Genomic DNA, 56,511 nt, shown 5'->3' on the forward strand with positions numbered 1-56,511 from the left:
CTGTATCAGCAGACATTTTTTATGTCACCTCGCAAGACTGCGAGGATCGACAGAAATTTCAGACGTCTGAATTTGTACGCCAAAGACTCCTCGTGTGCATGAGATCACCATGATGGTCTCTGTACTTCGTCGTGAGTAGACATCTCACGAAATACTGCCGAAAGCGGATCACTGGCGCAGCTCGCAACCTTTGAAGATCCTGGAACTATTGCAGCAGGCTTTCCCGCGGCCCTCATAAATCTCAATGTCCCGATAGGAGCAACGTGAGTCAGTCATTCAAGCTATCTCGCCGTGCCTTTTTCAAGGTCAGCTTAGTGGCCGGAATCAGCGTCTGTATCGCCCCGTGGAGCCAGGAAGCATTGGCCGAGCTGTTCGAGGAGCGACTCTTGACTCCGGTGCGCTGGGACCCGCGCACCAGCAAAACCGCATTTCGGGCATTGTCAGGTTATCGGGTCGGTCACGTAAGATGGCGCGATGAAGAAATCAAAATCCCTTTATCACGGTCACCGTTTTCCAACTGAAGTCATCAGTTGCGCCGTGCGCTGGTACTTCCGCTTTCAGTTGAGCTTGCGCGACATCGAGGAACTGCTCTTCGAGCGTGGTGTGACCGTGACATATGAGACGATCCGATGCTGGTGCGACAAGTTTGGCAAGGGCTTTGCCCATCGGGTGAAGGCGGCGCGACGCGAGCTGGGTAGCACGTGGCACCTCGACGAGATGTTCGTCACACTGCGTGGCGAACCATACCTGCTGTGGCGTGCGGTCGACGAGCATGGCGTCGAACTCGACATCCTGGTCCAAAAGCGGCGCGACAAGGTGGCCGCCAAGCGCTTCTTCAAGCGTGTGCTGCGGTCGAGCCCGGTGCCGCGCAAGATCGTCACCGATAAGTTGCGCAGCTATCCGGCGGCAAAAGCCGATATCCCGGAGCTTGCGAAGGTGAAGCACGTGTTCGTCAAAGCTGCGGCTCGGCTAAACAACCGCGCAGAGAACAGTCACCAACCGACCCGCGAACGCGAGCGTCGCATGCGTGGCTTTCGCGACCCTAAACGCACACAGAAATTTCTCTCATGCTTCGGGCCGATCAGACAACATTTCGCGCTCAAGCGGCATCTGCTGCGGGCTTCACTCTATCGCAAACAACTCGCAGCCCGGTTCGTTGCATGGCGCGAATTCGCCGAACTCGCCCAAAATCCGTCGACCGTTTTTTGATAGTCGTCACACCTGCCGTCGTACTGTCTCACTCTCGGTAACTTGACAATGCCTAAGCGTGACTCGGCCGGCGCTGGTGAGTCCAGCTCGGTCACGTTTGAGCGCGCGTTGTGACTGAGCTGCGCGAGCTGGCGGTTAATTGGTCACAGGTGCATGTGACTTTCCGCGGTTGGTTGACAGTCAATGGGTCACGGCTTGGGCTGCGTGACTGCTCGATCGTGACTCGCCGGCAGTCGGTCACGGTTACGTTGTCACGCAATGGCTCTACTCAGCCCATCGGCAATAGGCCGCAAGATACTCGTCGATCACTATGCGAATTTCGATGCCCGATCCGGCCTTTGCGTGGAATCGGTAGCGTCCTTTCTGTACCTCCAGCCATCCTGGATCGCCGAAGTTTTCTGCGATACGTTGCATTGCACGACTGCCGACCTCTGGCCAGATTTCCGATGGCTCAGGGTGTTCGAAGAAATCGAACTCTTCGTCAGTCAGAGTTATCAGTGGGCGAATTATTAGCTCGTCGGGGTCGGATTGACGTGGTTCACCGAGTTCGTATAGTGCGTGTCCTTGTGCCAGCTTTTTCATTACTGATGCGACACGATGCATTTCAGCTTCGAACTGGACTCCGGATTCACTCGCGTTTCGAGCGTTTTGCAAACGTGCACGGAGCGCCGGTTTCTCAGTCAGGATGCGGCGAATCTTTTCTCGCTCGATGTCGGAGGGATCTGTTGAACCTGCTTTTACGCATGAGATTAGGCACGCGAGATATTGTTCGTCGAGGGAGAAGCCGTTGTTGCACTTGCGGCAGGCTGGTACTACGGGGAGGCGCGGAGGGTAGGGTTGGTCTAAAAATACCCGCGAAGGGCAATGATCCTGAGTTCCCGTCAGTCCGGCGCAAAAAGCACATGCCGCGAGGTGTCGTTCGTCAGCGTACGACTCGAAATGATCCATGTGCCCTCTGTTGAAAAAGACAGCGCCGTTCGAACTCGGTAGTTGGGGCGATTCTAGCAGTGTGAATCGCGTGAAATGAGCATCTAGCGTCAGGAGTGTCCGGCACCGTGCCAGGGCGGCGTAAGCGCCGCTTGACTATGGAGTCGTGGCCTGTGTCGCGCGGCCCGCCGGACCGAGTAGCGGGTATCGGCATTAAGGCTGGCCGTGAGGCGTTGCCGCTGATCGAGGCCACCACTCACTGCAAAGCTGCCTTTGCGGCGCCGTGGTGTACCGCTGAGGGGTGTATGTGGCGCGATGGCGCGCGTGCCGCAAGCGAGCCCCTGGGCCGCAGCGGCAGGCGCGCGAAGCGCGCCTAAACTTGAATCAGGGACACTTAACGTACAGATAGCGCTGACAACGGCGTAAACCGGGGCACAGCAAGGGTCATGGGGTAGGGAAGCAGGGCGGGGCAAAAAGAAAAGCCCACATCCGCGGCAACGGTGTGGGCTTGGTGAAACTGCGCATTACAAGGACAGTTGCAATGCACGACGAAAGTATAGGGGATTTCTCGGCGTTCCGGCGCGAGTGGGTGATCCGTGGCCGTAACTTCGGTGATGGTCAGGTCGAGATCACGGCAACACGGTTCGACCGGTACATGGGCGCTCAACGGATGAACGCCATGCCTAAAGCAAAGCGCGGCGAGTCGGAGAACACCGAAGACAACCTGCTCGATGCTGGTAAGCGCGCGAAGCAACAGGTTAGGCTGCGCTGTAAGGCCATTGGCGCGGATCACATAGTGACACTAACGTATCGCGGCGCGATGATGGACAAAGCGCGGCTGAAGGCTGATTTCGACGCGTTTCGGCGGCGCGTGGCTCGGTTGGCAGGTTTTGAGTATGTGGCGGTGCCAGAGCGTCACAAGAGCGGCGGATGGCATCTGCACATCGCGGTGCAGGGGCGTCAGAACGTGCGGGTGATGCGTTCAATCTGGTGGAGCATTGTTGGTCGAGCCATGGGCAACATCCACGCACGTAGTCCGTATAAAGAGAAAGGGCTGCGTCATATGCTGGCTGGGTATCTTGCCAAGTACATCATGAAGGGTTTCGAAGAGCATAAGATGAACGAAAAGCGTTACTGGACAAGCCGTGGCGTTGTGGTGCCCGAGCGTATGCCTATCGATCACATCCTGTCCGACGATCCGGCTGAGGCGCTTAAGATCGCGTTTTCGGCGGCGAAGCGTGTTGGCGCGACGTTGGACCGGTGTCAGACCTTCTGGCGGCAGGAGTTAGGGTGCTTTTGGCTATCTACTCGGGAACTGTAATATGACGTCGTATAGGGCTGGATACCGCCAAGCGCCGGTGCGTGTATGGTAATTATGCAATACTCGTGAACATGCTTAAACGTGAACACCATGAATCCACTTAAACCTCTTCGCAGAATCTTCGGGGTAGAAAATGCCCTTCCAGATGGCGTGGTTGAACCCTCGGCTGGCGACGATCCTGTGCCACTTGCCCAGACGGTTTTGCGGCTTGACCGGCTGGAGTTGACAAACGTTTTCGGTTTTGAACATGCTGCCTTCCACTTTGATGGCAGTTTCAATCTCATAGTTGGAGTTAACGGGTGCGGAAAGACATCCCTTTTGCAGGCTATCGTTGGTGCTGTTGCGTTGCCGGTCAACGGAGTTTCGGCGGTACGTAACTATTGGATCATGGATAACCTGCGGAATGTTCGGTCTACTGTTCGAGAGACGAAAGACGGTCGCGTACGTTTGGAGAAGATCTTTCCGGCTCGGCTTGATGCAAAGGGGGTAATAAATCAGAAGGATTATGATTGGTTTATGGAGAGAACCTCCGAGTCAAGCACGGCGGTGGAGCGCACTAACGGTTTGCTGTCGGCATTAGAGCCGGTTGTTCGGAGCGCGGAATCACTTCTCCCTGTTGTCGCTTTCTATTCGTCTGATCGGCGGTGGAATCTAAACGACAGAATCAGACCAGAGGAGGCTGTGGATGAGCCAGACAAGCGCTCGGATGGCTACACTGGTTGGATGAACGCGTCATCAGACATGGCCGGACTGCAAAAATGGGTAACCGCCAAGTCACTCGAACGTTTGGAGTCCGTATCGCGTTTTGTTGGCGTGCAATCGAGTGAATTGTTTAAGGATGACGAGCTAGGCATCGTAAATCGAGCCGTCGCGTTAGCGCTACCTGGTTCTATGGGGTTGAGCTTCGATATGCGTTTTCGGAAGCTCGTGGTCATTTGGAGTGATCGCGAGCCAACAGCGTTCGAAGACCTTAGCGACGGTCAACGAGGAGTGTGTGCATTGGTGGCTGATATTGCGCGGCGCATGTGCCTGTTGAACCCGCAGGCCGGTCCGAATGTCACCCGCGATACTCCTGGGGTAGTGGTCATTGATGAGTTGGATATGCATTTGCATCCAGCTTGGCAACGGCGCATCGTGGGCGTGTTGCGAAAGGCTTTTCCTCGCGTTCAGTTTTTTGCTGCGACCCATTCACCTTTGATTATTGGAGAGGTGCCTAGTAGCAATATTCTGCTGCTGCGCCGTGATGGACGAAGCACGCATCCAGAGCGGTCGTACGGTCTGGATAGCAATGAGGTGCTGGAGGAGGTAATGGGAAGTTCGTCGCGGAATGATGCCGTGACAAACTCGTTGGTTGAGATTCACCGTCTGCTGGATTCCGAGATGGTTGCCGATGCCCAGAGTCGCCTTGATAGCCTAAAAGCGGATGTGGGCGAAATACCGGAAGTGATCCAGCTTCAGAGTGAGATCGAAAGCCTGCGTATGTTGGGGGACAGTGACGAGTGAGATTCATTGCAAAAGGGGGCGAACCACGTGCATTGACCGACTGGAAGCTTGCCAACAAGAATACCCCTGAGAATTTGAACTACAACGGCGGCGGTTTTCCTCGGGATGCCGTAAAGAACGCGCTCTTGGTTGAGCAGGGGTATCTGTGCGCTTATACGATGAAGGCCATCGCGTCTCGTGACGGTTGTCATATTGAACACATCATTGCGCAGTCCGTCGGGGCTGAGGGGCGGGAGGATATCGACTATGGCAACATGCTTGCGTGCTTTCCTCCGAGCAACAGCACGATTGAATGTCCCTACGGCGCGAAGCATAAAGACGACTATGATGTTGTGAACCAGCCATTTTTGTCTCCACTGAATCAATCTGTGCGGTATGTGTTTCGCTTTTTGGACGACGGCATTGTGGAAGGCAAGAATGACGTCGCGGTTGCTTCTATAGAAGTGTTGAATTTGAATTGCGCCGCTTTGCGAAATGATCGAGCTGCGGCTATCAATGGGTTCTTGCTGCGGCGAAACAAGAAGGTGTTGTCTGCTGCTGAGGCGCGTCGATTGGCTGCACAGGTGGTGATTCCCAACGCAGAAGGCCGCCTGCCTGCTTTTTGCGAAGCGGTTTCGCAGGCAGCGGTACGTTACGCAGAGAAGGAAGAGCGCAAAGCTGCGAGGCTACGTGGCGTGAGGAGATAGGCGAAATAGTCCGGTGGCGCGGCTGTATTGTCCTGTTATCGAGAGCGCTCGTATTTGTCTTAAGAATAGGCGCAGTTTGCCGTTATTGCCATAATTCAGTGGCAATTAAGGCGGACTTTAAATGCACTTTGCATTATTGTTAGTGGCCGTATGTGTGGCTGTGGCTGTTATGCTCGCGGCAGCAGGTCCGGACGGTAAGGCTTCCGCTGCAAAAAGCGGTATTCCTGTTAGATATAACCTTCGCGACCTGATGACACCGCGCGAGCGCGAATTTATTGGCTTGCTAAGGCTCGCATTGCCGGACGCAGAAATTCATGCGCAAGTGGCTATTGGGGCTTTGGTAGAGGTCGTTGGTGGAAGGAAGGCTGAGCGCAATCGTTTTGACCGTAAAGTTTTGGATTACGTGGTGTGTTCGTCGACAGGGGCGGTGTTATATGCCATTGAACTGGATGACAGAAGTCACTCATCCGAAAGCGCGAAGAAGCGGGACGCGGTGAAGAATGAGATTTGTGCCGCTGCAGGTTTGAAACTGATGCGCTACTCGAGTATTCGAGTGGATGCGTCAGTGTTGCGGGCGGATTTCGAGCGCGTCGCGCTGTTCAGGTCTCAGGCAGTTGAGGGTGTTCGGCCAAATACCACTGCAGGGGCTTCCAGCCGTGAAGCAGCTTGAACTGTGGGAGCGGTCGGCATGGTCGCCTGAGGAGTTAGCGGTTGTCGCGCGTGAGATCCGCAACCTGTACTGGTTTATTCGAAATTCCCGGCGCGAGATCCATGAGGCTCGGCGCCGCCGAGTCTATCGGAAGATTGCGGTGCATAAAAAACGCCTGCTCGAAGCAGGCGTTGAAGAGCGAGCAATTCTGGACTTGCTAGCTTGCTGTAGGGCTAAACGGTGCCAGTTGAAAAGCTGTCTTGATTGCCCTGAGGGCAAGGCTAAGCTTACGCATCATATTTGACATAAGATAAATTATCAACGTTTAATCTGAATATTTAAATCAGGATAGCTCCGTCACCAAGTCTTTGGTTTTACGATTTGTAGCCTGCCGGAAAGACTTCTGAACATTGCCTGATGCGCACGCTCCTCAATGACATGCAACGCCGCGCACGGCGCTTAACCTTGCATCGAGAATTTATCGTATGTACAATAAATCGCAAGGGATCGAATTCGACCCAACCAAAGATCAAGTCAATCGCAGCAAACACGGAGTCTCACTGGCGCTTGCCGAGAGCTTCGAATGGGACAGCGCAATCGACGCGCTCGATGACCGGCACGCATCCGGCGAGCAACGCTTTTTCGCGTACGGCTTGATCGACGATCGTGTCCATTGCCTAGTCCATACAGTGCGTGATGAAACGCTTCGCGCCATCAGCCTTCGCAAGGCAAACAAACGTCAGGTGAATGATTATGTCGAGCAAACGAAACATCGTGATGCCGACCGATGAAGAAGACGCGGCGATCAATCGCGGCATCGCGGCAGATCACGACACGCGAGAACTGAGCACCGAAGAAATTCGACGAATGCGCCCCGCGCGTGAAACGCTTCCAAAGCGAATCGGTGAAGACGCCGCGGCCGAGCTGCTGAAGCGTCGCGGCAGACCGCCGGCCAACGTGACCAAGGTGGCGACCAGCGTCCGCTATGACCGTGACGTGCTCGACGCTTTCCGTGCAACCGGCGAAGGTTGGCAGACACGCATGAACGATGCCTTGCGCGACTACGCGAAGTCGCACGGCATGATGTGACGAAGGCCCGCTTCGGCGGGCTTTTTCTTGTTCGTTCGCCGTTCCCCGCTCGACTTTCGCGGATCGCAGCGTCCGTCTCGATGGTAAGTCCAAAGGCCGATTTCATCGACCTGAAAGCCAGAATCCAAACCACGACACCTCTACTTTGCTGCCACTGCGACCGCTTCAGTCTGGCCTCGACAAAGGCCGTATCTGCCGCGTCACGCCTCGCAAACAAGCCCTCACTCAGCTTGACTCCGCCACCAGTCCCTTCAAGTAATAGCCATACAGTGTCTTGGCGAACGGGCTGATGGCACACAACAGATCCATAGCTTGCATCCACAGATCGCCTTCCCAGAGGCTCGTCGGAATATTTGCACCGATCTTGAAGAACTCTTCGAGCGCATCGCCCATCAACCCACGCGCGGCTTCGGTCGCCAGGCTGCCGGTAGTGGATTGTTCACCCTGGATGCCCAGCAGCGCAGGCCCGGTTGTTTCGCCCGTACGCATGACGTTGCTGCAGTTGTTCACGCGTCGATCCAGCGCGCTGTTGGTGATGTTGCGGTCGTCCTGTCCGTAAATAACCGTGCAGTCCGACGCGGCGTTCACGATGGTGCCGGCGCACATATAGCAAGGTTTCAAGGTGGTATAGATGCGCGTGCCAGCGGGCAGTGGTCCGCCGTTGGTGCGCTGGTGGGTCAGGATCGCCATCGTTTCGCCGTGCAGGCTGGCCCCGACAGCGGTCAGGTTGAGCCCCCAGCCGAAGATCTTGCCGGTACCATCGATCATTACGCAGCCGATATTGTGACCGCCGAACTCCTCGGCCTGCGTGCTGTGGCCACCGTGCTTGATGGCACCTTCAGACCATGACACCCGCACGATCGCATATGCCAGCGCCATCAAGATTGCATCGCTCAGCGGGGTTGGCCGATAGCCCGGTGGCGTGCCGGTAAAGTCGGGCACCTCGACCACCGTGGGCGGTGTGTATTCACGCACCAGCTGGCCGCGGAAATCGCTGACCTCGGTCGAGACCATGGGCGGATGCAGCAATTTGCCATCCAGCCGATTGGTGCGCAGCCAGTTATTGGCTATCACCACGCGGTCACTCGCGCTGGCGGCCACCCAAGGGCGGGCGTCTTCTGAACACGCCACCACGCTGGCCGTCCACACGAACGAAGCGACGGTTGCTTTGCAGATTTGCGAAGCGGTTGCCCAGAATAGCCCGCCAGTCACCGAATTCATCTGGAACATGCCCTGATCCACTTCCCCCGGCACATAACTCAGGCAAATCACACCGGCGCGCCCGTAATTGCCATTGCGCAGCAAATTCACCAGCGCCGTGCGGATCTGGTAGCGGTCTGTCGCGGTACTGATCCCGCCCGCTTTCACGCCGGTGGCTTCGATATAGACCGCGACTTGCGTGCCGGTCAGCGCGGCGAGCGAATGCGCGAAGTACAGGCCTTTTTCCTGCAAAGACAGGGGCATGGCGGATCCAGGATAGTGGTCTGCGAACATCATAACAAGCACGGGTGCCAAGTGTTCACCCTCGGCCCTCAAATATCGGCGGAACCTCTTCTTCCGAGGAGTCAGTGCTCGCAGTTGGCGACGCAGGTAAATAATCTGTCGAACAGAAATGTTCGACCGCTCTCGATCTGCTTGAGTTGAACAGGAGGCGGGTTACGTCCCGCCGCGCATAGTGGCCGGTGGGATCGGCGACGGACTTGGCGATGGAAATCAGGCCCAGGTCGATGTCCGCGAAAACGAGCCCCTCGTCGCTCTCGGCTAACTTCTGGCTCAAGAGCATGCCATTGGGTCCATAGATGACAGTGTGCCCACCCCCCTCTCGAATCAGCTCAAGCTTGTCGGGTGTGTCGCATAACGTCTCGATCATTGCCGGCGAAACGACTGCGCAAGGTGCGATCACAAAACACGAGCCTTCAACCGCGTAGATCTGACTTGCAGCGTTATTGACCTCAGGACCTAGCGAGTACGCGAACTCGTACACAGAAAAGCTTGGCCATGCGCCGACATGAACCTGTTCGTTTTGCGAGTACATTGCGTACTTGGTCAAGGGCTGAATATGTTCCCAGCAACATAGCGCGCCAAGCCTGCCCAGTTCGAGATCATGCACCGCAAGGTCACTGCCGTCCCCCTCGCCGAAAACGGTTCTTTCGACATGGGTAGGCTTCAGCTTGCGCCGCTTCGCGATGGTCTCGCCGTCGGGTCCAATCAACCATTGCGCGATATAAAGACTACCGCCGTCTCGTTCTGACAGTCCTAGCACGACGGTCATGCCGCTCTGTCTGGCTGCTTCGCGTATCCGCTCCGCTTCTGCGCTATCGTAAGCGAGGGAGTTATCGAAATAACGCTGCACAAATCCCTTGCCAATGGCCCATGCCGGCGTGCCGAGCCAGATGTACCACGGGTATCCGGGCAGCCAGGTTTCGGGGAAAGCAATCAGTCTCGCTCCCGCCGCAGCCGCTTCGTGAATGTAGGCGACCGTTTTGTCGATAGTGGCATCGAGGTTCAGATAGACGGGGGCTGCCTGTACTGCAGCGACTTTGTATTTCGGATGCGTTAGTGCCATGACAAACCTCACAAAAAAAGAATCTCTACTGACAAGCTCTGGTAGCGGGGGTGATGCAAGTTATGCGGCGGCTGTCGCGGCTAGAAAAGCTTTGCTAACCGAAGATTGATCCGCAAGTCCTCTTTGAATCCCTGCGATACCGAAATGTCTCGCCCCACTTCGCCCTGAATCTGCCAGCTCTTGCCGATGAACTGCGTGAGCGAAACGCGCGTATATAACTCGTGCTGCATATCGGGTTGCAACTGGCCATCAAGCGAATCCCTGCCGCCCAGCACGTATCCGAACCCGCCGCCGACTGTCGTGGTCGGTGTCACGTTGTAGCGCAGATACTCCTGAAACTCGTATCGTGGTCGCTTGCTGCTCGACTGCCCGAGCGAGTCCGCCTGATTGTTGCTGGTGCTGAAGTCCACATCCGCGATGTTGTCCCAAGCCCAGTCACGCGCGAAGTGTTTGATGTACGCCAGTTGGAGAAGAAATTGCCAGCGGTTTGCACCGAGATTGAGGGACTTGTCCTGGTTGTAAGTCCCGGTCGGGGCATACACATAGGGACCCAGCGACAACACATCGTGTGCCTGATTGATGACGACTTTCACCGGCGCGCCCAGGGTAAGATCGCCGACGCCGGAATTGCTTCCGAGGAAACTCGCGTCGCCGCCCGCCGCAAGATGACCGAACGGCAAGATGGCCTGCGGCTCGATTACAGCGTTTGGCGCCAGCGCGAACGCGTGAATGTATCGGAGGATGCCGATTTCCGAGTGAAACTGGAAATTGTTTGAGACCTTGTTGCCGCTCGTGTAGAAATCAGTGCTTTGAGCATACTGACCGTAGAGCAGGAGCGCGTTGGTATTCGGCGGCAAGGGTTCGTAGTCTCCAGGGGCAGTCTCCAATGCCATTGCCTCCCCATAACTAAGCATAACTAATATTGATGCAAGAATTTTTAGCATTGTGCAGAATGCTGCGTCTTTCTTATTCATGATTGATTCGGTATCCGAAATAGTGTGACGGCATGTATGAGACAAGCGTGGATCTGACCGCGGGTTAAACGCCGCGCATCAAGCCGGTTTCGGGATGGCAGTTGACGTACTCAAAGTCCTGCTGGCCGCTATCCAGTACCGTTACCTCGTGGTACAGGCGCAATTTCAGTTGAAAATTCAACTCCTGCACGATCCCCATGAACGTGCCGAATATGGCCAGATGCGTCGGATGCGATTCCGACCATCGCTCCATGTCCGCCAGCGAATGCCAGTAGCTCAGGCCAAAGCTTTTCTCAAGCCATTGCCCGGAAGCATCGATGTGGCGCATATAACGGCTCGCATAGCAGCCGATCGATCGACCTTCATCTCGTAGAAAATCCATTCCCGCATGCAAGATCGGCTCCATCTGCCCGAGATACCTATCCCGCTCTTTCCCCTCCGTCTCGGTCCACTCCTGCCCCGAGCGAATCACCGCCAGGTTCCGATGCCCGCTAATTCTGGTGCGGCGGCGAGGCCCCGGTGCGAGACCGCACACCCCGAGCATGCCTGACGGCTCGACAGGATCGGTCTGTGCGATCGGCAAACGGTCTCGCATTGAACCCCAGTACCCATGCTCCTGGATCTCCGCACTGGTCCCGGCCATTAGTGCACCCACGCCCTCCTTTCTGTCTGCCGTACTGAACAGCGTTTCGAAGCGCTCGGTATCTGGAGACAGAATTTCCCGGAAATAACCCAAGCCATCGCCAAGCCTGGCTTCATCGCTCCACCACTCGTCGATCGCCGGCAATGCTTGCCAGCGTGCGAAGCTTTGCGGCTTGTCCCAGTACGCAATCGCAATCAGGTTGTCATACCCTGCTTCGTCAACATAGTGCGCAAGATCGTGACGACCCGGTCCCTCAGTCAGGGAAAATCCGCCGACGATATGCTGCAAGGCAACGTGCGCTTTGGCGAGCGCGTCGAGTCCCTTTGACTGGACGCCAAAATAGCCCATGACGACATCTGTTACCGATGCATCGGCGCGGGCTACCCATGCGGGAAACGGCGGAACAAAGTCGTCGTCAATACGACGCTCCCGCGAGCGCGGACAGGTCAAATGCCTGGGAATTGCTGATTCCATGTTTGCCTCTCAAAGGTGAGCGGCGGCTCGAGTGGATGTGGCAAGTCGAGTCGCCGATATGCGAAACGTCGCCATTGCGAAGCGACCCATAGGCCCGCGCCCGGCCCGTTTTCATCGATGGCCCGATGATATAGATCGCAAAATTGACCGCATTGCCTCAGAGACACCCGGTTTTTGTTCCAGACTCACCTGCCGCCGGTTGCGGCTATCGGTGTTATTTTTGTCGTTTTACAAATGGTCTGGTCAGCAAGCGGGAGCAATCATGGACAAGTTCTTGACGACCAACGCCGTGCCGCGCGATCAGCGGCTCGAATACTGGACCGATCTGATTTGCGACTCCTACGTCAATCTGAGTTGCTCGCGACCCGGCGATGGCGAATTCGCGGGGTCGATCCGAACGCGCGAAATTGCGAGTCTGAATCTGTCTGTGGTCGCGTCGAACACACAAAGTGTCTTGCGAACACAGGGGCACATCGCCAGGGAATCCAACGATTTCTTCCTGGTCAGCATCCAGAGTCTCGGCGTGGGCGTCGTTCGGCAAGACGGCCGCGAGGCGATGCTGTCGCCGGGCGACTTTGCGTTGTACGACAGTACGCGCCCTTACGAACTGTACTTTCCGGACGACTTCGAACAAATCGTGCTGAAACTGCCCGGAATGCAACTTCGCCACGCGTTGCGCGAGACGGAAAGACTGACGGCAACGGCCGTCTCCGGGCGGGAAGGAGCGGGTCATCTGCTGATCAACATGATCAAGACGCTTTGGGAGGATTCCAAATCGCTTCAACCGACGTCTGCGCTCGCCATCGCAAACGGTGTAATCAGCGTGTTGGTCGCGGGGCTGCAGACCATATCGCCGTTCGACCCGCCGCCACTAAGCAGCCTGGCCAACTATCATCTGGCTCGCATCAAGGCCCTGATAGACACGGATTTGGGCGATCCTCAACTGTCCGTTAGCAGCATTGCCGCGAAACTGACCTTGTCGACCACGCATATTCATCGACTATTTCAAAACGAGTCTGTGCGGCCCAGTCAATATATCTGGCTCAGACGCCTCGAGGCCTGCAGCCGCGACTTGCTTGACGCAAGCTTCGCCGCCAAGCCAATTGGAGAGATTGGCTACCGGCGAGGATTTAGCGACGCAGCGCATTTCAGCAGAGCGTTCCGCGAACATTTCGGCTGCTCGCCGCGCGACTGGCGGCAACGCGGCGCGCAAAGCGTAATCGACGCCGGCGTCGGTGGACCATAGAAAAGCCGTGAAGTGCGGCGACGCGGCGCACCTGATGCCGCCGTGAGGCGATTTCAACGCCACCACCGGCGTCGCAATTGAGCATCGTGGCCGCAAGCACTCAAGTTCAAGCTCCATTCTTCGCCACGCAATGCACCGTTCCTGAACGCTTTCGCCAGTAACACGCGCAGGCGCACGGAACCGGTGCGTTGACGATGGCCGGTCCTCCAGGCCGCATCTCCCGCACAGCCGCTCCAAACCCATATCACCGTGCTGCACCCCAACTTCACAATCCATCTGGCACGCATCATGCGTACTGACGAATCATTGTTGAACAATATTTTTATAATTGTTCAACAATGTATATTGTCACCACCCGGACGAGCGAGAACTCCATGAAAGCCCAACTTGACCTGAAACCTGTCCTGTCCTCCGTGGCGCGCGTCGCGAAGTGTGCCGCCGCGCTAGCGCTATGTACTGCGTCTCACGCGTTCGCTTCGAGCGGCGTGCCGACCGTCGCGCCCGGCAAGCTGACGATCGGTGCGGATCTGACGTATCCGCCTTACGACTACATGCAGGCCGCGGATCCCGCTGGCTTCGATCCCGCGTTCATGACGAAGCTCGCCGGGCACTTGAACCTCCAGCCCGGCTTCGTCGATACGCGGTTCGCCAACCTGATCCTTGGCGTCAACGCGAACCGCTTCGACGTAATCGCGTCGGCACTCTATGTCACACCTGAGCGCGCGAAGCAGATTGACTTCGTGCCCTACCTGAAAACCGGCGGCTCGCTGCTCGCCTTGAGCCATTCCGGCTTCGCACCGAAGACGCCAGAGGATCTGTGCGGCAAGCGTGTGAGTTCGATCAAGGGTGCCTCGTGGATCCCGAAACTCAACGATGTGTCGAAGCAGGTCTGCGCGCCTGCCGGCCGTGGCGCAATCGACGTGCGAGAGTTCGAGACTTCACCGGAAGCGGCCCAGGCCGTCCTGGCGCACGCTGTCGACGCGCAGTTCGAAGACTCGGCCGTGGCGCAAATGAGCGTCAACAAGCTCGGTGGACGTGTGGCGATCACCTCGACCGCCCCGCTCTATCCGGTCGTCATTGGTCTCGGTGTCAAGAAAGGCAATGATGCGCTGCTGGCCGAGTTGAAGACCGCGTTTGCGACGATGAAGCAGGCGGGCGAATACCAGGCACTGCTCAAGCAGTACAACGTCGCCGAGCCGACCGGCAACGACATTGCCCAGGCGCTCGGTACGGCACAGAACTAACGGCGCGCCGCGCGCAGCCTGAGGCGCGGGCACTCGCCCGCGCCCTCGTGGCTGCGCGCCATGAGGGAAAGCATATGGTATTCGACTGGCACTACACGGCGTCATTGTTGTTGGACGCCGCTTTCTGGAAAGCGACCTGGCTCGTGGTCGAATTGAGCGCCGCGACCTGGCTGATCGGCATTGTGGCGGGCTTCGCACTTGCGCTCGGCAAGCAGTCCACCTTCATGCCGCTACGCGTGGCGTGCAGCACCTACATCTGGCTCTTTCGCAGCCTGCCGCTGCTGGTGCTGCTGATCTTTGTCTATAACCTGCCGCAGGTCCTGCCGTGGACGGGCGGTCTGTTGTCCGAGCCGTTCTGGGCGGGCCTGCTGGCGCTGTCGATCAGCGAAGCGGCCTACATCGCCGAAATCCATCGCGGCGGCCTGCTGTCGATTCACAAGGGCCAGCTCGAAGCAGGCAAGGCGCTCGGCATCCGCTTCGTCGGCCTGCAACGGCTGATCGTGCTGCCGCAGGCATTTCGCGTCGCGCTGCCGGCGCTCATCAATGAGTACATTACGATCGTCAAGCTGACCTCGCTGGTGTCGGTCATTTCGCTGGCGGAAATCCTGCTGATTGGCGAACGCCTGTACACGCAGAACTTCAAGGTGCTTGAGACGATGCTGGCCGTCTCGTTCTACTATGTGCTGATCGTTACCGTATTCGGCCATGCGTTGAAGATGCTCGAGAAGCACCTGGATGTCACGCGCCGCACGCAGGCCAGAGTCGCAGCCATTCCGATGGAAGCACCGAGCCCCCTGCCGGCTGCGAAGGACCTTCGCACGACGCGGACCAGCAGCGCGGTGCGTGCGCTGGAAGCCATCGGCATCTGCAAAAGCTACGGTGATCATGAGGTGCTCAAGGGGATCGACTTGACCGTGCGCGCAGGCGAAGTGGTATCGATCATTGGCCCGTCAGGCTCCGGCAAGACCTCGTTGATCCGCACGCTGAACGGCCTCGAGGCCCTCGACGACGGCGAAGTCCGCCTGCACGGCGCGGCGTTCCTGTGGCCGGCACGCGGCAGGCATGGCAAGGTACCGCACGCGCAGTACATGCGCGGCATCCTCGATATCGGCATGGTGTTTCAGAGCTTCAATCTGTTCCCGCACCAGACGGTGCTGCAGAATGTGACGCTTGCGCCGCGCTATCACGGGCGCCGCAACGGGGTCGCGTTCGAAGAGGCCGGCACGCGGTTACTGGCGAAGGTCGGTATGGCCGCCCATGCGCACAAGTATCCGCATCAGCTTTCCGGCGGCCAGCAGCAGCGCGTGGCAATTGCACGGGCACTGGCGATGCAGCCGTCGATTGTATTGTTCGACGAACCGACCTCGGCGCTCGATCCCGAACTGGTCAACGAGGTGCTCAAGGTGATCGAGGAACTCGCCCGGGAGGGCATGACCATGATCATCGTCACACACGAAATCAACTTCGCATTCCGCATTTCAGACCGTATCGTGTTCATGGAAGCGGGCACGATCGTCAGCGATGCGCCGCCGCACGAATTGACAGCGCTGGACAAGACCTCGCGGATCGCCAGCTTCCTTAAAGACGTCCACATTGCATAAAACACGGTATGCCTACCACGCACCCGACTATTACGACCCTCACCGGCCAGGAACCCGAGCAATCGGTCACCGACCGGATCCTGTCGACGATCCGCGACGAGATCATTGAAGGCAAATTACCACCGGGCACCGCGCTCGTCGAAAACGACCTCACCCAGACACACGACGTCTCGCGCAACACGCTACGTGAAGCGCTGCGTCTCTTGTGCCGCGAAGGACTCGCAGTGCATTACCGGCATCGCGGTGTGATCGTGCGCACCTTGACGCGCCATGATGTGCGCGACATCTACCGGGTACGGCGCGCGCTCGAACTGCAAGCCCTGTTGCGCGAGGACCCGATCGAAGAAGACGAGATCGCGCCGATGCGCGAGGCCGTCATGCTCGCGCAAGCGGCGGCGGACGCAGGCGACTGGCGCAGCGTCGGCACATACAGTCTGCTGTTTCACCGGCGTATCGTGCAGTTGCTCGGCAGCCCGCTGTTCGACACGTTCTTCACGACGATTCTGGCGCAACTGCGTCTCGTGTTCGCCTCCGCCCCCGACGAGCGACGCTTTCAGCGGCCCTGGATCGCGAAGGATCAGCAGATTCTGCAGTTGATCGCAGACGGCCGCACCACCGAGGCCAGTGCCGCGCTTGCTGACTACCTGAAGCAGTCGGAGCACGCGTTGCTCGATTACCTTTGATTCGCCTCTCCCTCATTCACAACTCAGTCACCGTTTAACGGCCGCTGCACAAACACGCTGACGCGTGTAGCAGGCGCAGTTTGCCCGTCCGTCTTATCAAGGAGTAGCCAGCATGTTGAATTACCCCGCCGCCTATCAGTCCACCCAGGGTTCCGCGCTCGACCCGGACAAAGCGTTCTATGGACGTATCGTCTCCGAACACAACACGCGTACGCTGGTCGAATCGATCGTCGTGCCGATCCGCTCGGGTCAAGCGTGGACCGTACCGGCCGGTCACGTGTTTCGCATCGTCACGATTGAAGGTCCGCAAGTGGCCGACCTGAACATGTGGAACCTGCACAACCCGCGCGAGCGCATGTGGGCATCGCGCACGCGCCAGTTGCAGCAGGCGCACGTCAGCACCTTCGACCGTTTGTGGTCGACGCTGCCTTTCCTGCGTCCCATGGTGACGATCACCGACGACAGCCTCGCCGGTTACGGCGTCGACGAGCATGGCGGCCGCGTTCACGACCTGCTCGGCACGCGTTGCGATCCGTACGTGAACCGCATGCTGACCGGCGAGGATTTCCATTTCCACTGCCACTCGAACCTGACGCGCGCAATCGCTCCGTATGGTTTGACCGAATACGATGTCCATGACGTGCTAAACGTGTTCCAGTGCACCGGGCTGAATCTCGAAGACAAGTACTTCATGAAGGCATGTCCCGCGAAGAAGGGGGACTACCTCGAGTTCTTCGCGGAAATCGACCTGCTGTGCGCGCTGTCGACCTGCCCGGGCGGCGATCTGTCGTTGCCGATGTGGGGGCCGGACGCGCGCGATCCGCTGGAGGTATGCCGTCCGCTCGGCATCGAGATTTACCGGCTCGCTCCGCAGATGCTGGACGGATGGACCTCGCCGGCAGTCGCCGCGTACAAGGGGCAGCACGGGATGACGTTGTCGCAACCGCAGTGGAAGTGTGGGTGTTGAGCATTTCGGGAGTGTTCCTGAAGGGTCAATAAGCAGACAATCGTACTAACTTGGGGATCGTCGCTTCATGGCCGCACTTTTTTCGACGCACCTGTCCGTCAGCATGCGGCCCGAGCGTCATTGTGATGGCGGCTCAAGTCGTTCAGCCGCCCTAACCCCATGACGGAGGCTCACATGCATTACCTTTTGATGATCTATTCGGAAGAAAACGGCTGGAACAAGATGACCGACAGCGAGCGGCAGCAAGGGGTTGCCGCGTATCAGGCCTACACCGAATCGCTGAAAAAAGCCGAGGTGCTGGTAGGCGCCAACCGGCTGCAGCACACGAGTACGGCCACCACGGTGCGGCTCCTCGACGGCAAGCCGCAGGTGCTTGACGGACCGTATTCCGATTCGAAGGAGCAGCTCGCCGGTTACTACCTGATCGACGTGCCCAACCTGGACGCGGCGATCGCGTGGGCGTCGCGCTGTCCCGGCGCGGCGCACGGCCTCATGGAAGTGCGCCCGGTCTGGACTGCCCCGTACGACGCGCCGTCCGTTGCATGAGTCCGTCGGGCGGCGGCCCTGACGCCGGCGCCGCCGCGCATTCGATTGCCGAGGCGGTCGCGCGCCGCAGCTATGGCAAGCTTGTCGCGCTGCTGGCGATGCGCACGCGCGACGTCGCCGCGGCCGAGGACGCGCTCGCCGACGCGTTTGCGGCCGCGCTCGCGGACTGGCCGAAGCGAGGCTGCCCCGCGAATCCCGAAGCGTGGCTGATGACGGTTGCGCGCCGCCGGGCGCTCGACGGCGCGCGTCATCGCCGTGTCGGCGACGAGGTGGTGAACCAGCTCGCGATCCTCGCCGACGAAATCGACGAGCGTGAAGCGGGCCTGTTGCCCGACCGGCGGCTTGCGCTGCTGTTCGCATGCACGCACCCTGCCCTCGAGGCGGCGATTCGCACGCCGTTGATGCTGCAGGTGGTGTTGGGGCTCGAAGCGAAGACGATTGCGTCCGCGTTTCTGATGTCGCCTGCGGCAATGAGCAAGCGCCTCGTGCGGGCGAAGAACAAGATCCGCGAAGCGCGCATTCCGTTCAGCGTACCCGAGCGCGAGGAGTTGCCCGGCCGGCTCGCTGCGGTGCTGGAAGCGGTCTATGCGGCGTATGCGGAAGGGTGGACCGATCCGGTCGGCGGCGACACCGAGCGGCGCGACCTCGCCGGCGAGGCGCTGTTTCTTGCGCACCTGCTCGTCGAACTGCTGCCCGATGAACCGGAGACGCTGGGTCTGCTCGCGCTGATGCTGTATGCGCAGGCGCGGCGCGATGCACGGCGCGATGCGGCCGGCGACTACGTGCCGCTGTCGGCTCAGGACCCGGCGACATGGGATACACCGATGATCGACGCAGCCAACGCGCTGCTGCGGCGCGCGAGCGCATTCAACTCAATCGGACGCTTTCAGCTAGAGGCCGCGCTGCAATCGGCGCATGTCTACCGCTGCCGGACGCGTCGTCCGAACTGGGACGAGATCGTGCAGCTCTACGATGCGCTGCTCGCGATTGCGGCGTCTCCGGTGGTCGCCGTGAACCGCGCGCTTGCGCAGGCGGAACGGGACGGTCCGCAGGCGGCGCTCGACGCGCTCGAGCCGTATGCGGACGATCCGCGGCTGGCCGACTACCAGCCGTACTGGGCCGCGCGTGCCGATCTGCTCGCGCGTGCCGGCGCGACGGCCGAAGCGCTCGGCGCGTACGATCTTGCGATCGGACTCGAGCGCGACCCGGCCGTGCGCCGGTTCCTGCAGCGCAAGCGCGTCGAGCTGTTATCGGCCGGACCCTAGACGGGCGCGTTGCGTTTGCCGCGCGCGGCTGCAGTTCTCGCGAAAGCCCAACCCGCACCGGTCTGAGGACGCACGAGCAAATAGAACGCTACGACGTGCGTGATCATCAGCAAGGGCACGTAGACGATCGGGATCGCGTACGTTGCGCCCAGTTGGCCCGCCACGGCGGGAAGGCCGTCCCGGATCGCGTGGTAATAGTCGGCGCCGAGGTCGATCGTCCCCACGACATTAAAGGCGAACACGAAGAACCAGAACAGCGGACGCATTCTGAAGGTGAGCAGCGCCAGCATCGCCAGCACGCCGGTCAAGAGATCGCCATACGCCGCGAACTGGGCGAAGCCGGCCGGCAGGCCGGGTCCCACGACACCGGGCAGGATGAAGACCAGCCCGAAGAAGCGGAAGCTGTGCAGCGTGGCGATGGCGCGTTGCGCGTCGGCGCGCTCCATCGACTTGAGTCTGGGCAGCACATACGCCGTGAAGCAAAGCAGCCACACGACATAGCCGAGAACGAGCTGTGTGAGGAAGAGGGCTTCGGTTGGCATGGCGGAACTCCGGTCAGGGGTGGGTCGACGCGGGCCTCGCACACCGCGCTCAGGATGAGCCGATATTAGGACTGCTTCCACGGGGCGACTATCCACGATAGTATTGACGGGTCATGAAGCAAAACTTCACAGTCCGGCAAGGCGCGCTCGACGGTGTCGAGGCCTTCCTGAGCGTTGCCCGCCACCGCAGTTTTCGTCGCGCGGCGGCGGAACTCGGGGTGACGCCTTCCGCCATCAGCCAGACGGTACGCATCCTCGAAGAGCGGGTCGGCGCCGCGCTCTTCATCCGCACCACGCGCAGTGTCGGCCTGACCGAAGCCGGCGAACGATTCCTTGCCCGGGCCAAGCCCGCCTTCGAAGAACTCGTCGGTGCAAGCGAGGTCGCGCGTGAACTCGGACAGCGGCCAACCGGACTATTACGCCTCTCGGTGCCGAGCGCCGTCGTGCCAATCGTGCTGGAACCCCTGATCGCCTCCTTCTGCCGCGCCTTTCCCGAGGTCGAGGTTGAGATCGTCGCAAGCGCGGAGTTGGTCGACCTCGCGGCCGAAGGGTTCGACGCCGGCGTCCGGATGGGACAGTTCATCGCGGCCGACATGGTCGCGGTGCGGTTAACGCAGCCGTTCCCGTTTCAGGTTGTTGGCAGCCCTGATTATCTGCGCGGGCGAAACCGGCCGGAGCGCATCGCCGATCTGCGTGACCACGCCTGCCTGCGCATGCGCCGCTCGAATGGGTCGATCGCGCCATGGCCGTTTGTCGACGGCGGCAAGGCCGTTGAAGCCATTGTCTCCGGGCCGCTCATCGCGCACGACTACCCCACCCTGCTCGGCGCGGCGATTCAGGGCGCGGGCCTGGCCCAGGTGCCCGGCCCTCTTGCCGCAGCGCCGCTTGCGGACGGCTGTTTGCAGGCGCTGCTGACACCCTTCGCCGTGACCACGCCAGGGGTTTTTCTATACCACTCGGGCAGACACCAGGTCTTGCCCAAGCTGCGCGCATTCATCGAGCACGTCAAATACCGGGGCGCCGACGCGCCGGCCTGACGGAGCCGCGCGTCATCACGCACGAGGCCGGCTTCCTTCCCATGCGCGTTGCAGCAATGCCCTCAGCGGCACGGCTTCTATTGGGCGCGGATTCCAATACGGATTCGACAGCGCCACCTCGCATGCCCGATCGAGGTCGCTTTCGAGCAGTCCGATCTCACGCAAGCCACGCGGCACACCGAGTTCCCGGCTCAGTTCATATAAACCGTCGGCGGCAAACTCCGCATCCACGGCACGCGCAATGCGCGACATGGACTCCGCCGCGACGACGCTGTTGTAGGCGAGCGCATGGGGAAGAACAATCGCATGCGTCTCGGCATGCGGAAGGTTGAACGTCCCTCCGAGGGTGTGGCAGAGCTTGTGATGAAGCGCCATCCCCACATTGCCGAGAACCGTTCCACAGAGCCACGCGCCGTAGAGACACTCGCTTCGCGCCTTCGGGTCGCTGCTGCTTTTCTTCACGCCACGCAGACCCTTCGAGAGCGCGCGGATTCCCTCTTCAGCCATGAGCGACATGACCGGGTTGCCATCCTTGGCGTACAAGCCTTCAGCCGCATGCGCCATGGCGTTCAGACCGCTCACGAACGAGAAATGAGCCGGTAAGCCCGCCGACAGTTCCGGATCGTAGAGCACCGTCTTCGGCAGAACTCTGGAATCGCGGCCCGTCTGCTTGAGTCCATTTTCCGTGATGCCGTAGATAGGGGTCATTTCCGAACCGGCATAGGTTGTCGGAATGGCGATAATCGGCAGGGACGACTCAAGCGCGATCGCCTTGCCGAGCCCAATCGTCGAACCGCCCCCGACGGCCACCGCACAATCTGCATCGACGGCCTTCGCATGCTCGCGCGCACGCCGGGCGTTTTCGATGGGCACATGCATCTGCGCCCCGTCGAAGACGCCCGCACTCGACGGACCGAGCAACGACGAAACGACCTCTGCCTGGGCACGCTGCTCAGGCGTGCACAGCACCAACGCCCGGCGCGCCCCCAGCGTCTCGACTTCCTGCTGGATGAGCTTCATGCTACCGGCGCCGAACACCACCCGTGAGGCCGGCGTCGTATACGTAAATTCGTACATAAGATTTCCGATGGTTCACCGCTTCAGACGTAATCGACCTGGTGCCGGGCAATGCGGCCGTCGCCGATGATCTGTTTGACGCGCAGATGCTCGGGATGGGACGCGTATGCCTCGAGCGATTCCGGATCCTCGAACTCGGTGTAAAGCACAACGTCGCAGGCGTAATCGACCCCACTCACGTCCATGCCGACCTCGAGCTTCGTCAGTCCCGGGATCTTGCCGATCAGGCTTTCGAAGGCGCGCTTCACCAGTCGCGCCGTTTCTTTCTTCTGCTCGGCGGTCTCACCGCGAACATCCCACATAACGATGTGCTTGATCATGTCGATTCCGTGTTTGCTACTGATGTCCGTGGTCCGTACGAACCCGCCGTTACGGATAGGTCCCGTCAATTGCTGCTTCTCGTACGCACCTTCTACCTGCGCGTCCGGAATCCAACGCTCAAGCCTTGTTCTTGTTGTACACATCAACGAAAACGGCCGCGAGCAACACCACCCCCTTGATCACCTGCTGGTAGTCGACGCCAATGCCCATAATGGACATTCCGTTGTTCATCACGCCCATAATGAACGCGCCCACCACCGCGCCGACCACCTTCCCGACACCGCCGGAAGCCGATGCGCCGCCGATAAAGCATGCCGCGATCACATCGAGCTCAAAGCCCGTTCCCGCTTTCGGAGTTCCGCTGTTCAGGCGGGCCGCGAAGATGAGACCGGCCAGGGCAGCGAGCACACCCATATTCACGAACGTCATAAAGCTGACAGCCGGAACGCTGACCCCGGACAGTCTCGCTGCCTTCGCATTGCCGCCCACGGCGTAGATACGGCGGCCAATGGTGGTGCGGTTCATGATGAACGTGTAGATGCCGATCAGCACACCCATGATGACCAGTACCGTCGGCAAGCCGCGATACGACGCAAGGATGGAGCAGAGAAACACAATCAGGCCGGTGAGGACGACGTTTTTCGCCACGAACATCGAGAACGATCCACTCGCCATGCCGTACCGGGTTGCGCTCGCGCGGTGTCGAAGTTCGATCACAAAGAACAGGACACCTACCAGAATGCCAAGCAGGATGGAGGTGATGTGCAGATTCTGTCCGTGAAAGACATCCGGAATGAAGCCAGAGCTCACTGCGGCGAACTCGTCCGGGAACGGCCCGATCGACTGCCCCTGCAATACGAGGTTGGTAAGACCGCGAAATACCAGCATGCCGGCTAGCGTGACGATGAACGAGGGCATCCGCCAGAACGCGATCCAGTACCCCTGGATCGCGCCAATCAGCGCGCCGGTGACGATACAGATGACGGTGGCCAGCACGTAGTTGACGTTGAACTGGACCATCAGCACCGCGGCGAGCGCGCCCACCAGCCCCGCCGTCGAACCGACCGACAGGTCGATGTGACCGGCCACAATCACCATCAGCATGCCGAGCGCCATGATGACGATGTAACTGTTCTGCAGGACAAGATTCGTCAGGTTCAGCGGCTGCATCAGCACGCCGCTCGTCGACACCTGGAAGAACGCCATGATGACGATGAGCGAAATCAGCAGTCCGTATTCGCTGGCGCCACGCTTGAACGCCCGAACGATTTCGCTCTGTTTGACCACGGCTTCCTGCGGCGCCGCCGGTGAAAGTGCCTTACGCATTTTAGATGTCTCCATTTCGCATGATTGCCCGCATGATCTTCTCCTGCGAGACCTCCTCCGCCGTGAACTCGCCCACAAAGCGGCCTTCGTTCATGACATAAACGCGGTCGCACATACCAAGAAGCTCCGGCATTTCCGAAGAAATCATGACCACGCACTTGCCCGCTTCAACCGCCTGATTAATGATGCTGTAAATCTCGTACTTCGCACCCACGTCGATACCCCGCGTGGGCTCATCCAGAATGAGTACCTCAGGCCCTGAAAAAAGCCACTTGCTCAGCACCACCTTCTGCTGATTGCCGCCGGACAGATTGGCGACAACATGGGTGACCCCCTGGGCACGGATACGCAGCTTCTTCAGAAAATCTGCTGCGACGGTGCTTTCCTCGTGGTCGTTAACCACCCCGAATTTCGACACCCCCCCGAGGTTCGCGAGAGAGATGTTTCGCTGGATGTTGTCGTCGAGCAGCAGGCCGTTTCCTTTACGGTCTTCGGTCACATAGGCCAGCCCTGCCTTGATGGCCTTCCGTACAGACGAAACGTCGGCCGGCTTGCCGTGCATCAGCACGGTTCCGGAAATGTCCTGGCCGTAGGTTTGGCCAAAGACGCTCATGGCGAGCTCGGTCCGTCCCGATCCCATCAGACCGGCGATGCCGACAATTTCGCCCTTTCTTGCCTTGAGATTGACGCCCTTGATGACCGCGCGATCGCGCTGGGTCGGATGCTGGGCCCGCCAGTCCCGGATTTCGAAAATCACCTCGCCGATATTCGGCACGCGCTTCGGATAACGGTCGGACATTTCACGCCCGACCATGGCCTTGATAATGCGGTCCTCGCTCACGCTTTCGGCCTTGCAGTCGAGCGCATCGACCGTCGAACCGTCGCGGATGACCGTGATGCCATCGGCCACGCGCGAGATCTCGTTGAGCTTGTGCGAAATGATGATGGACGTCACACCACGCGCCTTCAGTTCCAGCAGGAGATCGAGCAGCGTGTCGCTGTCCTTTTCGTTGAGACTGGCCGTCGGTTCGTCCAGGATCAACAGACGGACCTCCTTGGACAAGGCCTTGGCGATTTCGACCAACTGTTGCTTGCCGATCCCGAGCGTGCCCACGAGCGTATCGGGAGAGTCGCTCAGACCGACCTTCGCCAGCAGTTCCTTCGCCCTGGACCGGGAGCCTTGCCAGTCGATCACGCCCCGCTTCGACTGTTCGTTACCCAGAAAAATGTTCTCGGTAATCGAGAGCATCGGCACGAGCGCCAGCTCCTGGTGGATGATGATGATGCCGACGTGCTCGCTATCGGAGATATCCGAGAACGCGCGATCTTCACCCTCGTAGACCACATTGCCCTGGAAGGAACCGTGCGGATAGACGCCGCTCAAGATCTTCATCAGCGTCGACTTGCCGGCGCCGTTCTCGCCGCAGATGGCGTGAATCTCGCCTTTTTGGACTTTAAGATTGACGTTATTCAGGGCTTTGACCGCGCCAAAGCTCTTCTGAATGTCGCTCATCTCCAGAATGGTTTCCATTGCCGTATTCCTCGGGTCGATCGCGTACATGACGCGTCTGCGCAGTGCCGGACGTAACCGCCCGCCCGGCACCCGCGAAGCACAGAACCTCGTTACTTCAATTGCGCCTGCGTGTAGTAGCCGCTGGAGACGAGTTCCGACTGGAAGTTGTCCTTGTCGACCAGGACGGGCTTCACCAGATACGTCGGAACGATCTTGGCGCCGTTGTTGTAGCTCTTCGTGTCGTTCACGGGTACCGGCTTGCCGGTCAGCGCGTCGTCCACGATATCGGCCGTGATGCTGGCCAGCTTGCGCGTATCCTTGAACACCGTCGTCGTCTGGTCGCCGCGAATGATGCCCTTGACGTTCTGCAGGTCCGCATCCTGGCCTGTAACGACCGGCATCACCTGTTGAGCTGAGCCGTAACCCACCCCTTTGAGCGAAGAAATCACGCCGATGGCGATGGCGTCATTCGGCGTCCACACTGCATCGAGCCGGTTGTTGCCGTAAAACGCGCTCAGCAGATTGTCCATGCGGGACTGGGCCGTCGCGCCGTCCCAATTGCGGGTGGCGACCTTATCGAATGTCACCTGCTTGCTGCGAACCACGAATTTCCCGCTGTCGATATACGGCTTGAGCACCGACATCCCGCCGGCGTAGACCATATGCGCGTTGTTATCGTCCGACGAGCCGCCGAAGACCTCGATGTTGAACGGCGTCTTGCTGCCCTTCTTCTGCCAGGCGGCAACGATGCTCTGACCTTGCAGGACACCGACGCCGTAGTTGTCGAACGTGGCGTAGTAGTCGACGTTTTTGGTCTGGCTGATCAGGCGGTCGTACGAGATGATCTTGATGCCCTTCTGTTGCGCCAGCGCCAGTGCATCCGAAAAGGTCTTGCCGTCGATCGGCGCAATCACGAGCGCCTTGACGCCCTTGGCCAGCATGTTCTCGACCTGGTTGACCTGAGTCGGCACGTCGTAGTTGGCGTACTGGAGATCGGCGGAATAGCCCTTCGCCTTGAGCGCGTCGACAATGCTCTTGCCATCCGTGATCCACCGCGACTCCGTCTTGTCCGGCAAGGAAATCCCAATGACGCCCTTGTCCTGCGCATAGGCGGGTGCCGACACCGCGGACAAGGCGATCGAGGCGCCCAGAACCACCATAAAATGCTTGATGATGTTCATCATCTGTCTCCTGATTAGGATTACATAATTAGCTTCTGACTCACGTCAGCAGTTCCTGCCGGCAGACCTCCGCAAAGCGGTCTGCCGTTCACCCTTTTATTCGATTACGATCTCTGCGCCGGCCTGCTTCGACGATGCGAACATCGCCTCGATGACGCGGCTGATGTTGTATGCCTGCATGGCTGGCACAACCGACGGCGTACCGTTGCGAAGCGCATCGAAGAAGGCGTGCGATTCGCGGTCGAAGTAAACCGGATTGCCGATTTCAGCAATGTCGGGCGAATACTCGGTTTTCTTCGTGGCCCAGATTTCGGGGAAGCTCGTTTCCTGCCATTCGGTCCATCCTTCCGGATGAGCACCCTTCCCTGCGTCGTAGATCTTGTAGCTCGACGGCAGCGAACGGGACGACATGATGCCTTCGGTGCCATAGGCCGTGATGTCCCAGCTTTCCGTCCAGGGCAGCACGTCCCATGACATGAAGTCGACCACGACGATCTTGTCTTCGTAGTTCAGGACCGCGCCGGCGGCGTCCTCGCGAGATTCGTCGCCGTGGAAGTTCGGAAACTTCGTGATACGGGCATTGACGGAGCGCGGCATGCCGAAATGCAGAAGAATGCGGTCGACGAGGTGGCAGCCAATCACGAAGACCGCCCCGCCGATGTCACCGGGCTGGGTCATGTGCGCCGTTGCCGCTTCGTCGTGCGAACAGCCGCCGTGCGCACGCACCTGAACCACCTTGCCGAGGCGGCCGCTCTTCAGCGCCGCCTGCATGGCGTCGACCGACGGAGCAAAGCGCCAGCAGTACCCAACCTGCACGAGACCGCCCGTCCGCTCGACCGCTTCGACGATCCGCCTCGCATCCGCCGAACTGCGGCCGGCGGGTTTTTCGCACAGCACCGACTTGCCGGCCTCCAGTGCTTCGATGGTCAGGTCGGCCATCTTCTCGCTCTTCGAGTGCACGAGAACGACGTGCACGTTGTCGTCGGCAAGAATGTCGTCTTTCGTGCGCACTTCGAGTCCAAACGCATCCACGAACGGCTCAAGTAGCGGGCTCTTATCCCACGCGCCGAGCATCCTGGCATCGGTACGGCGCTGGATTGCCTTGACCCGCCCCGACGTGTGCGGATGGGTAATGCCGAGGCACGCCACGCCTATCGTTTCATGGGCACCGATCTTTCGCGTCATGTCCTGTCTCCTCCGGGTTACGGGTTAAGCGTTACACCTTGACCGCTTTGCCCGACACCGCGGACTCGAGCGCGCAGTCGGCGAGGCGCAGGGCCTTGAGGCCGTCCTGCACCGAGGTCGGCAAGGGCGAATTCGTGCGCAGTGCCTCGACGAACGCTTCGAGTTCAGCCTTGTAGGCCGCTTCATATCGCTCGAGGAAGAAGTTCAGCAGCGGTTCGCGCACGTCGGTGGCCTCCTTCGTCCAGCGACGGATGGTCGAAGGCCGAAGGTTTTCCTGCAGGAGCATGCCCTTGGAGCCTGAAACCTCCATACGCTGGTCGTAGCCGTATACCGCTTCGCGACAGCAATTGATATGGCATTGCTTGCCCGACGCGGTGCGAAGCTGCACCATGACCGTGTCGAAATCGTCGAGCGCCGCGAGCGATGGGTCGACCAGCCGGCTCGCCATGGCCATCACTTCGACCGGCTCTTCGCCCAGCAGCCAGCGCGCCATGTCGAGATCGTGAATCACCATGTCGCGGAAGATGCCGCCCGAGTGCTCGACGTAATCGCGGGGCGGCATACCCGGATCGCGGCTGGAGATCACCACCTGGCGCACCTCGCCGACATCGCCGGCGTCGATCGCCTTGCGGAAGGCCTGGGACGTCGGATCGAAACGGCGGTTGAAAGCGAGCATGACGCGGCCACCCTGGCGCTCCACTTCGTTTGCCGCGGCGAGCGACTTTTCCATATCCAGGTCGATCGGCTTCTCGCACAGCACAGCCTTGCCCTTCGCCACGGCTTGCAACATGAACGTGATGTGGGTATCCGTCGGCGTACCGATCACCACGGCGTCGATGTCGTTGCGTTCGAGCACGCCTGCGGCGTCGGTCGACGCTTCGCAGCCGAGGCGGCTCGCCAGCGATCCGGCTGCACTTTCAACCGGGTCTGCCACCACGACCAGTTGGGCGTTCGGGTTCGCGGCAACGTTGCCGGCGTGAATGCGACCAATGCGGCCGGCACCGAGTACGGCGATTCGAATCATGTCAGTCTCCAGAAGTACGTTGTGATTTAAGGTCAGGCGCGTCAGGTGGAAGTCGCGCTTTTCGCTGAGAACTGTGCGCGGGTGGTGTCGTAGGCACGCTTTGCCATCTCGTCGAGCGGCAACTTCCGGTGCGACTCGGAGATGAGCTCCACACCGTAGTAAGGCAGCGTGCAACCTGCCGCTTGCAGTGCATCGATAAAGGCGGGACAGTCGCCCGCACCTTCACCGCAAAGCTGGCGGTTAAAGCTCGAGTCCTCGAACAGCGACCCTCTTATCTGCGCGCCCACGTCATCCAGTTCGACGCCCTTGATGAAACGCGCCGGGATTCGCGCGACCTCGCTATAGGGACTGCCGCCGCGCGCCACATGCCAGTGGTCGACCATCAGACCACCGTTGGGCTGGTTGGCGCCTTCCGCGACCTGCAGTGCCTCGGCGATATTCCGGATGGGCGAAAAAGGCATGAACTCGATTGCCACCGTCGCACCGACCGACGCCACGTCTTCGCAAAGTCTGGCGAATTCATCGGTCATGCGCGCAAAGTTGGGCGGACTTTCGTCGAACGGGTTCGCGCCGATTTTCAGGTTGCGCATGCCAAGCTCGCCGCCCAGCTCAATGACGCGGCGACGGAAGCTATCCGATTTGGCACGCGCCTCGCCATCGAGATACCAGTCCATGAGAATTTCGAGCTCGAAGTACTTCATGCCCGTGTCGTCCAGAATCTGCCTGACGCCGGACAGACCGTATTTCCCGATGCTGTGCTCGAGGTCGTCCAGGATGAGACCGACGCCGCTCCAGCCCGCGCGCGATGCCGCTTCGCAACGGTCTCGCAATGGGAACGGACTGATTTCGACCGGCCCACACGGATAGACGTCACCGGCAATCGTCCAGTACGCAGCCACCAGTTCAATGTTGTTCGCGCTCATGTGTAGCAGTCCTGTCTCTCAGGTTCATCGGTTCATCGGTTCGTCGACGGCACACGCTCCGGTGTGCCCAACGATCAGGGAATTGCCCGTGTGGGCGTGGTGGACGTCGCGAGAGTGAAGTCCCACGACACAGACCAGAACGGCGCTGGGAAGCCGACGCGCTCAGCCGCTTGCGGGTCGTCGATCCTGTTGAACCCGGCGATGAGTTCGCGCTTGACGCCGAAGACTGCGTCCTCCGGGAGGTACGGGCAGTCGGGCGTGAAAATGTGCGTGATGACCGGGTCATAGCCCGGCGCGGTCACGATGAAATGCAGATGCGCAGCACGGTTCGGGTGGCGGCCAATCGCTCCGAGCAACTTCCCGACGGGACCGTCCGACGGAATCGGATAGTGGCGCGGCTTGACGGATTTGAACCAGTACCTGCCCTCTGCGTCCGAAGTAAAGGTGCCACGCAGATTCGAGTCCGGCTGGATTCCCTTTTGCTGAACATCGTAGAAGCCGTCGTCGTTGGTCTGCCAGACCTCGAGCTTCGCATTCGGCACGGGGGTACCCTCGATGTTCGTCACACGCCCGGAGACCACCAGAGGCTCGCCTTTTCCGTCAAGACAGATGTTCGCGCCATTCTCGTACCCGGGTGAATCCGCAACATAAAACGGGCCGAGAATCGTGTTGGGGGTCGCCCCGCTCGGCCGGCGGTGATTGATGGCGTCGACGAGCATCGAGACGCCGAGGATGTCCGACAGCAGGATGTACTCCTGACGCCAGTCGGTGCACATCTGGCCCGTTTCAGTCAGGAACCGGATTGCCGTGAACCATTCTTCGTGCGTCGGCTCGATTTCCTTCACCGCCGCATGCAGATGCCTGACCAGCGTAGCCATGACGTGCTGCAGCCTCTCGTCGGTGTCCTGACCCATGCGAGCGTTGACGACCTCGGCGGAGCGCGCTTCATCGAAATACGGCGATGGGGATGGCGAAACAGAGGGTGCGGCGTGTTGCATCAAGCGTCTCCTTCAATGTTTTTCGTGCAGCTTTGAAACGAGTCTATATTCCCCGAAGTCGGCAAAACAGAGCTAAAAAGGGAATCTCTTTCGCGGAAATCGGGAAAGTGCGGCAAGACGCGCGGGATCGCCGCGCCAGCGCGATCGTGGCCGTCAAGCGGTCCAGTGGCGCTCGTACTCGTTTTGCTGAAACCGCTCAACGAGTGCATCGATGAACAAACGCACTTTCACCGGCATATGTGCGCGGGTCTGGAATGCAATATTGATCGTCAGGCGTGGCAGGTCCCAATCGTTCAGCACGGGAATCAGGCGGCCCGCCTTGAGGTCGTCGTACACGATGTACTTCGGCTGCACGAGAATGCCCATACCGTCGAGCGCAGCAACCCGCAGTATCTGACCGTCGTTGGATTCGAGAAGCGGTTTGACCTTGACGAGAACCGACTCGCCTGTGCGGCAGAAGGCGAGCTCCCGCGGATTGTCGGCCAGGCCGTAGTTCAATACCTTGTGCTTCACCAGTTCGGCCGGGAAGCGCGGCGAACCGTTTGCTTCGAGATACGAAGGCGCCGCGGCCAGGATCCGCCGGGTCGCGGCGAGCCGTCTGACCGTGATGTTGCTGTCCGCTTCAAGAACCTTGGTACGAACCGCGACGTCGATGCCGTTCTCGATGATGTCGTGGTAACGATTGGCCGCCACCACATCCACCGTGATGTCCGGATAGCGTGCGGTAAAGTCAGGCAGCATGGGCGCAATGTGCAGCAAACAGAACGAGAGCGACGCAGTCACACGAAGGACGCCGCTCGGCCGGACAGTCGCATCCTTGATGACCGATTCAGCCTCGCCGAGATCCGCCAGAATGGATTTGCAGCGGCGATGGAACTCGGCCCCAGCCTGGGTGAGGTAGAGATTGCGGGTCGTCCTGCGCACCAGCTGCACGGCAAGGCGCGTCTCCAACGAGATCAGATAGCGGCTTGCCGCTGAAATGGACAGATCCACCGCCTCCGCCGCCCGGCTGATACTGCCAGTCTCGGCAACCTCGACGAAGAGCTGTAGTTCCTTGAACTGGTCCATCCCCTTGTCTCACTCCACGATTTGATTAAAGCGCCGCCTGTTCGCCAGGAGGCGTCAATGCTACGGCACGATTTCTGTCGTCGAAAGACAGAAACACATCAAAAAACCATCAAACATCCGCAAACTATCTGTCAAGCATAGTTGCAGGAGTCGGTGGCGGAGTATCATTAATCCATCAAAAAGACATCAAAAAGAAGGTACCGGAGATGGCCCACCGCTTTCTTATCAAGGAGATTGCTCTCCAGGCTGGCCTCGGCATGGCCACGGTGGACCGGGTCCTCAATGGGCGGGCCCATGTTCGCGAGCACACGCGCAAACGCGTCGAGCAGGCAATCAAGGAGCTCGAGAAACAGGAACTCCAGTTGGCTACCGCGGGACGAAAGCTCATGATCGACGTGCTGGTCGAAGCGCCCGCGCGCTTTGCCGACGAGATCAAGGAAGCCCTTGAAGCCGAACTGCCGGGGCTGCATCCGGTCGTCTGCCGGCCACGGTTCCTGATGCGCGAAACGATGACAACGGCCGAGGTGGTCGACGCGCTGCAGTCCATTGGCCGTCGCGGAAGCCACGGGGTATTCCTCAAGGCTCGCGACGTTCCTGAGATTGCCGAAGCCATTCGCGAACTACAGCGTCGTGGCATTCCCGTGATCACGATCTTCACCGATATCCCTTTGTCCGGCCGCATCGCCTATGCGGGACTGGACAATCGCGTCGCCGGCGCGACCGCCGCCTACCTTCTCGCGCAGTGGTTGCGGCCGCAGCCCGGCAACATCCTGATCACCATGAGCGATGAACGCTTCAGAGGCGAAGAGGAACGTGAAATAAGCTTCCGGCGAGCGCTGCGGCTCCGATATCCGCAACTGACGCTGGTCGACGCCAGCGGTGGCCACGGCCTCGACACGCTCACTGAAGCGCGGGTCCACCAGGTGCTCACGGCTCATGTGAAGATCTCCGCGGTCTATTCCATGGGAGGCGGAAACGTCGCCATCCTTCGGGCACTCGAAGCGCAGCAGCAAGCTCCGGTTTGCTTCATTGGGCACGATCTGGATCGGGACAATGTGCGTCTGCTGCGCGAGGGCAAAGTGCAGGCGATTCTCCATCACGATCTGCGTCAGGACATGCGCTCGGCGTGCCAGCACATCGTTCATTTCCACAAACTGCTGCCGGCGGCAGCCGTGTCGCCCTCGTCATCCGTCGTCGTCGTGACGCCGGAGAATATTCCGGCGCATATCGCGAGCCGTTTCCGTTGATGGCGGCGAGCCAGGCCGGCTTCGGGGCGACACCGCGCCCCGAACCCTTCCGTTCCGCCTAGAACTGGTGCGCGACACCCGCGATGACGCCGAACTGGCTCTTGCCATAGTCCGGATTGGTACTGGACGCGCCGCTGTTCGTCGGGTCGTTGTTACTGTTCGCGCCATACAGACCGCTGTCGAGCCCGAGGTTGGACGTCGAACTGTTCCGCACGTAAGCGAGCTCGGTATAAAGGAGCGTCCGCTTCGACAGGAAGTAGTTCGTGCCCAGTGTGTATAGCGTCGCGTTGCCGTTGCCGCGATTGGCGTTTGCGTGATACACCGCACCGGTGATGGCGAGTGCCGTCGTCGCGTTCCAGATCGCCCCGATCCATTCGTGATCGACCGCTGTCGGCAGCGACGTGCCTGCCGGCAGCGTGGTCGGCGTGGCTGTCCCGAAGTATCCGGCGTTGGATGCGTTGGGTGCGCTCAAATGCTGATAGCCCAGATACGCAACCACAGGACCGATCGCATAGGTCGCACCGGTGAGGATGGAGCGCGAGGCCAGGTACACATTGCTGAACTGTCCATTGGGATCGCGAACTTCGTCATAGGTCGCCTGCCAGTAAAGGCTGCCCACCTGGTAAGAGAGTTTGATACCGTCGGAGCGCCCCTGCGCACTCCCCAGACCGGTAGAGGTGCCCAACTGGCCCGGCGCGCTTCCCGGACTTCCGGCGTTCCACTTCGTCGAGTTCGTCAGGTCGTATTGCCCCTGCAGCGTAAATCCTCCGACCAGCGGCGACAGGTACTCGACACCGTTGCCCGCCTGCGAGAAGATCCGGCCGCGCACCAGCGTCCCGATCGCATATTTCTTCGTCTGCTGTGGATCGACGTCGCCCGAATACTGACTGATTTCGGCCGAGCCCATATTGCCCAGCTTCACTTGACCCCACGTGTCGTTATGCAAACCGACGGTCGCCTGCCCCTCGAAGAAGCTGCCGTTGGAAAAGGTGCCGTTTTGGGTGTTCAGGCGAGACTCGAGGTGGAAAATGGCCTGGGTGCCGCCGCCGAGATCCTCAGTCCCTTTGAAACCGAACCGCGATTGCGCCCACCCGCCACTTTGCGCGCCGAACACGTGCCCCTTCGGCATGCCGGTCTCATACTCCAGTCCGTTGTCGACGATGCCGTACAGCGTAACGCTGCTTTGCGCACTGGCAGACACCGTAGCCGTCATCGCGAGCATTCCAAACAGAACCTTTCTCATCGTATCTCCTATATATTTAGTACCACTATATTAATCGCCGGCCCGATGAGACTCCGGCTCCGGCAATTTGATGCCACGACAGCCCTCGATGTGCGAGCTGGCCGCTATTCGTCAGGCGACACTTGCGCCCCGGCGGTTGCTGAATGCGTCCGCTGAATGCGCTTCGTCGAAGTACGGGAAAATGCCAGGTAGAGTGCCGCTTGCGGCAAGATGGGCCTCCAACGTTGTTCTCGTGTAATTTGGCCCGAGTGTATATTCGTCAACGGTGGAGACACAGAGCGGAAAGGGGAATCTCTTTCGCGGAAATCGGGAGAATCGAGTCTGTGGAAAAGCGACCGCTCAAGCCTAAGCGGTACCCACCTGCCTCACGCATTAACCGTAGACAGGTGCGATCAGATATCGCGCGTACGCGGAATGACAACGGCCTGGCCGTGCAGCGTGCCGTTCGCGTCGAGCAGTTGCCACAGTGTCGCTTCCTCGATCATGAAGCGCTGGCCTGACTTCGTGATACGCACACCCTTGTAGCCCGCCTCATAGCCGACTCGCTGGACGCGCGCGAGGAACTGCTGCCGCTCCTCGCGATTCGGTGCTTCGGCTGAGAGCCGCGACGGCAGCCGGGTGATTTCATCCCAGCTGTATTCAAAGCGGCGCTGCGCGGCCTTATTGCCGTAAATGAAGAGCGGGTCGGGATCGGTGTTGTGCGCCAGCACCGCGAACGACGCATGCTCGTAGAGCCATTCGCTTGCTTCGACCACGGGCACGGCCTGCGGCACCAGCGGTTGACCCAGCAGTCGGCCGTAGCTATCGGCAAGGAGCTGATAGAAGGCGGGATCACGATGGAGCGGGATCATTCCGGCGTCGCCAGACAGTCGCAGTCGACCTTCGCCACCGGGCTTCTTCCGAAGCTCGCCAGCGCGGCCAGACCGAGCAGCGCCAGCGCGCTGCCCAGCAGGAAATCAGGCGGAATGCCGATCGAATCGACAATCGTCCCGCCGACCAGCGACCCCACCGCAATAGCCACCTGAATGATGCTCACAAACAGCGCTGAACCGGCCTCCGGCAGATCGGGTGTCGCGCGCTGAATCCACACGCTGAAACAGAGTGGCAACGCGCCGAACGAAATACCCCACGCGAGCACATCAACCGTCACCGCCAACTGTGAATGCCGCAACAAAGGCATCGACAAAAGCGCGAACATCATCAGCGATACCATCACCGCCACCGATGCCTTGAGGTTGCGGTTGACCGTGCTCGAAACGGCGAAATTGGAGAAGAAACCAATCACGCCGAAGCCTAGCAACAGCCATGTAATGGTCGACATGCCGAAGCTCGCGTTATGCAGCAGAAACGGCGTGATGTAGGTGTAGGAACAGAAGTGGGCGCCGAACACGAGTCCCACCATCAGCATGCTTCGGCGCGCATGAGGACGCCTTAGCAACTCGGTCAGGTCTGCCAGGCGTAGCGCTGCGCTGGAGGGCAGCGAAGGGACCAGCAGCAGTTGCGCGACCAGCGCGACGGCAACCAGCACGCCGGTAGCCATGAACGAAAAGCGCCAGGAAGAGAAGCCGGCGATGAACGTGCCGAGAGGTACGCCGATCACGGTGGCGCACGTCACGCCCGTCAGGATCATCGCGGTTGCTCTCGCTGCGTCTTTGGGCTGCACAAGGCGGCCCGCGGCGGCTGTCGCGAGCGTCCAGAAGCCGCCCAATGCCGCGCCCAGCAGCGCGCGGCCCACCAGCATGACGGCGAAATTGGGCGCAAATGCCGACAACAGATTGGACGCCAGCAACAGGGCCGTGAGTAACAGGAAGACGTGCCGACGGTCCATACGCCCCGCGCCCAGCATGAGGCCCGGCGCGGAGAGCGCGGCAATGACACCCGGCGTAGTGACCATCAGGCCGGCCGTACCTGGCAGGACATCCAGTTCTTTGGCGACATGCGGCAGTAAACCCACCGGCAGAAATTCCGTGGTGACAAAGGCAAATGCGCCGATTGCCACGGCGCCGACAGAGAGCCATTGACGCAGAGACGACGAATCACCCTGCTCCGATGCGCGCGTATCCGCCGCCGGACTGCTTTCGACTAACATAGTTTTGTTTGTCCTTAACGGACAATGATTGAATTGGTGCGGATTGGCGAACTAATCCGGCCGCACCATTGGGTTCGTGATGAAAACGCTTTGTCTCAGACGTGTACAGCGCGATCCTGAGAACGACGCGCCACGATACCATTGCATTATTTGTCTTGCCGACGCGCTGCCAAAAGCAGCGCTCGGCGTAGGGATACTAGAGGGCGTACTGTGTAGAAGCGGGTAACGTCTGGTTCACTTTATTTCAGTGACGAAGCTATCGCGACTGCGCCGGACTTTCTTCAGGTTCACAAGCCAATCGCCTTCGGCCGCCCGATAACCCAGCGGCAGCATGACGACGCTACGCAGGTGCTTCGATTTCAGATCGAGGATTTCATCGACCGCTGCCGGGTCGAATCCTTCCATCGGAGTCGCGTCAACTTCTTCGAAAGCCGCAGCAATCAAGGCCGCGCCCAGGCCGATATAAGCTTGCCGCGCGGCGGCCTGATAGTTAGCCTCCGTTCCTCGAGCGGCGACAATACCAAGCAACTTCTGGCGGTAGCTCTCCCACCCTTCGTTTTTGAAACCGCGGATTTCGTTGGTCAGATCGAACATCATATTGACGCGGTCAGCAGTGATGTCGTCCCATGCGGCAAATACCAGCAGGTGCGAACAGTCGGTCACCTGGGCCTGGTCCCACGCCACGGCACGAATCTTTGCGCGGATATCCGCATTGCTGACTACCAGCAGTTCAAACGGCTGGAGCCCGCTCGAGGTCGGAGCCAGCCGCACAGCTTCAACGATACGTTCGAGCTTGTCGGCCGACACGCTTTGGGTCGCATCGAACTTCTTGGTTGCGTAACGCCATGCAAGTCTTTCGTTTACTGTCGTCATAACGGTTCTCTTCAGGTATGAGTATAAAAACAGTGGCGCAGGAACCGAGTGCGATCTTGAAGGAATCGTTGTTTGCGGCTGCGCCGTGTTCGACGCCGCGCATCATATCTGAAAGTAGAAATTCAGGCAGTCGAGACCTGGGTCGACGCTATCAGCGCCCTGGCTGGCGGCGCGGCAGACACACAGAGAACACCGTTTCGGTCTCGTCCGAGCGCACCTCGATCTCGCCTCCGTGGGCCTTGGCAATCTCACGCGCGATGTACAGCCCAAGCCCGAGGTTACCGTCGGCGTTATACGAGTCCTGATGATTGAGGCCACGCTGGAGCGGGTCGAAAATCCGGTCCAGCGCCGTTCGCTCGATGGCTGACCCATGGTTCCTGACCTCGAAACGAACTTCCTGCTCCGCGCCGGTCATGACCACGCGCACCGGCGCGTCTTGCGCGCCGTACTTGAGCGCATTCAGAACCAGATTGCCAAGCAACTGCTGGAGACGGCGGCCATCCCAAACACCCTGACCGTCGCCCGCCACGTCCAGATCGATCCGGCGGTCGGGATGCGATGCCCTCACCTGGTCGAGTTCGTCGGCAAGCAACTTCTCCAGGTTGGCCTCGGCGGGCACGATATTGATCCCCAAACCCAGCCTGGTTCGATTGAAATCAAGCATGTCGTCCAGCAGCGCATGCATGCGCGCTCCGCTTCGGATCAACCGCGCCGCGGCGACCGACACTTTCTCACCGGCGTTCAGCGCCGAGAGGTACGTCGCGGTCATCTGAATGGTCTGCAGCGGACTGCGCATGTCGTGCCCGAGCATGCCGAGCAACAGGTTACGAGCCTGCTCTATCTGCGCACTGAAAAAACCCACCGATTCGGCGATGGCCTGGTCGATGGCCTCGTTGAAACGGATAATGTCATCCGCATGAGAGGCGTCGGGCTGGCACTCATCCATCCACAGACGAAGGACGCTGGCGCGCAGGGCGCGGTATTCGGCAGCCAGTTGATTGATGTCGAATCCACCCCGCGCCCGCAGCAGCGCGTGCGTCTGGGCCGCCGTCTCCGGAGCGCCGATCAGTATGGGAGCCCGGCCCATTGATTTTTCAGCCTGCGCCTCCCTGCTCTGAACCGTCGACAGGTCCTTCGCTACAGCCAGCAGAATCTGTTGCGCATGGTCCCGCAGGGCAAGCGATTTCATGTCCACGGCCGCCGGCAACAGGGTGGCGGCGAATGCCTCCCATTGCACCAGGATCGTTTCCATGTCACGCAAGATATAGTCAGCCAATCGCATGTTTGCCCTTAAATAAGCGTGAAAAGATCAGTATGGGGCATCGGTTGAATTTATCTTACGCGCAAATGGCTGTTTTAACTGTATCGGGTCCCTAAATTGCGTGACACATGGGGCAACCCTACAGGAACCCCATGTCCAATGGAAAAGCTGAACGCTTACTCATCGCCGACGACGACCCGAATCTGCTCGCGGTGTACATCCTGTTCTTCGAGGCTTACGGTTACGCCATCCGGACAGCAATAGACGGTCCCGGCGCGCTCGCTGTGTACCGCGTCTGGCGTCCTGACGTGGTGATGCTCGATATTCAGATGCCCCGACTGGACGGCCGGGCGGTGGCAAGGGAAATCCGCCGCATGAACGTCGTTTCTTCGCCCTTGCTGCTGGCGGTGAGCGCGCTGAGCGCGCCCGCCGAGCGGGCTGAATCGTTCAAGGCCGGCTTCGACGATCATTTCGTCAAACCGGCGCAACTTCCGGCCATTCTGGCGGCGATTGCGGCCAGCACACTTGTTTGAGGCGTTTGACGCGGGAGCGGTCGCGATTCACGGCGCCGCCTGGCGGATGGATTGCCCGGGAGGTCTAATAGCGCTCGTGCGCCATCAAAGACGCGCTCCAAACGAGGCGAAATGGCTGTGGTAGCATCATCTCCGATTTTCGCACGCCATTGCGCGGGGAGATAGCATGCCATTGAGCGAAGCATTCCACTCTCGCGCGACATGCCCCGGAGCAACGCTCCCGCCGAGGTTGATCATGCGTGTCACGAAGCGATGCAGCGCGTTCATCGTTCCTATGGCTTTCCTCGGTTCGCTATTGTCCGGTTCGGCAATCGCGCAAGATGCGACATCAGGCGGTTCCGCGCATGCGATTTCAGAAATCGGCATTGACCGTTCAGGGCTGAGCAGCCAGGACGAAGCCACGCGGCAAAAGACGTTTGAGGATATTCGTACGCTTCATGCGACCTGGTTTCGTGACGAACCGACTTCCGGATCGGCTCAGGGCGTTGCCAACTTCGTCGAAGAGGTACGGGAGGCCAAGCAGCAGAAACTCAAGGTGTTAGTCAACATTCTGCAGATGGACGAAGACTACGATCGTGCGCTGCCGATGAACGATCACGGCTGGCGATCCAAGAAATTGAGCGAAATAGACCTGAATAAATTCGCCAGCCGATTCAGTAATCTGCTGGGTGCTTTAAAGCACGCCGACCTGACGATCGATGCGGTCGAATTCGGTAACGAGGACGACAGCTACTATTACGATGCAGACGTGCCGAACGGCCACAGCGCGAATCAGATCGAGCTGCATGCATGGCTTCAGGGCTATGGACAGTTTTTGAAGACCGGCGCGACAATCTTGCATGATCCTCGCTACTATCCGCAGGCGAAAATCATCACGTTTGGCATCGCTCATGGATATACGGCGCCTGGCCGTCCGCCACAGTGTCTTTCAGATCCGGCAAAAGCCGTCGCGATGCTGAAGGATGTCGATGGCTTTAACTACCTGGATAACAGCGGCTATCACGTCGACGGTTACGGTACTCACATTTACGCGTCGCCGGGCAATCCGGGGGCAAGTGCGACGGCGCTCCTGCGTCCGGACATATGGGCGCTTGGCCGGGCCAAGCCTTTCTGGATTACAGAATGGGGATTTACGGACGCCACGAAGTTTCCGAATCAACAGGGACAATCGGCAAGCCAGGGGATGCAAGCGGTTCTCAACGCGTTTGATGACCTCGGCACGCGGGTACCCATAGGTCCGATGTTTTTCTATTCCTACAATTCCGGGTTACAGGATGCCGATGGACATCCGAGTGGCCTCGTCGATACCCAGGGCAAATTTGTGCCGGCAGCGAACCCTCTGTCCGCGCGTGCTGCACGGGTCCCGTCGCACGCTTCCTGAAGTGATGGCTGTGCCCGCCAAGCGTCTCCATTCAGGCATATGTCGACAGCTCGCGTGCACGAGCGACAAGATGCCAGGTTCTGTCGGATAATCCACCCTTGAGTATCCGGTTGGCATCCCAGAGAGGGAGTCGCGATGAAATCCGTCCTCGGTCTGCTTTGTGTAGTGGCATTCGGTGCGGCGCTCGGTCCGCTAGGCTGGCTGGTGTGGCTCGACTACACCCATGCGCTGACCCCCATCCTGACCTATCAACTCGTGATTGCGATCCTGGCCGCCTTACTGATAGGGGCGAGCTGCCTGGCAGCCAATTGCTCCTTGAATCGCCGCCCGTCCCGGTCCTCGATTGCCCAGACGCCACAGCGCGGGTGAACCCGTTTGCGGCGCGCAGCGCTGAGCGTCACGACCGGCAAGGTCTGCGCCGCTCAGGCCATGAAGTTGAGCAAGGCGGCCGCCAAGGCGTCGACAGCCACCCGGACCTTCAACGGCAAGTGCGGCGTCTGCAGCCACAGCGCATAGACGTCGTATAAAAATCCCGGCTGATCCGGCAGTAGCTGGACAAGCGCGCCAGCCTGAATGCGCTCATGAACGAGCCAGTACGGAAGCCATGCAAGCCCCATACCGAGGGTCGCGGCGTCGGCGATGGCATCGAGATCGTCAAGCCGCAACCGGTGCGCCGGCGTCACTTCCATCGCAGGCTGATCATTGCGCGGAAACAGCCACGGGCGAACCCGGCCCGAGCGCCGGTAGATGATTCCATCGTGCCTGCCGAGATCCTCTATCCGCTGTGGCCGGCCATGCGCATCGAGATAGCTGGGCGACGCGCAGACGACCATGCGCTGCCGCGCAATGCGACGCGCGATCACCCCACCCTTATCCTCCAGATCGCCGGTTCGGATCGCCAGATCGTAGTCGTTCTCGGCGAGATCGACGAACCGGTCGTTCAACGACAGATCAAGCTCCAGCGCCGGATAGTGCTGCGCGAGCTGCAGCAGGACCGGCATCACGCAGTGCCGGCCAAAGTGCACCGGCATCGTGACGCGCAGCGTGCCGCGCGGTTCGGACAGTTGATCGGCGGCGAGCGCATCCGCGGCATCCGCTTCGGCGAGGACCACCCGGCAGCGGTCGTAGTAGGCGCGCCCGAAGTCGGTCAGGCTCTGGCGGCGCGTGGTCCGGGTGATGAGGCGCACCCCCAGGCGCTCTTCGAGGAACCGGACATGCTTGCCTACCATCGGTCCGGATAGCGCGAGCGCGTCCGCGGCGGCCGCGAACGAACCCAGATCGACGGCTTTGACGAACACGGCCATGCTCGTAAGGCGATCCATGTTTAAAAACTCCTGGTTTCGACTGTTCTGTTTACGACGCTATTTATCCGCCTGAAGCGCACCGGCATAGTGTATTCGGTTCGGTTACTTTGGAGTTCGGCGAGATGACACGAGTGGTTCGCTTTCATGAGCACGGGGGTCCCGAGGTTCTGCGCATCGAGAATGTCGACGTTCCCGGGCCTGGCCGCGGCGAGATCCAGATCCGCGTCAAGGCGTTAGGTCTCAACCGGGCCGAGGCGCTGCTGCGCGCGGGCGCCTACATCGAAACTCCGACCTTCCCTTCCGGTCTTGGCCTTGAGGCGGCGGGCATCCTCGAAACGGTTGGCGAAGGTGTCGAAGGTTTCGCGCCAGGGGACGCCGTCAGCGTCGTGCCGCCGGTGTCGATGGTCCGCTGGCCCGCCTATGGCGAACTCGTCACGTTTCCTGCCGGGCTGGTCGTCAAGCATCCCCCCTCGCTGGGTTGGGAAGCGGCCGCCGCTGTCTGGATGTCGTATCTCACCGCATACGGCGCCTTGATCGACATTGCCAAACTGCACCGGGAAGACTGTGTGGTGATTACGGCGGCATCGAGCAGTGTCGGACTTGCCGCGATCCAGATTGCCAACCGGGTCGGCGCAACCGCGATCGCGGTGACGCGAACAGGCGCCAAGAAGCCAGCCTTGCTTGAGTCAGGCGCGGCCCACGCGATTGCCTCAGCGGAAGAAGATCTGGCAGCCCGGCTGGCGGAAATCGCCGGCCCAAAGGGGGTGCGCGTGGTGCTGGACCCGATCGGCGGGCCGATCTTCGAACCCCTGACGGCCGCCATGTCGCGAGGCGGCATTCTCATCGAATTTGGCGGCTTGAGCCCCGAGCCGACGCCCTTCCCCCTGTTCGCCGTCTTGAGCAAGTCGCTCACGCTGCGCGGCTACCTCGTTCACGAGCTTCTCAGCGATCCGGAGCGACTGGAAGCGGCCAAGGCGTTCATCCTCGACGGATTGATATCGGGTTCGTTCCGGCCGGTCATTGCAAGAATCTTTCCGTTCGACCGGATTGTCGAGGCGCATCGCTTTCTGGAGTCGAACGAACAATTCGGCAAGATTGTCGTGACGGTTTGATCGCGTATGCGAAGCGCCGGCCTGCGCCGCCTGCCGCGTCAGGACGCCGGCGTTTCAGCCGCATCGCCCACCCAACGCACCCAATGCGCCGAGCGCAACAGCGCCTCGAGCGGCATCGGCCTGTCGAAGAAATAGCCTTGCGCCTGTGCGGCCCCCATGTCCCGCAGCACGGCGAGTGTTTCGGCATCCTCGACGCCTTCCGCAACGAGCGTCAAACCGAGCGATTCGGCCATGCGCACAATCGCCGTCACAATGGCGCGGCTACGCGGACTTCCGGTGAGCGCCAGGATAAACGACTTGTCGATCTTCAGACCGCTGAAGCGGTACTGGTGCACATAGCTCAGCGACGAAAAGCCCGCCCCGAAGTCGTCGAGCACCACGGACATGCCGTTATCCGCGAGACGCTGCATCGTGTTGCGCGCGAGATCGGGTTCCGCCACCAGCGCGCCTTCCGTCAGTTCAAGGCACACGCGCGAGGGCGCCACGCCGTAGCGGTGCAACAGCGCGAGCACCTCGTCGGCGAACTCCGGCCGCGTGATGCTAAAGCTCGAACAGTTCACGTGGACGGGCGGCCAGTTCGCATGCTGCGGCGCCGACAGAATGACCGCCACGCGGCTGAGCATGTAAAGGTCGAGCCGCCCTATCAGCCGCAACCCTTCGACGCTCGGCAAAAACTCGCCCGGGCCGATGATGCGTCCATCAGGCTGCCGCCAGCGAATCAGCGCTTCGAGCGCGACCACCTCCCCCGTGGCAATGTCGACGATGGGCTGGAAGAACGGCAGCAGTTCGTCGTCGCGTTTGAGCGCATTACGCAGCGCACCCTCACGCTCCACCTCGTCCAGTACCTCCCGTCGCAGCTCATGGTTGAACACCACGAAACTATCGCGGCCCGCGTTTTTCACGCGATACATCGCGATGTCGGCGTCGCGCAGGAGATCCGCGGGCTTGCTATGGTACTGACCGTCCGCATTCACAATGCCGATGCTGCATGACGAGAACACCACGTGTTCGTCGATATCGAAAGGCAGATCGAATGCCGCCAGGATTCTGTGCGCAACGGCGACAGCATCGTTCAACGGCGCATCCCGCGACAGCACGGCAAATTCGTCGCCGCCGAGACGCGCCAGCAGATCGGCCGGACGCAGGCAGCCCCGCAAGCGCTCCGCGGCCTGCACCAGCAACAGGTCGCCGAAGTGATGGCCGAGACTGTCGTTCACGATCTTGAAGCGGTCCAGATCGATGAACATCACCGTCACCTGGCAGCCGTCCTCACAATACGCGCTCCACGCGGCCTGCAGGCGGTCGAGCAGATGACTGCGGTTAGGCAGTCCCGTTAGCGTGTCGTGCGAGTTTTCGTGGAGAAGCCGGGCATTGGCATTGTCGAGTTCGCGCGTACGGATCTGTACCCGCGCTTCGAGTTCCGCGTTCGCCGCATGCAGGGCGTCGGCGGCCCGCCGCCGCGACAGCGCCGTATCGATATGGTGCGACACGAAGGTCAGCAACTCCTGATCGCGCTGCGAGTAGCGCACGCGCGGCGCATAGCTTTGTACGGCGAGCATCCCGCGCACGTCCTCGCCGTCGAACAGCGGCACACCGAGCCAAGAGCATAGCCGCACATTCTGGCTGCTCATGTCGATCTCGCCATCGGCGATCAGGCGTAACGCGCCGTCCGCATCGATGAGGCAGGGACTGCGCTGGCGAATCACATATTCGGTGAGGCCGCGCCGGCCGAGACGCGGCGGTGGCGGCTCGTGCACGTGTTCGTCGACGTAATACGGGAACGACACGGTCTGCTTCTCCGTATCGAACAGCGCAATGTAGAAATTATGCGCATAGAGCAGCTCTCCGACGATTCGGTGCAGGCTGCGGAAAAACTCGACCATGTCGCCGGGACGGCTGGAAAGCTCCGCAATCTGGAAGAGCGTGGCCTGCAGGTGTTCGGCGCGCCCGCGCTCGGCGATGCCCTCGCGCAGCGCCGCGTTGACGCGCGACAGTTCGGAGGTGCGCCGGGCGACCTGCTCCTCGAGGTCGGCCCGGTGGAGGATCCGGTCCAACGCCATCGCCACGTGTCGCGCCACGACGAGAAACAGCGCGCGGTCCTCGGCACTGTAGATGCGCGCGACGTCGTAGACCTGCATCGCGAGCATGCCGAACACTTCGTCCGAAGCGTTCTTCAGCGGCGCGCCCATCCAGAACTCGGGCAGATCGCCAATGGGATACAGAATGCCTTCAGCCGCCGCGGCCCGAATCATCGCGGCATCGACGAGCAGCGGTTCGCCGGTCGTCAACACCTGCGCCGTCATCGACAGGCGGTCGGGGTCGAGTATGTCGTAGTTCTCCGCTTCGATGACGTCCGCATCGATCACGTCGACGTAATACGGATAGGTGATCTTGCCGCTCTTGCGGTCGTACAGCGCCAGATAGAAGTTTTCGGCGTCGATCAGCGTACCCAGACGCTCGTGCACGCGCTGCAGGAACGCCGCGCGATCGGGCACCGAACTGGCCAGATAGGCGATCTCATACAGCACGCGCTGGGTGTTCTGGGCCCGCGCGAGCGCATCGGTCTGCGCCCGCTCGCCGAGGCTCCGGGCGCAGTCCCCCAGGGATGGGTCGCCACCGAATTCGGCGGGCGCGACGAGCCAGCCCAGCACGCTTTCGCCGAATCCCGTGGGCCAGCGGTGCCACCCGCGCTCGGCGCACAGTTCCGCCAGCCGTTCGTGGGAGACGTTGTGCGGCCACTCGGGCGCCGCGCCGCCCTGGCCGGCAAGGTGCAAGCGCTCCCCCGCGCGATACCACGCCCATGCCGCAGCCCACGGTCGGCCGCCGTCCCGCATCGCTTCCAGTTGGGCTTCGATGGTCGGCGCGCCCGGGGCAACGCTGTCGGCCGCGTTGCGGCGCGTGGAAGCGTCAACCATGGACAGGCGCTCGTAGGCCGTGCGCGGCCAAAACCTCACCCCATTTGATAGATGTCTCGGTGCTCTGCATTCTCAGTGGACGCTCGGCCGGTCCGTTTTATGGATACGTATGCCGTGCTAACGGCACGAGAAGGCCGAGGCTTGAGGGATTTTTCGTCTGCAGGCGAGCTAAGCCAGACGCACCGGTACGTCAATGCGGTACTTCAATGACCGGTTCTTTCACCAACCTGTCAAAAGAATTCCTGTCCGTCACCTTAAAACGATTCGTTAAACGGCCGCAGATCGATCTCCTGCGACCATGCGCTGCGCCCCTGTTGATGGAGATGCCAGTAGGCGTCGGCAATCTCGTCGGGATTCAGCAGACCGTCCGGTCCCCGTTCGGCCACGCGCTGTGGCGAGGACGTCCGCAAGCGTTCGCCGTCGATGCCGCCGTCGACCACCACATGCGCGACGTGGATATTCCGTGGCCCGAACTCGCGCGCGAGGCTCTGCGTCAGCGAGCGCAGACCGGCTTTGGCGGACGCGAACGCGGCAAACGGCGGACGGCCGCGCAACGACGCGGTGGCGCCGGTGAATAACAGCGAACCTCGGCCCGTAGCCAGCAGGGCGGGCAATGCCGCTCGCGCGAACAGAAAGCCGCCCAGGGTCGTGACGCGCCATGCCGCCTCAAACTGCTCCGCGCTCAGTTCGAGCGTCGCGGCGCGCGTCGCACCGGCGGCATTGAAAATCGCCGCTTCGAGCGTACCCGTCCCGGCGAGTTGCCGTGCAATGGCAGTCAGGTCGCTCTCGCTGGTGACGTCGCCAGGGGCTGTGAAAGCAGCGCCGCCCGCGGCGCGAATTTCATCGACGACGGCATCAAGCCGGTCGCGCGAACGCCCTGTCACCGCGACGCCAAGGCCCTCGCGCGCGAAGCGGCGCGCCAGCGCCGCTCCGAGTCCAGCGCTCGCCCCGACTCCCGCAATCCACGCGAGACGCTTGCGCGCGAGGTTTTGCCCAACCGCTTCGGTCATCGTGTTCTCCTATGCATCGTCGTCATCGCCAGAATCGCTCCGGTGGAATATCGAGCGGTACGACGAACATGCCGGCAGTGTATTCCATGTGGAAATAACCGCAGCGTGCGTAGGCCGCAATGCGTTCGAGCCGCTCGGGAGATTGACAGCGATAGGCCGCGTCGGCCGCGCGCTCCGCGGACGAATCAGACGCAACCGGCGCGCGTTTCGACAGGCGCTCCAAGACACTGCGCACAGGATGTCGAATGCCGCCCCAGAAAAGTGCCGCTGAATGTGTGGCCATACCGCCTCCGTCGATTCATTGTTGCTTCAATGAATCTAGCGGCCTCGATAAGGAAGCGCAAAGAAGCTTTTATGGATTGGTTTTCGGAAAACGAATCAAGGCCCGGCGGCCGCTTCGGCGCGCTTCGTGGTGAAATTCCAAAGACGTGGCACTGCTATGCATATGCGAAAAGATTAGTTCGGTACGGTCGCGCGATTGCGGACACTCGACAGGTTGAAACCCACCTACGGACCACCCATGAAGGGAATCGGCTACCACCCTCATAGCGCGCTCGACGACGCGACGGAAAGCACCACCGCGCCATCGGACCAGCATCGCGTTTCCGTTAGGCAGGTCAGCACCGTGCTGCTGGTCGCTGCCGTTCTGGCCTGCCTCCACAGGGAAATTTCCGGCACGGTCGATGGCTCGCTGCTGTCCGTCTTCACGGAATATGCCGGCGGCGTCCTGCAGCATTTCGTGTCGATCCTTCCGCACTTCTGATGGTCACGGACGCCCAGGGCCTGCAGGTGACAGGAGCGGCAGAATCCGCCGTAGCGCTCGACCACGCCATCTCGGACTACTTCGGCTGGAAGGGCGACCCGGTCGGCCGGTTGCAGGACGCGGTGGACGAGGATCCCGACTTCAGTCTGGGCAGCAGCGCGATCGCTTCGCTGTTTTTGCTGGGCGGATTTCGTGCCGATCACCCGCGCGTTGCCACCGCCCTCGCCGCAGCCGAGCGTGCCGGCGCCGGCACAACGTCGCGCGAAACCCGCCACCTCGCCGCCGTGAAGACCTTGGCCGCAGGTGGCATCGCCGGCGCGATCGATCTTTGGGAAAGCATCCTCGTCGACCATCCGACCGACGCGCTCGCCTTGCGCTTTGCTCACGACGCTTACTTCTGCCTCGGTCAATCGGTCAGCATCCGCGATTCCATTGCGCGGGTTCTACCGCACTGGGACCCGCAAGGCGAAAACTACGGCTATATCCTCGGACAGTATGCGTTCGGCCTCGAGGAAGCGGGCGAACTGCGGCGCGCGGAAAAAATCGCTCACGCCGCCATTGCACGCAATGCCGAAGACGGTTGGGCGATTCATGCCGTGGCACACGTGCTGGAAACGGAAAGCCGCCAGGCCGAGGGCATTGCGTTCTTGCAGGCGGCCCGGCCGTCCTGGCGTCGCGCCCATGCGCTCGCCGTCCACAATGGCTGGCATCTCGCCCTGTATCTGATTGAGGAAGAACGCTTCGACAAGGTGCTGATCGACTACGATCAGTACGTGGCGCCGAAACTGCCAGGCGACTTCCTGCTCGATCTCGTCGATGCCTCCGCCCTGCTCTGGCGCCTGGAACTGGCGGGGGCCGATGTGGGAGATCGCTGGGGCGCCGTGGCCGCGCAATGGCTGACCCATGTCGACGATCACGTGCTGGTCTTCAACGACCTGCATATTGCGCTCGCGGTTGCGCGGGCCGGCAACCCGCTGGATATCGAACGCCTGCGCCGCTCGCTTGAGCTTTATAAGCGTGAAGGCCAGGGAGACAGCCACAGAGTGATGGCTGAGGTGGGTCGTCGCCTGATCGACGGCGTATTGGCCTTTGCCGCAGGCGAATACGCTCGCGCGGTCGAGCTCATTGTGCCGGTGCGCTACCACGCGTATCGCATCGGCGGCAGCCACGCGCAGCGGGATCTCATCACGCAAACGCTCATTGCCGCGGCCGAGCGCGCCGGGCAGCTCAGCCTGACCCGTGCGCTCCTTGCCGAGCGGATTGCAGTGAGGCCGACCGAACGCACCCGGCAGCACTACGCGAGTGTCGGCGGCGCCGGAAACTTTGCGTTCAACGCGATCTAACCGATCTAACGGCTCACCGATTCGCGGCTCCGCAGCTTCACTTGAGTGAAGCGGAGCCGCGTGAGGACAGCACGCGTTACGCCGGCTGCCGCACGGCAAGAAGATCGTGCAGCGCCTGGTTCACCTGGTCAGGCTTCTCGAGCATGATCTGATGGCCGCAGTCCTTCAGCTCGATGAAGCTCGCCTGCGGCAGCTTCTCAGCCAGGGCTCGGGCGCCGGCCGCCGGCGTGAGTCCGTCACGGTCTCCCGACACGATGGCGATGGGCAAGCGCAGTGCATCGAGCTGGGCCGGATCGACCTGCCACGCGCCGCGTATCACCGTCTGCATCACAGCCGTCGAATTTCTGTCGGATATCCGGCTTTCGTAGTCGATCAGAACAGGATTGCTATCGGGATGCCAGGCGAGGCGACGGAACCGCTTTGCCAACACCGGCTTTAGCAGGCTGAACAGCCACGCGGGCAGATTCAGCAGGCCACCGAGAGAAGGTGCGGCCAGTTGCGTGCCGAGCAGCAGGACAGCGTTCACTTCCGCTAGCCGTTGTTGCGCCGCAAGTCTTTGCAACACACCAAGCGTGCTTCGCGTACCCAGCGAGTGTCCGGCCAGCACGTTGTGGGCGCGCTTATAGCGATCGAAAATGGCGAGGTAATCGAGTAGCGTCTGCTCGCCCTGATACGCCAGCGGCGTGTTGGCAGGTGGCCGTGGGCTGGCGCCGTGCCCAAGGAAGTCCCATGCGACGATGTTGTAGCCCGCCTCGACCAGGTAGGTCCATTGATAACGCCACTGGTTTTTATTCCCTCCTCCGCCGTGCGCCAGAAACACCACGCTACCGGCATGCGGCGAACCGGAGTGCGCTTCGTGGCTCGTGAGATTGAGTACGCGTCCGGGGCGGATTTCAATGTCCGTTCCGTTTACCACGTTCGCGGTCAGCAAATTCTCGTCGAAAGCATTGCTCATCGTATTCTCTGTTCATCCAGTGTGACGACGGAGCAGGCGCGCTCCGTCGCGGCATTCGTGCGCTCACCCCATTGCGACTGTCTGCCCGGTATGGCGCCGATCAACTGCTGTGTGTACGGGTGCTGGGGTGATTCGAGAATCTGCGCGACTTCCCCTGTCTCGACGATCTGTCCGGCACGCATCACGACAATACGGTGACAGATTTGAGCGGCGACGCGCAGATCGTGCGTGATGAAGATGAGCGCCATCCCCATCTTCTGCTGGATCGTTTGCAGAAGTTCCAGCACATGGGCCTGCACCGAAACGTCGAGACCCGATACGGCCTCGTCGGCTACCAGAATCTTCGGTTCGAGCGCGAGTGCGCGCGCGATGCTGATGCGTTGCCGCTGTCCGCCGGAGAATTGATGCGGATAGCGCTCGGCGGCCTGTTCGGGAAGGCCGATCAGGGTCAACAGGTCGCGCGCATCGCGATAGGCTTGCGCAGGCGGGACGCCATACGCAATCGGACCCGCAGCAATGATCTGCCCCACCGTTTGCTTGCTGTTCAACGAGGCAACCGGATCCTGAAACACCATCTGGATGTGGCGGCGCAAAGGGCGCAGCGTCTTGTTCGCCAGATGGGCGAAGTCCTGTCCTTCGAAGCGGATATGTCCGCTTTCCAAGCGGCTAAAGCGCAGTAACGCCCGGGCCAGCGTCGACTTTCCCGATCCGGATTCGCCCACGACGCCAAGCGTTTCGCCACGGCGCAGCGTAAAGCTCACGTCGCTGAGCGCGGGTACCGTTGCGCGTTGTCGCCAGAAGGCAAAGGACGACGCCTCTCGTGCCGGATAAGCTTTCTTCAGGCCTTGCACATCCAGTAACACGGGTATGTCGTCAGCAATGGGGCGGCCATGGAAACGTCCATGCGGGATGGCGTCGATCAACTGGCGCGTATACGGATGGCGCGGATGATTCAGCACTTGATGCGCCTCGCCATACTCGACCAGCACGCCTCGCTCCAGCACCGCGACACGATCCGCGATCTCGGCCACCACGCCGAAATCGTGCGTGATAAACAGGATCCCCATGTGCCTTTTTCGTTGAACCTGCCTGATCAGTTCAAGGATTTTGGCCTGGGTCGTGACGTCGAGTGCGGTGGTCGGTTCATCGGCAATCAGCAGCGAGGGTTCGAGGACGAGCGCAATCGCAATCAGGACGCGCTGCCGTTGGCCGCCCGACAGCGAGAACGGGTACGCGTGCCGCAGCCGTTCCGGTTGCGGAAGACCGACGAGTTCAAGCAGCTCCACGACGCGCGCGGCGCGGGCACTTCTCTCGTGCCGTCTTGCCAGTACACCATGCACGCGCATCGTCTCTTCGATCTGACTGCCGATCGTCTGCAACGGGTTGAGCGCCGACATCGGCTCCTGAAAGATCATGGAGATGTCACGCCCGCGGATTTCGCGCATGGCCGACGCGCTACGTTGCGTGAGGTCTTCGCCGCGAAACACGATACGTCCGGTCTGCCGGTGCGCGCCATGCGGAAGGAGTCCCGTTACCGCGCCGGCGAGCATGGATTTGCCCGATCCCGATTCGCCGACGAGGCACAACACCTCGCCATGCTCAAGCTTCAACGAAATATCTCGCACGGCATGAGGACGGTCGGCCCCGCCGGGTAAGGCCAGCGTCAAGTGCTCAATCGACAGCAGGGGCGCCTTGATGTCCATGCTCATCGACCACCCCGCCACGTAGGTTGCGACACCGCAAGCGCTTGCCGCAATCCCTCGCCAACCAGATTGATGGCGAGGACCGTCACCACGATCGCAAGCCCAGGCCACACGCTGAGCCACCAGTGTTCGCGAATCATGTTGCGCGCGGCGCCGATCATGAAACCCCAGCTCATCAAACCCGGATCTCCAAGACCCAGAAACGACAACGCCGATTCGGTCAGGATCGCGTTGCCGACCATCAGGGAGCCAAGGACTGCGACGGGGGAAAGCGCATGGGGAAGCAGTTGTCTGAAGACGATTGTGAACGGACGCTGTCCGACCATGTGGGCCGCCAGAATGAACTCACGCTGCGCCAGGCTCAGAAACTCGCCCCGCACGACCCGTGCGACGACCGGCCACGAGGCGATCGCAATAGCGGCGACCGTCGAATTCAGCGAGGCGCCTAGTACGGCCGCGATCACCACGGCAAGCGCGAACTGGGGGATCGTCTGAAAGAGTTCGGTGACCCGCATCAACAGATCGTCTAGCCACCCGCCGAACCAGCCGGCGAGCACACCGATTACCGTGCCGATCATCAAGGTAGCGGCAGTCGCTGCAAGACCGACCGCCAGCGACGCACGCGTACTCCAGACCAGTCCGGTCAGGACATCGCGGCCCAGCATGTCCGTGCCCAGCGGATGATGCCACTGCGTAAGCGGATCGATCAGAGGTGCGGCAACCATGTTCCATGGCGAGGTGCCGAACCACGGAGCGATCAACGCAAGTACGACGAGCACGGCAAGCACGGCCATGCCGGCCCGCGTCCGGGGTGCACCTAGAAACCGGCGCCAGAAGAGTCGCGTCATGCTGCTACCCCAGCTGCAATGCGGGGATCGGCCAACCGGTAGAGCAGATCGGTCAACACGTTGAACACCACGACCAGCGCCGACACCACGATCAGGATGCCTAACAGAACCGGGTAGTCGCGTTGCAACAGCGAGTCGAACATCAGGCTACCCAGACCGGGCCACGCGAACACCGTTTCGGTAATCAGGGCGCCGCCTGCAAGCTGTCCCAACTGAATGCCGCCGAACGAGATCACCGGCAGCAGTGCATTGCGCAGAACGTGCGCGAACAGCACGCGACGCTCGGGGACGCCCTTGGCACGTGCCGTCTTGACGAACTCGAGGCCGATCACATCCAGCACGGCCGCACGGGTCAACTGAACGTAGACCGTGCCGTACACGGCGCCGAGCGACAGCGCGGGCAAGGCGAGATGCGCGGTGACGTCGACAAGGTGCCGCCAGCCCGTATAGCCGGCCGCGACGGTTTCCATGCCGAAGGAAGGTAGCCAGCCGAGTACCACCGAAAACACGATCAGTAACATCAGCGAGAGCCAGAACAGCGGCGTGGCATAGATCAGCAACGAGCCGGCGCTGATGCCGCGCGATAACCAGCGTTGCCACCGGTTATCGCGGGTTTCGCCGTAAGCGGCGATCAAGCCCGCCGCTACGCCGCCTGCCAGCGAAACGGCGAACGCGGCCGCCATCAATAGCAGGGTCGCGGGCAGTCGCTCGAGCACCAGCGTCAACACGGGCTCCTGGCTGCGGTAGGAGTAGCCGAAGTCGAGGTACGCCAGATTGCGGAGATACACGAAAAACTGCTCGGCAAGCGGCCGGCTCAAACCCAGGGCATCGCGCAGGTGAGCCACATAGGCGGCGTCGCCCGAGCCGGCATCACCGGCCAGCACCATTGCCGGGTCGCCTGGGGCCAGCCGGATCAGAAAGAAGTTCACCACCACCACGCCCAGCACGACGAGGAACGCCTTGCCGAGCCGCGACAGAACAGGAAAGACCACGCCGCGCATGGTTAACCGATCCACGTAGTGTCGAGGCTGTCGTTCAGGCTGGTCGCCGTACGCAGCAGGTTATGCACGTTACTGCGATACAGCGTCGGGTTGACCATCTCGAAGATGTTGGCGATCGCCGCATCGTTGGCGAGCTGCGTCTGGATTTCTCCGTAGATCTGCTTGCGTTTGAGCGGATCGGTGGATTGCGCAGCGGCATCCCAGAGCGCATCGACCTTCGGGTTGTTGTATCCCTCGGCGTTATTGAACGGCGAGCCCTTCGAGATGCCGTCGGCGCGATATAGCGGCGCCACCCCGAACTCCGGGTCGGCATTCTGAAACAGGAAGTTGTAGCTCAAATCGAAATCCCAGTTCGCCACGTGAGCGTACCAACTCGCGGCATCGGTGGTTTCCACCCGGATCTTGAAGCCCACCTGATTCAGTGCCTGTTGCGTATATTCCGCCACCCGCTCCCACGCCCCGCCCTTCTCGCCGTTGACCAGGGTCAGCGTGGTCTTGCCGACGTCGACACCCGATTGCCGGATCAACGCCCGCGCGCGGTCGGGGTCATACGGAAACTGCGGCGTATTTGGGTCGTAGAACGGCGTGGTCGAAATGAACGAGCTCGTCGCGACCTTGCCAAAGCCGAAGAAAATGTTGTCGACGATAAACTGGCGATTCAGCGCATGCAGCACGGCCTGACGAACCAGCACGTTGTCGAACGGCGGCTTGCGCTGGTTCAGTTCGAGGAAGGCCATGCCGGAGAACAACTCCCAGCCGCTGGTGGTGGACTCGACACCGGGCAGCTTCGAGAGCCGCTTGACGTCGGCGTAATCGACGTCGCCCGCACGCAGTGCATGAACGTTGTTCTGCTCGAACGCAATCGCCCGTGCCGATGCATCCGGAAGAATGTTGTAGACGATGCCGTCAAGGTAAGGCAGGCCCTTCTTCCAATAGTTCGGGTTGCGTTCGAGCCGGATATAGGCGCCATGCTTCCACTCCTTGAACACGAACGGCCCCGTCCCCACCGGATGCTGGTTAGCCGGATTGCTGCGCGCATCCTTGCCCGCATACAGATGGCGCGGCAAGATCGGCAGCAAGCCGCTGCCGAGCAGATCGAACAGGCCGCCATACGGCTTCTTCAGGCGGATTTCCACTTGCCCGGCGCCCTTTGCTTCGATCGACTCGAAGTATTTGGCCGCCGTCAGTTTCATGCGCGGCAATGCCTGCGGCGCAATCTCGTTCAACGTGAACACGACGTCCTGGGCATCGAAGGGCTGGCCGTCATGCCAGCGCACGCCTTCCTGCAGGGTGAAGACATGATGCAGTCCGTCAGGCGACGAGGTCCAGCTGCTCGCAAGCACGGGCACCGGTTTCAGTTGGGTATCGAACGTCAACAGGCCCTGGAAGATCTTGCCGCCGACGTATTGCGAAGCCACATGCGGCGTCAGTGCATTAATCAGCGAGGGCGGCTCCGGCTGTGCGATCAGCAGTAACGTGCCGCCGTGTTTTGGCGTCGAGGCATCCGCCTGCTGCGTCGAATTGGCTGCCGCGAGGACAGGTCGCGCGTATTCGAGTGCCAATGCGGCGGCTGCCGCTGCGATGAACTGGCGGCGCTGCACGGAGCGAGGTTCCGCGTCGGGTGCCTGGAGGGACGCGTGCAGCGGCGTATCGGATGACGAAGCAGTGCTCATGAAAATCCTGAAGTGAGAAGCGGGATTCAAACGGGATCCCCATGAGCAAGACGCGAGCCAACGTTGCATTCCCCGGCTTTTCATGGGCTTGCACGAATACCGTCGCAAGCCGCGCGTTGTTTTCCACGCAATGTGCTGGAAAAGCAGCAGACGTGATCGCGCGCCGCGCTTGTGCTGGAAAGTCAGCAGGCGGGTTGCATGGATGATCGCGAATCCAGCATCGCCCCTGCTTGCGATGCAGAAAATCCCCGTGCCGTAGGCCTTAAATGAATTGGCACAGCAGTTGCATAAGGTGCCCCCGCCTTTCCGGTGCGAGCCGGATCACAACAGGGCCAGTCATGTCTTCACGCGGCGTATGCCGTGTGTTTGCGCTGGCCCACGCAGCGTGTTCCTCGGGGATTGAGATGAAACAAAAATTATTGAGCGCATCGGTCAGCGCATCCGCACTGCTGACGCTGCCGCTTGCCGCGCATGCACAGACAAGTTCACCGCCGGCATCGCAGGCGGAAGCCGCTAGCGCGGTACCGGCCACTCGCGCATCACGCGCGAGCGCGGAGAAACCGGTTGCCACGCTAAAGAGCGTCACCATCACGGCGGAGCGGCGCAAGCAGTCCGCCCAGGATGTGGGGGCTTCCGTGTCCGTTCTCTCGGGTCGCGACCTGAAGGACATGAACGTCAACAACGTCAACGATCTCCAGCACGCCACGGCCAGCGTCGAGGTCGAGCCGGCGTTCGGCGGTGGCCAGCCTCAATTCAGAATCCGCGGCGTGGGCTTTATCGACTACAGCGCGAACAACTCGTCGACGGTGGGCGTCAATGTCGACGACGTGGCTTACGCCTTGCCGATCCAGACGCAAGGACAGATCTTCGACATCGATCGCGTCGAGGTGCTGCGCGGTCCGCAGGGCACGCTGTACGGCCGCAATACGACGGGCGGCACGATCAACTTCATTACCAACAAGCCGACCAACGAGTTCGAGGCGGGCATCACGACCGAGTACGGCTCGCACAATCTGTTCAACAACGAGGGTTATATTTCAGGGCCGATCAGCGACACCTTGCGTGGACGCCTGGCCTTTTCGACCTCGGACTTCGGCGCCTGGCAGACCAATCGTGCCACCGGTCAATCGCTTGGCAACAACGACACCGCGGCGGTACGCGGACAACTCGACTGGGATGCGACACGCGACCTGAAATTCCATCTTGAAGCCCATACAGGTTTCGACAAGTCGGACAACGAAGGGCTATCGTTGATCCAGCCGTTTACGTCGTTGTCCGGCGGGGCCGGCCAGGTCCTGGTGCCGGCCGATACGAACTACACGGCGACGGGCTGGGGTTTGAGTCCGGCGTTTGCCCACCTGGTTGGAATCTCGCCCGATGCCAAACCCGGCCGCGACAACGACAGCAACGGCATCAGCCTGACCGCCACGTACAGCCTCGGTCTGGTTCAGTTGACCAGCATCACCGCC

Annotated in this window: 55 protein-coding genes (1 of these 55 running past the window's edge); 25 read left to right on the forward strand and 30 right to left on the reverse strand. The window is 60.7% G+C overall.

What is annotated here, in order from left to right; translation table 11 throughout:
* Nucleotides 1-263: 263 nt before the first annotated feature.
* Nucleotides 264-521 carry a hypothetical protein gene (locus BUS12_RS38300; protein ID WP_143788419.1) on the forward strand — a complete coding sequence of 86 codons (258 nt, stop codon included), beginning with the start codon at nt 264-266 and terminating at the stop codon, nt 519-521.
* The gene (locus BUS12_RS21240) at nt 475-1,209 is read left to right on the forward strand and encodes an IS6 family transposase (RefSeq protein WP_074299031.1); all 735 of its coding nucleotides are present in this window, start codon (nt 475-477) and stop codon (nt 1,207-1,209) included. The genes BUS12_RS38300 and BUS12_RS21240 overlap by 47 nt, the downstream gene beginning before the upstream one ends.
* A 264-nt stretch (nt 1,210-1,473) precedes the next feature.
* On the opposite strand, the gene BUS12_RS21245 is transcribed toward BUS12_RS21240, so the two are convergent.
* Nucleotides 1,474-2,157 (reverse strand): hypothetical protein, encoded by a 684-nt coding sequence (locus BUS12_RS21245; RefSeq protein WP_074299033.1) that lies wholly within the window; start codon nt 2,155-2,157, stop codon nt 1,474-1,476.
* Nucleotides 2,158-2,677: 520 nt separating this feature from the next.
* On the opposite strand from BUS12_RS21245, the gene BUS12_RS21250 reads away from it, so the two are divergent.
* The 7 genes from BUS12_RS21250 to BUS12_RS21280 all read left to right on the forward strand — a co-directional run bounded on the left by BUS12_RS21250 (nt 2,678) and on the right by BUS12_RS21280 (nt 7,384).
* Entirely contained in the window at nt 2,678-3,457 is a 780-nt protein-coding gene (locus tag BUS12_RS21250) for a rolling circle replication-associated protein (RefSeq protein WP_074299035.1), read from the forward strand.
* 90 nt (nt 3,458-3,547) lie between these two features.
* Entirely contained in the window at nt 3,548-4,960 is a 1,413-nt protein-coding gene (locus BUS12_RS21255) for an AAA family ATPase (protein WP_083640540.1), read from the forward strand.
* A complete protein-coding gene (locus tag BUS12_RS21260; RefSeq protein WP_074299037.1) occupies nt 4,957-5,646 on the forward strand; it encodes an HNH endonuclease family protein in 690 nt (229 codons plus the stop codon). Before BUS12_RS21255 ends, BUS12_RS21260 begins: the two co-directional genes overlap by 4 nt.
* 121 nt (nt 5,647-5,767) lie before the next feature.
* Nucleotides 5,768-6,316: a DUF2726 domain-containing protein gene (locus BUS12_RS21265; RefSeq protein WP_253190175.1), complete on the forward strand. Its 549-nt coding sequence runs from the start codon at nt 5,768-5,770 to the stop codon at nt 6,314-6,316.
* Nucleotides 6,303-6,599, forward strand: coding sequence for a hypothetical protein (locus tag BUS12_RS21270; RefSeq protein WP_253190176.1), 297 nt, complete (start codon nt 6,303-6,305; stop codon nt 6,597-6,599). Before BUS12_RS21265 ends, BUS12_RS21270 begins: the two co-directional genes overlap by 14 nt.
* A 181-nt stretch (nt 6,600-6,780) precedes the next feature.
* Complete coding sequence (locus tag BUS12_RS21275) at nt 6,781-7,086, forward strand: BrnT family toxin (RefSeq protein WP_074299039.1); 306 nt, start codon at nt 6,781-6,783, stop codon at nt 7,084-7,086.
* The gene (locus BUS12_RS21280; protein WP_074299041.1) at nt 7,049-7,384 is read left to right on the forward strand and encodes a BrnA antitoxin family protein; all 336 of its coding nucleotides are present in this window, start codon (nt 7,049-7,051) and stop codon (nt 7,382-7,384) included. The genes BUS12_RS21275 and BUS12_RS21280 overlap by 38 nt, the downstream gene beginning before the upstream one ends.
* A gap of 225 nt (nt 7,385-7,609) precedes the next feature.
* Here the strand turns inward: BUS12_RS21280 and BUS12_RS21285 are convergent, their stop codons facing one another.
* From BUS12_RS21285 to BUS12_RS21300, 4 genes are all read right to left on the reverse strand, one after another.
* The gene (locus BUS12_RS21285) at nt 7,610-8,848 is read right to left on the reverse strand and encodes a Bd3614 family nucleic acid deaminase (RefSeq protein ID WP_171991693.1); all 1,239 of its coding nucleotides are present in this window, start codon (nt 8,846-8,848) and stop codon (nt 7,610-7,612) included.
* A gap of 55 nt (nt 8,849-8,903) precedes the next feature.
* Nucleotides 8,904-9,950: a carbon-nitrogen hydrolase family protein gene (locus tag BUS12_RS21290; RefSeq protein ID WP_074299047.1), complete on the reverse strand. Its 1,047-nt coding sequence runs from the start codon at nt 9,948-9,950 to the stop codon at nt 8,904-8,906.
* A gap of 80 nt (nt 9,951-10,030) precedes the next feature.
* Nucleotides 10,031-10,924: a transporter gene (locus tag BUS12_RS21295; protein ID WP_074299049.1), complete on the reverse strand. Its 894-nt coding sequence runs from the start codon at nt 10,922-10,924 to the stop codon at nt 10,031-10,033.
* A gap of 64 nt (nt 10,925-10,988) precedes the next feature.
* Nucleotides 10,989-12,041, reverse strand: a complete 1,053-nt coding sequence (locus BUS12_RS21300) for a phenylacetaldoxime dehydratase family protein (RefSeq protein WP_074299051.1) — start codon at nt 12,039-12,041, stop codon at nt 10,989-10,991.
* 262 nt (nt 12,042-12,303) lie between these two features.
* Here BUS12_RS21300 and BUS12_RS21305 point away from each other — a divergent pair, with 262 nt between their 5' ends.
* From BUS12_RS21305 to BUS12_RS21335, 7 genes are all read left to right on the forward strand, one after another.
* Nucleotides 12,304-13,287, forward strand: coding sequence for an AraC-like ligand-binding domain-containing protein (locus tag BUS12_RS21305; RefSeq protein WP_074299053.1), 984 nt, complete (start codon nt 12,304-12,306; stop codon nt 13,285-13,287).
* A gap of 374 nt (nt 13,288-13,661) precedes the next feature.
* A complete protein-coding gene (locus BUS12_RS21310; RefSeq protein WP_074301620.1) occupies nt 13,662-14,531 on the forward strand; it encodes a transporter substrate-binding domain-containing protein in 870 nt (289 codons plus the stop codon).
* A 74-nt stretch (nt 14,532-14,605) separates the two neighbouring features.
* Entirely contained in the window at nt 14,606-16,132 is a 1,527-nt protein-coding gene (locus BUS12_RS21315) for an amino acid ABC transporter permease/ATP-binding protein (RefSeq protein ID WP_074299054.1), read from the forward strand.
* Between the two features lie 8 nt (nt 16,133-16,140).
* Nucleotides 16,141-16,815 (forward strand): GntR family transcriptional regulator, encoded by a 675-nt coding sequence (locus tag BUS12_RS21320; protein ID WP_074299056.1) that lies wholly within the window; start codon nt 16,141-16,143, stop codon nt 16,813-16,815.
* A gap of 112 nt (nt 16,816-16,927) precedes the next feature.
* Entirely contained in the window at nt 16,928-17,782 is an 855-nt protein-coding gene (locus BUS12_RS21325; RefSeq protein ID WP_074299059.1) for an urea carboxylase-associated family protein, read from the forward strand.
* A gap of 174 nt (nt 17,783-17,956) precedes the next feature.
* Nucleotides 17,957-18,328 carry a YciI family protein gene (locus BUS12_RS21330; protein ID WP_074299061.1) on the forward strand — a complete coding sequence of 124 codons (372 nt, stop codon included), beginning with the start codon at nt 17,957-17,959 and terminating at the stop codon, nt 18,326-18,328.
* On the forward strand, nt 18,325-19,593 hold the full coding sequence (locus BUS12_RS21335; protein ID WP_074299063.1) for an RNA polymerase sigma factor: 1,269 nt from the start codon (nt 18,325-18,327) through the stop codon (nt 19,591-19,593). The genes BUS12_RS21330 and BUS12_RS21335 overlap by 4 nt, the downstream gene beginning before the upstream one ends.
* Here BUS12_RS21335 and BUS12_RS21340 read toward each other — a convergent pair.
* Nucleotides 19,590-20,135, reverse strand: coding sequence for a hypothetical protein (locus BUS12_RS21340; protein WP_074299065.1), 546 nt, complete (start codon nt 20,133-20,135; stop codon nt 19,590-19,592). The two genes, BUS12_RS21335 and BUS12_RS21340, sit on opposite strands and share 4 nt — an antisense overlap.
* Nucleotides 20,136-20,248: 113 nt before the next feature.
* Here BUS12_RS21340 and BUS12_RS21345 point away from each other — a divergent pair, with 113 nt between their 5' ends.
* Entirely contained in the window at nt 20,249-21,172 is a 924-nt protein-coding gene (locus BUS12_RS21345; RefSeq protein ID WP_074299067.1) for a LysR substrate-binding domain-containing protein, read from the forward strand.
* Nucleotides 21,173-21,187: 15 nt separating this feature from the next.
* On the opposite strand, the gene BUS12_RS21350 is transcribed toward BUS12_RS21345, so the two are convergent.
* From BUS12_RS21350 to BUS12_RS21395, 10 genes are all read right to left on the reverse strand, one after another.
* Nucleotides 21,188-22,249: a maleylacetate reductase gene (locus tag BUS12_RS21350; protein WP_074299069.1), complete on the reverse strand. Its 1,062-nt coding sequence runs from the start codon at nt 22,247-22,249 to the stop codon at nt 21,188-21,190.
* 23 nt (nt 22,250-22,272) lie between these two features.
* Entirely contained in the window at nt 22,273-22,569 is a 297-nt protein-coding gene (locus BUS12_RS21355) for a Dabb family protein (RefSeq protein ID WP_074299071.1), read from the reverse strand.
* A gap of 118 nt (nt 22,570-22,687) precedes the next feature.
* The gene (mmsB, locus tag BUS12_RS21360) at nt 22,688-23,896 is read right to left on the reverse strand and encodes a multiple monosaccharide ABC transporter permease (protein WP_074299073.1); all 1,209 of its coding nucleotides are present in this window, start codon (nt 23,894-23,896) and stop codon (nt 22,688-22,690) included.
* A gap of 1 nt (nt 23,897) precedes the next feature.
* Nucleotides 23,898-25,427 carry a multiple monosaccharide ABC transporter ATP-binding protein gene (gene mmsA / locus BUS12_RS21365; protein ID WP_074299076.1) on the reverse strand — a complete coding sequence of 510 codons (1,530 nt, stop codon included), beginning with the start codon at nt 25,425-25,427 and terminating at the stop codon, nt 23,898-23,900.
* Nucleotides 25,428-25,519: 92 nt separating this feature from the next.
* Complete coding sequence (gene chvE / locus BUS12_RS21370) at nt 25,520-26,590, reverse strand: multiple monosaccharide ABC transporter substrate-binding protein (protein WP_143788537.1); 1,071 nt, start codon at nt 26,588-26,590, stop codon at nt 25,520-25,522.
* 96 nt (nt 26,591-26,686) lie between these two features.
* A complete protein-coding gene (locus BUS12_RS21375) occupies nt 26,687-27,775 on the reverse strand; it encodes a Gfo/Idh/MocA family protein (protein WP_074299080.1) in 1,089 nt (362 codons plus the stop codon).
* Nucleotides 27,776-27,806: 31 nt separating this feature from the next.
* Nucleotides 27,807-28,799: an inositol 2-dehydrogenase gene (gene iolG / locus BUS12_RS21380; protein WP_074299082.1), complete on the reverse strand. Its 993-nt coding sequence runs from the start codon at nt 28,797-28,799 to the stop codon at nt 27,807-27,809.
* A 41-nt stretch (nt 28,800-28,840) separates the two neighbouring features.
* The gene (locus tag BUS12_RS21385; RefSeq protein ID WP_074299083.1) at nt 28,841-29,722 is read right to left on the reverse strand and encodes a sugar phosphate isomerase/epimerase family protein; all 882 of its coding nucleotides are present in this window, start codon (nt 29,720-29,722) and stop codon (nt 28,841-28,843) included.
* Between the two features lie 74 nt (nt 29,723-29,796).
* Nucleotides 29,797-30,720 (reverse strand): intradiol ring-cleavage dioxygenase, encoded by a 924-nt coding sequence (locus BUS12_RS21390; protein ID WP_074299085.1) that lies wholly within the window; start codon nt 30,718-30,720, stop codon nt 29,797-29,799.
* A gap of 153 nt (nt 30,721-30,873) precedes the next feature.
* Entirely contained in the window at nt 30,874-31,788 is a 915-nt protein-coding gene (locus BUS12_RS21395) for a LysR family transcriptional regulator (RefSeq protein WP_074299087.1), read from the reverse strand.
* Nucleotides 31,789-31,994: 206 nt separating this feature from the next.
* Between BUS12_RS21395 and BUS12_RS21400 the strand changes: the two genes are divergently transcribed.
* Nucleotides 31,995-33,035, forward strand: coding sequence for a LacI family DNA-binding transcriptional regulator (locus tag BUS12_RS21400; protein WP_074299089.1), 1,041 nt, complete (start codon nt 31,995-31,997; stop codon nt 33,033-33,035).
* A gap of 58 nt (nt 33,036-33,093) precedes the next feature.
* On the opposite strand, the gene BUS12_RS21405 is transcribed toward BUS12_RS21400, so the two are convergent.
* The 5 genes from BUS12_RS21405 to BUS12_RS21425 all read right to left on the reverse strand — a co-directional run bounded on the left by BUS12_RS21405 (nt 33,094) and on the right by BUS12_RS21425 (nt 38,522).
* Nucleotides 33,094-34,278: a porin gene (locus tag BUS12_RS21405; protein WP_074299091.1), complete on the reverse strand. Its 1,185-nt coding sequence runs from the start codon at nt 34,276-34,278 to the stop codon at nt 33,094-33,096.
* A gap of 392 nt (nt 34,279-34,670) precedes the next feature.
* Complete coding sequence (locus BUS12_RS21410) at nt 34,671-35,129, reverse strand: MEKHLA domain-containing protein (protein ID WP_074299093.1); 459 nt, start codon at nt 35,127-35,129, stop codon at nt 34,671-34,673.
* Nucleotides 35,126-36,367: an MFS transporter gene (locus BUS12_RS21415; protein WP_074299095.1), complete on the reverse strand. Its 1,242-nt coding sequence runs from the start codon at nt 36,365-36,367 to the stop codon at nt 35,126-35,128. Before BUS12_RS21415 ends, BUS12_RS21410 begins: the two co-directional genes overlap by 4 nt.
* A 234-nt stretch (nt 36,368-36,601) precedes the next feature.
* Complete coding sequence (locus BUS12_RS21420; protein WP_074299098.1) at nt 36,602-37,240, reverse strand: nitroreductase family protein; 639 nt, start codon at nt 37,238-37,240, stop codon at nt 36,602-36,604.
* A gap of 151 nt (nt 37,241-37,391) precedes the next feature.
* The gene (locus BUS12_RS21425) at nt 37,392-38,522 is read right to left on the reverse strand and encodes a sensor histidine kinase (RefSeq protein ID WP_074299100.1); all 1,131 of its coding nucleotides are present in this window, start codon (nt 38,520-38,522) and stop codon (nt 37,392-37,394) included.
* A gap of 107 nt (nt 38,523-38,629) precedes the next feature.
* Between BUS12_RS21425 and BUS12_RS21430 the strand changes: the two genes are divergently transcribed.
* From BUS12_RS21430 to BUS12_RS21440, 3 genes are all read left to right on the forward strand, one after another.
* Nucleotides 38,630-39,034, forward strand: coding sequence for a response regulator (locus BUS12_RS21430; RefSeq protein WP_253190178.1), 405 nt, complete (start codon nt 38,630-38,632; stop codon nt 39,032-39,034).
* A gap of 235 nt (nt 39,035-39,269) precedes the next feature.
* Nucleotides 39,270-40,415 carry a hypothetical protein gene (locus BUS12_RS21435; RefSeq protein ID WP_143788420.1) on the forward strand — a complete coding sequence of 382 codons (1,146 nt, stop codon included), beginning with the start codon at nt 39,270-39,272 and terminating at the stop codon, nt 40,413-40,415.
* Between the two features lie 135 nt (nt 40,416-40,550).
* Nucleotides 40,551-40,784 (forward strand): hypothetical protein, encoded by a 234-nt coding sequence (locus tag BUS12_RS21440; RefSeq protein WP_074299105.1) that lies wholly within the window; start codon nt 40,551-40,553, stop codon nt 40,782-40,784.
* A 53-nt stretch (nt 40,785-40,837) separates the two neighbouring features.
* Here the strand turns inward: BUS12_RS21440 and BUS12_RS21445 are convergent, their stop codons facing one another.
* Entirely contained in the window at nt 40,838-41,737 is a 900-nt protein-coding gene (locus tag BUS12_RS21445) for a LysR family transcriptional regulator (RefSeq protein ID WP_074299107.1), read from the reverse strand.
* A gap of 104 nt (nt 41,738-41,841) precedes the next feature.
* Between BUS12_RS21445 and BUS12_RS21450 the strand changes: the two genes are divergently transcribed.
* Nucleotides 41,842-42,831 (forward strand): zinc-dependent alcohol dehydrogenase family protein, encoded by a 990-nt coding sequence (locus BUS12_RS21450; protein ID WP_074299109.1) that lies wholly within the window; start codon nt 41,842-41,844, stop codon nt 42,829-42,831.
* Nucleotides 42,832-42,869: 38 nt separating this feature from the next.
* Here the strand turns inward: BUS12_RS21450 and BUS12_RS21455 are convergent, their stop codons facing one another.
* The 3 genes from BUS12_RS21455 to BUS12_RS21465 form a co-directional block, all read right to left on the reverse strand.
* Entirely contained in the window at nt 42,870-45,746 is a 2,877-nt protein-coding gene (locus tag BUS12_RS21455) for a sensor domain-containing phosphodiesterase (protein ID WP_083640542.1), read from the reverse strand.
* A 254-nt stretch (nt 45,747-46,000) separates the two neighbouring features.
* Nucleotides 46,001-46,756: an SDR family NAD(P)-dependent oxidoreductase gene (locus BUS12_RS21460; protein WP_074299113.1), complete on the reverse strand. Its 756-nt coding sequence runs from the start codon at nt 46,754-46,756 to the stop codon at nt 46,001-46,003.
* A gap of 22 nt (nt 46,757-46,778) precedes the next feature.
* Nucleotides 46,779-47,039, reverse strand: coding sequence for a hypothetical protein (locus BUS12_RS21465; RefSeq protein WP_074299115.1), 261 nt, complete (start codon nt 47,037-47,039; stop codon nt 46,779-46,781).
* Between the two features lie 237 nt (nt 47,040-47,276).
* On the opposite strand from BUS12_RS21465, the gene BUS12_RS21470 reads away from it, so the two are divergent.
* The gene (locus BUS12_RS21470; RefSeq protein ID WP_074299117.1) at nt 47,277-47,519 is read left to right on the forward strand and encodes a hypothetical protein; all 243 of its coding nucleotides are present in this window, start codon (nt 47,277-47,279) and stop codon (nt 47,517-47,519) included.
* Nucleotides 47,519-48,862 (forward strand): tetratricopeptide repeat protein, encoded by a 1,344-nt coding sequence (locus BUS12_RS21475; protein WP_074299119.1) that lies wholly within the window; start codon nt 47,519-47,521, stop codon nt 48,860-48,862. The genes BUS12_RS21470 and BUS12_RS21475 overlap by 1 nt, the downstream gene beginning before the upstream one ends.
* Nucleotides 48,863-48,938: 76 nt before the next feature.
* On the opposite strand, the gene BUS12_RS21480 is transcribed toward BUS12_RS21475, so the two are convergent.
* The 5 genes from BUS12_RS21480 to BUS12_RS21500 are packed head-to-tail and all read right to left on the reverse strand — an operon-like array spanning nt 48,939 to nt 55,042.
* Nucleotides 48,939-49,817: an alpha/beta fold hydrolase gene (locus BUS12_RS21480; protein WP_074299121.1), complete on the reverse strand. Its 879-nt coding sequence runs from the start codon at nt 49,815-49,817 to the stop codon at nt 48,939-48,941.
* Nucleotides 49,814-51,520: an ABC transporter ATP-binding protein gene (locus tag BUS12_RS21485; RefSeq protein WP_074299123.1), complete on the reverse strand. Its 1,707-nt coding sequence runs from the start codon at nt 51,518-51,520 to the stop codon at nt 49,814-49,816. The genes BUS12_RS21480 and BUS12_RS21485 overlap by 4 nt, the downstream gene beginning before the upstream one ends.
* Before the next feature lie 2 nt (nt 51,521-51,522).
* Entirely contained in the window at nt 51,523-52,368 is an 846-nt protein-coding gene (locus BUS12_RS21490) for an ABC transporter permease (protein WP_074299125.1), read from the reverse strand.
* On the reverse strand, nt 52,365-53,369 hold the full coding sequence (locus tag BUS12_RS21495; protein WP_074299127.1) for an ABC transporter permease: 1,005 nt from the start codon (nt 53,367-53,369) through the stop codon (nt 52,365-52,367). The genes BUS12_RS21490 and BUS12_RS21495 overlap by 4 nt, the downstream gene beginning before the upstream one ends.
* A gap of 2 nt (nt 53,370-53,371) precedes the next feature.
* Complete coding sequence (locus BUS12_RS21500) at nt 53,372-55,042, reverse strand: ABC transporter substrate-binding protein (protein ID WP_083640544.1); 1,671 nt, start codon at nt 55,040-55,042, stop codon at nt 53,372-53,374.
* A gap of 404 nt (nt 55,043-55,446) precedes the next feature.
* Here BUS12_RS21500 and BUS12_RS21505 point away from each other — a divergent pair, with 404 nt between their 5' ends.
* Nucleotides 55,447-56,511, forward strand: the start of a protein-coding gene (locus tag BUS12_RS21505; RefSeq protein ID WP_074299129.1) for a TonB-dependent receptor. 1,245 nt of this gene lie beyond the right edge of the window; 1,065 of the gene's 2,310 nt are visible here — the first part of the coding sequence; it begins with the start codon at nt 55,447-55,449; its stop codon lies beyond the right edge, outside the window.

The organism is Paraburkholderia phenazinium (assembly GCF_900142845.1).
GTDB classification, from domain to species: domain Bacteria; phylum Pseudomonadota; class Gammaproteobacteria; order Burkholderiales; family Burkholderiaceae; genus Paraburkholderia; species Paraburkholderia phenazinium_A.

Bases quoted from the DNA above. Each gene is read 5' to 3' on its own strand.
- BUS12_RS21355 (WP_074299071.1), bottom strand. From the start codon at position 22,569: ATGATCAAGCACATCGTTATGTGGGATGTTCGCGGTGAGACCGCCGAG.
- BUS12_RS21415 (WP_074299095.1), bottom strand. From the start codon at position 36,367: ATGTTAGTCGAAAGCAGTCCGGCGGCGGATACGCGCGCATCGGAGCAG.
- BUS12_RS21500 (WP_083640544.1), bottom strand. From the start codon at position 55,042: ATGAGCACTGCTTCGTCATCCGATACGCCGCTGCACGCGTCCCTCCAG.
- BUS12_RS21290 (WP_074299047.1), bottom strand. From the start codon at position 9,950: ATGGCACTAACGCATCCGAAATACAAAGTCGCTGCAGTACAGGCAGCC.
- BUS12_RS21440 (WP_074299105.1), top strand. From the start codon at position 40,551: ATGAAATCCGTCCTCGGTCTGCTTTGTGTAGTGGCATTCGGTGCGGCG.
- BUS12_RS21250 (WP_074299035.1), top strand. From the start codon at position 2,678: ATGCACGACGAAAGTATAGGGGATTTCTCGGCGTTCCGGCGCGAGTGG.
- BUS12_RS21275 (WP_074299039.1), top strand. From the start codon at position 6,781: ATGTACAATAAATCGCAAGGGATCGAATTCGACCCAACCAAAGATCAA.
- BUS12_RS21430 (WP_253190178.1), top strand. From the start codon at position 38,630: ATGGGGCAACCCTACAGGAACCCCATGTCCAATGGAAAAGCTGAACGC.
- BUS12_RS21450 (WP_074299109.1), top strand. From the start codon at position 41,842: ATGACACGAGTGGTTCGCTTTCATGAGCACGGGGGTCCCGAGGTTCTG.
- BUS12_RS21435 (WP_143788420.1), top strand. From the start codon at position 39,270: ATGCGTGTCACGAAGCGATGCAGCGCGTTCATCGTTCCTATGGCTTTC.
- BUS12_RS21490 (WP_074299125.1), bottom strand. From the start codon at position 52,368: ATGACGCGACTCTTCTGGCGCCGGTTTCTAGGTGCACCCCGGACGCGG.
- BUS12_RS21395 (WP_074299087.1), bottom strand. From the start codon at position 31,788: ATGGACCAGTTCAAGGAACTACAGCTCTTCGTCGAGGTTGCCGAGACT.
- BUS12_RS21300 (WP_074299051.1), bottom strand. From the start codon at position 12,041: ATGGAATCAGCAATTCCCAGGCATTTGACCTGTCCGCGCTCGCGGGAG.
- BUS12_RS21345 (WP_074299067.1), top strand. From the start codon at position 20,249: ATGAAGCAAAACTTCACAGTCCGGCAAGGCGCGCTCGACGGTGTCGAG.
- BUS12_RS21470 (WP_074299117.1), top strand. From the start codon at position 47,277: ATGAAGGGAATCGGCTACCACCCTCATAGCGCGCTCGACGACGCGACG.
- BUS12_RS21485 (WP_074299123.1), bottom strand. From the start codon at position 51,520: ATGGACATCAAGGCGCCCCTGCTGTCGATTGAGCACTTGACGCTGGCC.
- BUS12_RS21255 (WP_083640540.1), top strand. From the start codon at position 3,548: ATGAATCCACTTAAACCTCTTCGCAGAATCTTCGGGGTAGAAAATGCC.
- BUS12_RS21405 (WP_074299091.1), bottom strand. From the start codon at position 34,278: ATGAGAAAGGTTCTGTTTGGAATGCTCGCGATGACGGCTACGGTGTCT.
- BUS12_RS21325 (WP_074299059.1), top strand. From the start codon at position 16,928: ATGTTGAATTACCCCGCCGCCTATCAGTCCACCCAGGGTTCCGCGCTC.
- BUS12_RS21465 (WP_074299115.1), bottom strand. From the start codon at position 47,039: ATGGCCACACATTCAGCGGCACTTTTCTGGGGCGGCATTCGACATCCT.
- chvE (WP_143788537.1), bottom strand. From the start codon at position 26,590: ATGAACATCATCAAGCATTTTATGGTGGTTCTGGGCGCCTCGATCGCC.
- BUS12_RS21475 (WP_074299119.1), top strand. From the start codon at position 47,519: ATGGTCACGGACGCCCAGGGCCTGCAGGTGACAGGAGCGGCAGAATCC.
- BUS12_RS21375 (WP_074299080.1), bottom strand. From the start codon at position 27,775: ATGACGCGAAAGATCGGTGCCCATGAAACGATAGGCGTGGCGTGCCTC.
- BUS12_RS21385 (WP_074299083.1), bottom strand. From the start codon at position 29,722: ATGAGCGCGAACAACATTGAACTGGTGGCTGCGTACTGGACGATTGCC.
- BUS12_RS21400 (WP_074299089.1), top strand. From the start codon at position 31,995: ATGGCCCACCGCTTTCTTATCAAGGAGATTGCTCTCCAGGCTGGCCTC.
- BUS12_RS21265 (WP_253190175.1), top strand. From the start codon at position 5,768: ATGCACTTTGCATTATTGTTAGTGGCCGTATGTGTGGCTGTGGCTGTT.
- BUS12_RS21340 (WP_074299065.1), bottom strand. From the start codon at position 20,135: ATGCCAACCGAAGCCCTCTTCCTCACACAGCTCGTTCTCGGCTATGTC.
- BUS12_RS21335 (WP_074299063.1), top strand. From the start codon at position 18,325: ATGAGTCCGTCGGGCGGCGGCCCTGACGCCGGCGCCGCCGCGCATTCG.
- BUS12_RS21305 (WP_074299053.1), top strand. From the start codon at position 12,304: ATGGACAAGTTCTTGACGACCAACGCCGTGCCGCGCGATCAGCGGCTC.
- BUS12_RS21295 (WP_074299049.1), bottom strand. From the start codon at position 10,924: ATGAATAAGAAAGACGCAGCATTCTGCACAATGCTAAAAATTCTTGCA.
- BUS12_RS21455 (WP_083640542.1), bottom strand. From the start codon at position 45,746: ATGGTTGACGCTTCCACGCGCCGCAACGCGGCCGACAGCGTTGCCCCG.
- BUS12_RS21330 (WP_074299061.1), top strand. From the start codon at position 17,957: ATGCATTACCTTTTGATGATCTATTCGGAAGAAAACGGCTGGAACAAG.
- BUS12_RS21315 (WP_074299054.1), top strand. From the start codon at position 14,606: ATGGTATTCGACTGGCACTACACGGCGTCATTGTTGTTGGACGCCGCT.
- BUS12_RS21460 (WP_074299113.1), bottom strand. From the start codon at position 46,756: ATGACCGAAGCGGTTGGGCAAAACCTCGCGCGCAAGCGTCTCGCGTGG.
- BUS12_RS21425 (WP_074299100.1), bottom strand. From the start codon at position 38,522: ATGCGATTGGCTGACTATATCTTGCGTGACATGGAAACGATCCTGGTG.
- BUS12_RS21280 (WP_074299041.1), top strand. From the start codon at position 7,049: ATGTCGAGCAAACGAAACATCGTGATGCCGACCGATGAAGAAGACGCG.
- BUS12_RS21495 (WP_074299127.1), bottom strand. From the start codon at position 53,369: ATGCGCGGCGTGGTCTTTCCTGTTCTGTCGCGGCTCGGCAAGGCGTTC.
- BUS12_RS21240 (WP_074299031.1), top strand. From the start codon at position 475: ATGAAGAAATCAAAATCCCTTTATCACGGTCACCGTTTTCCAACTGAA.
- BUS12_RS21410 (WP_074299093.1), bottom strand. From the start codon at position 35,129: ATGATCCCGCTCCATCGTGATCCCGCCTTCTATCAGCTCCTTGCCGAT.
- BUS12_RS21390 (WP_074299085.1), bottom strand. From the start codon at position 30,720: ATGCAACACGCCGCACCCTCTGTTTCGCCATCCCCATCGCCGTATTTC.
- mmsB (WP_074299073.1), bottom strand. From the start codon at position 23,896: ATGCGTAAGGCACTTTCACCGGCGGCGCCGCAGGAAGCCGTGGTCAAA.
- BUS12_RS21480 (WP_074299121.1), bottom strand. From the start codon at position 49,817: ATGAGCAATGCTTTCGACGAGAATTTGCTGACCGCGAACGTGGTAAAC.
- BUS12_RS21245 (WP_074299033.1), bottom strand. From the start codon at position 2,157: ATGGATCATTTCGAGTCGTACGCTGACGAACGACACCTCGCGGCATGT.
- iolG (WP_074299082.1), bottom strand. From the start codon at position 28,799: ATGATTCGAATCGCCGTACTCGGTGCCGGCCGCATTGGTCGCATTCAC.
- BUS12_RS21445 (WP_074299107.1), bottom strand. From the start codon at position 41,737: ATGGATCGCCTTACGAGCATGGCCGTGTTCGTCAAAGCCGTCGATCTG.
- BUS12_RS21320 (WP_074299056.1), top strand. From the start codon at position 16,141: ATGCCTACCACGCACCCGACTATTACGACCCTCACCGGCCAGGAACCC.
- BUS12_RS21285 (WP_171991693.1), bottom strand. From the start codon at position 8,848: ATGCCCCTGTCTTTGCAGGAAAAAGGCCTGTACTTCGCGCATTCGCTC.
- BUS12_RS21420 (WP_074299098.1), bottom strand. From the start codon at position 37,240: ATGACGACAGTAAACGAAAGACTTGCATGGCGTTACGCAACCAAGAAG.
- BUS12_RS21350 (WP_074299069.1), bottom strand. From the start codon at position 22,249: ATGTACGAATTTACGTATACGACGCCGGCCTCACGGGTGGTGTTCGGC.
- mmsA (WP_074299076.1), bottom strand. From the start codon at position 25,427: ATGGAAACCATTCTGGAGATGAGCGACATTCAGAAGAGCTTTGGCGCG.
- BUS12_RS21310 (WP_074301620.1), top strand. From the start codon at position 13,662: ATGAAAGCCCAACTTGACCTGAAACCTGTCCTGTCCTCCGTGGCGCGC.